The sequence below is a fragment of the Mycobacterium sp. IS-1264 genome, from assembly GCF_001954195.1.
GTDB lineage: Bacteria > Actinomycetota > Actinomycetes > Mycobacteriales > Mycobacteriaceae > Mycobacterium.
Genome location: NZ_MBES01000010.1, coordinates 1 through 55,049, shown reverse-complemented (window position 1 = coordinate 55,049; position 55,049 = coordinate 1). Strand labels below are relative to the sequence as shown.

General features: G+C 67.0%; 61 protein-coding genes (1 of these 61 running past the window's edge). 32 read left to right on the top strand and 29 right to left on the bottom strand.

Translation table 11 applies throughout. The features are described from left to right. Positions 1–226, bottom strand: the 5' end (the start) of a protein-coding gene (locus tag A5744_RS02210) for a class I SAM-dependent methyltransferase (RefSeq protein ID WP_076057970.1). 698 nt of this gene lie to the left of the window's left edge; the window shows 226 of its 924 coding nt (coding positions 1–226); its start codon is at positions 224–226; its stop codon lies beyond the left edge, outside the window. 22 nt (positions 227–248) lie between these two features. After that, positions 249–680 (bottom strand): D-aminoacyl-tRNA deacylase, encoded by a 432-nt coding sequence (dtd, locus tag A5744_RS02205; protein WP_076057969.1) that lies wholly within the window; start codon positions 678–680, stop codon positions 249–251. A gap of 31 nt (positions 681–711) precedes the next feature. Between dtd and A5744_RS02200 the strand changes: the two genes are divergently transcribed. Next, positions 712–1,017: an MTH1187 family thiamine-binding protein gene (locus A5744_RS02200; RefSeq protein ID WP_076057968.1), complete on the top strand. Its 306-nt coding sequence runs from the start codon at positions 712–714 to the stop codon at positions 1,015–1,017. Here the strand turns inward: A5744_RS02200 and A5744_RS02195 are convergent. After that, positions 1,014–1,508 carry a macro domain-containing protein gene (locus A5744_RS02195; RefSeq protein WP_076057967.1) on the bottom strand — a complete coding sequence of 165 codons (495 nt, stop codon included), beginning with the start codon at positions 1,506–1,508 and terminating at the stop codon, positions 1,014–1,016. The two genes, A5744_RS02200 and A5744_RS02195, sit on opposite strands and share 4 nt — an antisense overlap. A gap of 45 nt (positions 1,509–1,553) precedes the next feature. Here A5744_RS02195 and A5744_RS02190 point away from each other — a divergent pair, with 45 nt between their 5' ends. Next, positions 1,554–2,831: a competence/damage-inducible protein A gene (locus A5744_RS02190; protein WP_076057966.1), complete on the top strand. Its 1,278-nt coding sequence runs from the start codon at positions 1,554–1,556 to the stop codon at positions 2,829–2,831. A gap of 1 nt (position 2,832) precedes the next feature. Here A5744_RS02190 and A5744_RS02185 read toward each other — a convergent pair whose 3' ends face one another. Next, complete coding sequence (locus tag A5744_RS02185; RefSeq protein ID WP_076057965.1) at positions 2,833–4,080, bottom strand: MFS transporter; 1,248 nt, start codon at positions 4,078–4,080, stop codon at positions 2,833–2,835. A 91-nt stretch (positions 4,081–4,171) separates the two neighbouring features. On the opposite strand from A5744_RS02185, the gene A5744_RS02180 reads away from it, so the two are divergent. Together A5744_RS02180 and A5744_RS02175 are read left to right on the top strand one after the other, a co-directional pair. Continuing rightward, entirely contained in the window at positions 4,172–5,239 is a 1,068-nt protein-coding gene (locus A5744_RS02180) for an amidohydrolase family protein (RefSeq protein ID WP_076057964.1), read from the top strand. Between the two features lie 5 nt (positions 5,240–5,244). Next, the gene (locus A5744_RS02175) at positions 5,245–5,646 is read left to right on the top strand and encodes a phage holin family protein (protein ID WP_076057963.1); all 402 of its coding nucleotides are present in this window, start codon (positions 5,245–5,247) and stop codon (positions 5,644–5,646) included. A 3-nt stretch (positions 5,647–5,649) separates the two neighbouring features. Here A5744_RS02175 and A5744_RS02170 read toward each other — a convergent pair whose 3' ends face one another. From A5744_RS02170 to A5744_RS02145, 6 genes are all read right to left on the bottom strand, one after another. Next, entirely contained in the window at positions 5,650–6,432 is a 783-nt protein-coding gene (locus A5744_RS02170; RefSeq protein WP_076057962.1) for an enoyl-CoA hydratase-related protein, read from the bottom strand. Next, positions 6,429–7,400, bottom strand: a complete 972-nt coding sequence (locus A5744_RS02165) for an FAD-dependent oxidoreductase (protein WP_076057961.1) — start codon at positions 7,398–7,400, stop codon at positions 6,429–6,431. Before A5744_RS02165 ends, A5744_RS02170 begins: the two co-directional genes overlap by 4 nt. An 11-nt stretch (positions 7,401–7,411) precedes the next feature. Further along, positions 7,412–7,915 carry a hypothetical protein gene (locus A5744_RS02160; protein ID WP_076057960.1) on the bottom strand — a complete coding sequence of 168 codons (504 nt, stop codon included), beginning with the start codon at positions 7,913–7,915 and terminating at the stop codon, positions 7,412–7,414. Between the two features lie 41 nt (positions 7,916–7,956). Beyond that, complete coding sequence (locus tag A5744_RS02155; RefSeq protein WP_076057959.1) at positions 7,957–8,451, bottom strand: SRPBCC family protein; 495 nt, start codon at positions 8,449–8,451, stop codon at positions 7,957–7,959. Then, on the bottom strand, positions 8,451–9,080 hold the full coding sequence (locus A5744_RS02150; RefSeq protein ID WP_076057958.1) for a nitroreductase family protein: 630 nt from the start codon (positions 9,078–9,080) through the stop codon (positions 8,451–8,453). Before A5744_RS02150 ends, A5744_RS02155 begins: the two co-directional genes overlap by 1 nt. Before the next feature lie 75 nt (positions 9,081–9,155). Then, positions 9,156–9,650, bottom strand: coding sequence for a carboxymuconolactone decarboxylase family protein (locus A5744_RS02145; protein ID WP_076057957.1), 495 nt, complete (start codon positions 9,648–9,650; stop codon positions 9,156–9,158). Positions 9,651–9,857: 207 nt separating this feature from the next. Here A5744_RS02145 and A5744_RS02140 point away from each other — a divergent pair, with 207 nt between their 5' ends. Genes A5744_RS02140 through A5744_RS02130 form a run of 3 tightly spaced genes read left to right on the top strand, consistent with a single transcriptional unit; the run spans position 9,858 to position 12,754 of the window. Next, entirely contained in the window at positions 9,858–10,547 is a 690-nt protein-coding gene (locus A5744_RS02140; RefSeq protein ID WP_240562935.1) for a hypothetical protein, read from the top strand. 14 nt (positions 10,548–10,561) lie between these two features. After that, a complete protein-coding gene (locus A5744_RS02135) occupies positions 10,562–12,025 on the top strand; it encodes a class I adenylate-forming enzyme family protein (protein ID WP_076057955.1) in 1,464 nt (487 codons plus the stop codon). A 15-nt stretch (positions 12,026–12,040) separates the two neighbouring features. Beyond that, positions 12,041–12,754 (top strand): hypothetical protein, encoded by a 714-nt coding sequence (locus tag A5744_RS02130; protein ID WP_076057954.1) that lies wholly within the window; start codon positions 12,041–12,043, stop codon positions 12,752–12,754. On the opposite strand, the gene A5744_RS02125 is transcribed toward A5744_RS02130, so the two are convergent. Beyond that, complete coding sequence (locus A5744_RS02125) at positions 12,703–13,548, bottom strand: alpha/beta hydrolase (RefSeq protein WP_076057953.1); 846 nt, start codon at positions 13,546–13,548, stop codon at positions 12,703–12,705. The two genes, A5744_RS02130 and A5744_RS02125, sit on opposite strands and share 52 nt — an antisense overlap. An 87-nt stretch (positions 13,549–13,635) precedes the next feature. Between A5744_RS02125 and A5744_RS02120 the strand changes: the two genes are divergently transcribed. Together A5744_RS02120 and A5744_RS02115 are read left to right on the top strand one after the other, a co-directional pair. Continuing rightward, entirely contained in the window at positions 13,636–13,971 is a 336-nt protein-coding gene (locus A5744_RS02120) for a DUF962 domain-containing protein (protein WP_076057952.1), read from the top strand. Continuing rightward, the gene (locus A5744_RS02115; protein ID WP_076057951.1) at positions 13,968–14,510 is read left to right on the top strand and encodes a TetR/AcrR family transcriptional regulator; all 543 of its coding nucleotides are present in this window, start codon (positions 13,968–13,970) and stop codon (positions 14,508–14,510) included. Before A5744_RS02120 ends, A5744_RS02115 begins: the two co-directional genes overlap by 4 nt. 9 nt (positions 14,511–14,519) lie before the next feature. Here the strand turns inward: A5744_RS02115 and A5744_RS02110 are convergent, their stop codons facing one another. The 6 genes from A5744_RS02110 to A5744_RS02085 form a co-directional block, all read right to left on the bottom strand. Further along, complete coding sequence (locus tag A5744_RS02110; RefSeq protein ID WP_076057950.1) at positions 14,520–15,347, bottom strand: lipase family protein; 828 nt, start codon at positions 15,345–15,347, stop codon at positions 14,520–14,522. Between the two features lie 38 nt (positions 15,348–15,385). Further along, positions 15,386–15,937, bottom strand: coding sequence for a YbhB/YbcL family Raf kinase inhibitor-like protein (locus tag A5744_RS02105; RefSeq protein WP_240562939.1), 552 nt, complete (start codon positions 15,935–15,937; stop codon positions 15,386–15,388). Between the two features lie 155 nt (positions 15,938–16,092). After that, positions 16,093–16,539 (bottom strand): SRPBCC family protein, encoded by a 447-nt coding sequence (locus A5744_RS02100; RefSeq protein ID WP_076057948.1) that lies wholly within the window; start codon positions 16,537–16,539, stop codon positions 16,093–16,095. Between the two features lie 60 nt (positions 16,540–16,599). After that, positions 16,600–17,604, bottom strand: a complete 1,005-nt coding sequence (locus tag A5744_RS02095; RefSeq protein WP_076057947.1) for a medium chain dehydrogenase/reductase family protein — start codon at positions 17,602–17,604, stop codon at positions 16,600–16,602. A gap of 4 nt (positions 17,605–17,608) precedes the next feature. Then, positions 17,609–18,019 carry an SRPBCC domain-containing protein gene (locus A5744_RS02090; RefSeq protein WP_076057946.1) on the bottom strand — a complete coding sequence of 137 codons (411 nt, stop codon included), beginning with the start codon at positions 18,017–18,019 and terminating at the stop codon, positions 17,609–17,611. Then, on the bottom strand, positions 18,016–18,342 hold the full coding sequence (locus tag A5744_RS02085) for a metalloregulator ArsR/SmtB family transcription factor (RefSeq protein WP_076057945.1): 327 nt from the start codon (positions 18,340–18,342) through the stop codon (positions 18,016–18,018). The genes A5744_RS02090 and A5744_RS02085 overlap by 4 nt, the downstream gene beginning before the upstream one ends. 137 nt (positions 18,343–18,479) lie before the next feature. Between A5744_RS02085 and A5744_RS02080 the strand changes: the two genes are divergently transcribed. Both A5744_RS02080 and A5744_RS02075 read left to right on the top strand, forming a co-directional pair. Continuing rightward, positions 18,480–19,718, top strand: coding sequence for a hypothetical protein (locus A5744_RS02080; RefSeq protein WP_083679177.1), 1,239 nt, complete (start codon positions 18,480–18,482; stop codon positions 19,716–19,718). Positions 19,719–19,760: 42 nt separating this feature from the next. Continuing rightward, positions 19,761–20,483, top strand: coding sequence for an MBL fold metallo-hydrolase (locus A5744_RS02075; protein WP_076057944.1), 723 nt, complete (start codon positions 19,761–19,763; stop codon positions 20,481–20,483). Here A5744_RS02075 and A5744_RS02070 read toward each other — a convergent pair. Then, the gene (locus A5744_RS02070) at positions 20,480–20,854 is read right to left on the bottom strand and encodes a hypothetical protein (protein WP_076058150.1); all 375 of its coding nucleotides are present in this window, start codon (positions 20,852–20,854) and stop codon (positions 20,480–20,482) included. The genes A5744_RS02075 and A5744_RS02070 overlap by 4 nt on opposite strands. A 201-nt stretch (positions 20,855–21,055) precedes the next feature. Between A5744_RS02070 and A5744_RS02065 the strand changes: the two genes are divergently transcribed. The 4 genes from A5744_RS02065 to A5744_RS02050 all read left to right on the top strand — a co-directional run bounded on the left by A5744_RS02065 (position 21,056) and on the right by A5744_RS02050 (position 25,939). Then, on the top strand, positions 21,056–21,673 hold the full coding sequence (locus tag A5744_RS02065; protein WP_076057943.1) for a DUF5134 domain-containing protein: 618 nt from the start codon (positions 21,056–21,058) through the stop codon (positions 21,671–21,673). A gap of 136 nt (positions 21,674–21,809) precedes the next feature. Next, positions 21,810–24,098: an isocitrate lyase ICL2 gene (gene aceA, locus A5744_RS02060; RefSeq protein WP_076057942.1), complete on the top strand. Its 2,289-nt coding sequence runs from the start codon at positions 21,810–21,812 to the stop codon at positions 24,096–24,098. Positions 24,099–24,209: 111 nt separating this feature from the next. After that, positions 24,210–24,590 carry a hypothetical protein gene (locus A5744_RS24865; RefSeq protein ID WP_240562934.1) on the top strand — a complete coding sequence of 127 codons (381 nt, stop codon included), beginning with the start codon at positions 24,210–24,212 and terminating at the stop codon, positions 24,588–24,590. A 185-nt stretch (positions 24,591–24,775) separates the two neighbouring features. Next, on the top strand, positions 24,776–25,939 hold the full coding sequence (locus A5744_RS02050) for an LLM class flavin-dependent oxidoreductase (RefSeq protein WP_076057941.1): 1,164 nt from the start codon (positions 24,776–24,778) through the stop codon (positions 25,937–25,939). A gap of 34 nt (positions 25,940–25,973) precedes the next feature. On the opposite strand, the gene A5744_RS02045 is transcribed toward A5744_RS02050, so the two are convergent. Continuing rightward, positions 25,974–26,441 (bottom strand): SRPBCC family protein, encoded by a 468-nt coding sequence (locus A5744_RS02045; protein ID WP_076057940.1) that lies wholly within the window; start codon positions 26,439–26,441, stop codon positions 25,974–25,976. Positions 26,442–26,628: 187 nt separating this feature from the next. Here A5744_RS02045 and A5744_RS02040 point away from each other — a divergent pair, with 187 nt between their 5' ends. Continuing rightward, positions 26,629–27,714, top strand: a complete 1,086-nt coding sequence (locus tag A5744_RS02040; protein WP_076057939.1) for a serine hydrolase domain-containing protein — start codon at positions 26,629–26,631, stop codon at positions 27,712–27,714. A gap of 6 nt (positions 27,715–27,720) precedes the next feature. Here the strand turns inward: A5744_RS02040 and A5744_RS02035 are convergent, their stop codons facing one another. After that, positions 27,721–29,127: a TIGR00366 family protein gene (locus A5744_RS02035; protein WP_076057938.1), complete on the bottom strand. Its 1,407-nt coding sequence runs from the start codon at positions 29,125–29,127 to the stop codon at positions 27,721–27,723. A gap of 100 nt (positions 29,128–29,227) precedes the next feature. On the opposite strand from A5744_RS02035, the gene A5744_RS02030 reads away from it, so the two are divergent. Together A5744_RS02030 and A5744_RS02025 are read left to right on the top strand one after the other, a co-directional pair. Next, positions 29,228–29,884: a hypothetical protein gene (locus tag A5744_RS02030; protein WP_076057937.1), complete on the top strand. Its 657-nt coding sequence runs from the start codon at positions 29,228–29,230 to the stop codon at positions 29,882–29,884. A gap of 40 nt (positions 29,885–29,924) precedes the next feature. Then, the gene (locus A5744_RS02025; protein WP_076057936.1) at positions 29,925–30,698 is read left to right on the top strand and encodes a DUF2071 domain-containing protein; all 774 of its coding nucleotides are present in this window, start codon (positions 29,925–29,927) and stop codon (positions 30,696–30,698) included. An 8-nt stretch (positions 30,699–30,706) separates the two neighbouring features. Here A5744_RS02025 and A5744_RS02020 read toward each other — a convergent pair whose 3' ends face one another. Continuing rightward, positions 30,707–31,474 carry an SDR family oxidoreductase gene (locus A5744_RS02020; RefSeq protein ID WP_076057935.1) on the bottom strand — a complete coding sequence of 256 codons (768 nt, stop codon included), beginning with the start codon at positions 31,472–31,474 and terminating at the stop codon, positions 30,707–30,709. Positions 31,475–31,532: 58 nt separating this feature from the next. Between A5744_RS02020 and A5744_RS02015 the strand changes: the two genes are divergently transcribed. After that, complete coding sequence (locus A5744_RS02015; RefSeq protein ID WP_076057934.1) at positions 31,533–32,009, top strand: nuclear transport factor 2 family protein; 477 nt, start codon at positions 31,533–31,535, stop codon at positions 32,007–32,009. A gap of 6 nt (positions 32,010–32,015) precedes the next feature. Here the strand turns inward: A5744_RS02015 and A5744_RS02010 are convergent, their stop codons facing one another. Beyond that, a complete protein-coding gene (locus tag A5744_RS02010; protein ID WP_076057933.1) occupies positions 32,016–32,747 on the bottom strand; it encodes a DJ-1/PfpI family protein in 732 nt (243 codons plus the stop codon). 11 nt (positions 32,748–32,758) lie between these two features. Then, positions 32,759–33,709: a GlxA family transcriptional regulator gene (locus A5744_RS02005; protein WP_076058148.1), complete on the bottom strand. Its 951-nt coding sequence runs from the start codon at positions 33,707–33,709 to the stop codon at positions 32,759–32,761. Positions 33,710–33,819: 110 nt separating this feature from the next. Here A5744_RS02005 and tpx point away from each other — a divergent pair, with 110 nt between their 5' ends. Then, complete coding sequence (tpx, locus tag A5744_RS02000; protein ID WP_076057932.1) at positions 33,820–34,314, top strand: thiol peroxidase; 495 nt, start codon at positions 33,820–33,822, stop codon at positions 34,312–34,314. Between the two features lie 31 nt (positions 34,315–34,345). On the opposite strand, the gene A5744_RS01995 is transcribed toward tpx, so the two are convergent. Then, positions 34,346–34,843, bottom strand: coding sequence for a hypothetical protein (locus tag A5744_RS01995; RefSeq protein ID WP_076057931.1), 498 nt, complete (start codon positions 34,841–34,843; stop codon positions 34,346–34,348). Positions 34,844–34,967: 124 nt separating this feature from the next. On the opposite strand from A5744_RS01995, the gene A5744_RS01990 reads away from it, so the two are divergent. Further along, positions 34,968–35,291, top strand: a complete 324-nt coding sequence (locus A5744_RS01990; protein ID WP_240562933.1) for a DUF4333 domain-containing protein — start codon at positions 34,968–34,970, stop codon at positions 35,289–35,291. A 3-nt stretch (positions 35,292–35,294) separates the two neighbouring features. Here A5744_RS01990 and A5744_RS01985 read toward each other — a convergent pair whose 3' ends face one another. Beyond that, a complete protein-coding gene (locus A5744_RS01985; RefSeq protein WP_076057929.1) occupies positions 35,295–35,675 on the bottom strand; it encodes an NYN domain-containing protein in 381 nt (126 codons plus the stop codon). 58 nt (positions 35,676–35,733) lie between these two features. On the opposite strand from A5744_RS01985, the gene A5744_RS01980 reads away from it, so the two are divergent. The 8 genes from A5744_RS01980 to A5744_RS01945 all read left to right on the top strand — a co-directional run bounded on the left by A5744_RS01980 (position 35,734) and on the right by A5744_RS01945 (position 49,155). Further along, positions 35,734–36,918 (top strand): acyl-CoA dehydrogenase family protein, encoded by a 1,185-nt coding sequence (locus tag A5744_RS01980; protein ID WP_076057928.1) that lies wholly within the window; start codon positions 35,734–35,736, stop codon positions 36,916–36,918. A gap of 385 nt (positions 36,919–37,303) precedes the next feature. Beyond that, a complete protein-coding gene (locus A5744_RS01975) occupies positions 37,304–38,758 on the top strand; it encodes a condensation domain-containing protein (RefSeq protein ID WP_076057927.1) in 1,455 nt (484 codons plus the stop codon). 32 nt (positions 38,759–38,790) lie between these two features. Next, positions 38,791–40,146 carry a hypothetical protein gene (locus A5744_RS01970; protein ID WP_076057926.1) on the top strand — a complete coding sequence of 452 codons (1,356 nt, stop codon included), beginning with the start codon at positions 38,791–38,793 and terminating at the stop codon, positions 40,144–40,146. A 174-nt stretch (positions 40,147–40,320) separates the two neighbouring features. Further along, positions 40,321–41,682 (top strand): hypothetical protein, encoded by a 1,362-nt coding sequence (locus A5744_RS01965; RefSeq protein WP_076057925.1) that lies wholly within the window; start codon positions 40,321–40,323, stop codon positions 41,680–41,682. Positions 41,683–41,720: 38 nt separating this feature from the next. Then, on the top strand, positions 41,721–43,076 hold the full coding sequence (locus A5744_RS01960) for a hypothetical protein (RefSeq protein ID WP_076058147.1): 1,356 nt from the start codon (positions 41,721–41,723) through the stop codon (positions 43,074–43,076). Positions 43,077–43,096: 20 nt separating this feature from the next. Next, positions 43,097–44,461: a hypothetical protein gene (locus A5744_RS01955; RefSeq protein ID WP_076057924.1), complete on the top strand. Its 1,365-nt coding sequence runs from the start codon at positions 43,097–43,099 to the stop codon at positions 44,459–44,461. Between the two features lie 28 nt (positions 44,462–44,489). Next, positions 44,490–45,854: a hypothetical protein gene (locus tag A5744_RS01950; protein WP_076057923.1), complete on the top strand. Its 1,365-nt coding sequence runs from the start codon at positions 44,490–44,492 to the stop codon at positions 45,852–45,854. A gap of 127 nt (positions 45,855–45,981) precedes the next feature. Continuing rightward, positions 45,982–49,155 carry an RND family transporter gene (locus tag A5744_RS01945; protein ID WP_083679176.1) on the top strand — a complete coding sequence of 1,058 codons (3,174 nt, stop codon included), beginning with the start codon at positions 45,982–45,984 and terminating at the stop codon, positions 49,153–49,155. Here A5744_RS01945 and A5744_RS01940 read toward each other — a convergent pair. From A5744_RS01940 to A5744_RS01925, 4 genes are all read right to left on the bottom strand, one after another. Further along, complete coding sequence (locus A5744_RS01940) at positions 49,070–49,750, bottom strand: response regulator (RefSeq protein WP_076057922.1); 681 nt, start codon at positions 49,748–49,750, stop codon at positions 49,070–49,072. The genes A5744_RS01945 and A5744_RS01940 overlap by 86 nt on opposite strands. Then, positions 49,732–51,417, bottom strand: a complete 1,686-nt coding sequence (locus tag A5744_RS01935; protein ID WP_083679175.1) for an ATP-binding protein — start codon at positions 51,415–51,417, stop codon at positions 49,732–49,734. The genes A5744_RS01940 and A5744_RS01935 overlap by 19 nt, the downstream gene beginning before the upstream one ends. Before the next feature lie 65 nt (positions 51,418–51,482). Continuing rightward, the gene (locus tag A5744_RS01930; protein WP_076057921.1) at positions 51,483–52,304 is read right to left on the bottom strand and encodes an alpha/beta hydrolase; all 822 of its coding nucleotides are present in this window, start codon (positions 52,302–52,304) and stop codon (positions 51,483–51,485) included. A gap of 43 nt (positions 52,305–52,347) precedes the next feature. Further along, a complete protein-coding gene (locus tag A5744_RS01925) occupies positions 52,348–53,352 on the bottom strand; it encodes a cation diffusion facilitator family transporter (protein WP_076057920.1) in 1,005 nt (334 codons plus the stop codon). Between the two features lie 62 nt (positions 53,353–53,414). Between A5744_RS01925 and A5744_RS01920 the strand changes: the two genes are divergently transcribed. The 3 genes from A5744_RS01920 to A5744_RS24860 all read left to right on the top strand — a co-directional run. Then, positions 53,415–54,314 carry an NAD(P)-dependent oxidoreductase gene (locus A5744_RS01920; RefSeq protein WP_076057919.1) on the top strand — a complete coding sequence of 300 codons (900 nt, stop codon included), beginning with the start codon at positions 53,415–53,417 and terminating at the stop codon, positions 54,312–54,314. A 46-nt stretch (positions 54,315–54,360) separates the two neighbouring features. After that, positions 54,361–54,807 carry a helix-turn-helix transcriptional regulator gene (locus A5744_RS01915; protein ID WP_076058143.1) on the top strand — a complete coding sequence of 149 codons (447 nt, stop codon included), beginning with the start codon at positions 54,361–54,363 and terminating at the stop codon, positions 54,805–54,807. A 5-nt stretch (positions 54,808–54,812) separates the two neighbouring features. Further along, positions 54,813–55,049 (top strand): VOC family protein (locus A5744_RS24860; protein ID WP_240562932.1); only part of this gene is annotated, 237 nt, incomplete at its 3' end.

The following is a 55,049-nucleotide window of genomic DNA, read 5'->3' as shown; positions in this document are numbered from 1 at the left end:
TCTCGTCCTCGGTGGCGCCCGGGTTGGCCAGCACACCCGCGAGATAGGGGTCCTGCGCGGCGGCGATGAAGAGCTTCGCGTAGTCGTCGCGGACCAGCGGCTGCGGGCTCGCGGCGTGCACGGCGCGCCAGCCCGCCACCAGCAGCGCGGTATAGCCCACGCCGCTGACGATGTCCCAGTCGTCGTGCTCGGAACGAAGTGACCCGAATTCCGGTGTGCTGCTCACGGTAATCAAACTACCGGCGGCCTCAGAGCTCGAGAAGGACGGTCACGGGGCCCTCGTTCACCAATTCGACCTGCATCGTCGCACCGAACACGCCCGTTTCCACGTGCGCTCCCAGTTCTCGCAGCGCCTCGGCGAACGCCGACACGACCGGTTCGGCGACCGGCCCCGGGGCGGCCGCGTTCCACGACGGCCGGCGTCCCTTTGCGGTGTCGGCGTAGAGGGTGAACTGGCTGACCACCAAGACAGGCGCGTTGACATCGGCGGCCGACCGTTCGTCGGTGAGAATGCGCAGATTCCATAGCTTTTCGGCGAGCCGCCGCGCCTTGTCCGCGTCATCGCTGTGGGTGACGCCGACGAATGCGAGCAGTCCCTGGTTATCCGGCCGTATGGCGCCCACCACACGGCCATCCACCGACACCGCTGCCGTCGAGACCCTTTGTACAAGAACCCGCATGGGCCTCGATGCTGCCAGGTACGCTCGTCGGGTGTCCGTGCTCGTCGCATTTTCGGTCACCCCGCTCGGGGTGGGCGAGGGCGTCGGCGAGATGGTTGCCGAAGCCGTTCGGGTGGTTCGCGAATCCGGCCTGCCCAACAAGACGGACTCGATGTTCACCGTCGTCGAAGGCGAGACCTGGGAAGAAGTGATGCTGGTCGTGCAGCGCGCGGTGGAGGCCGCCGCCGCCCGCGCGCCGCGGGTCAGCACGGTGATCAAGGTGGACTGGCGCAAGGGCGCCACCGACGCGATGACGGAGAAGGTCGCTTCCGTCGAGCGCCATCTCTCCCACGGCTAGCGCTCTACGGCGTCCCGGAACGCTCGCTCCGCCGCGTCACCGTGGACCGCGAACACTATCCGTTCGAGCGAACTCGGCCGGTGCTGCCGCACGGCGTCGACCATCAGGCGTGCGGCCTCGTCGAGCGGAAAGCCACCCACACCCGTGCCGAACGCGACCAGCGCCAGCGAGCGGCAACCCAGCTCGTCGGCCCTTCGCAGCGTCGAACTGGTGGCCCGCGCGATGATCTCGGCCGAGGTCGGGCCGCCCAGCTCCATCGTCGCCGCGTGAATGACGTAGCGAGCCGGCATGTCGCCGGCGGTGGTCTCGACGGCATCCCCGAGGCCGATCGGCGCCTTCTCGGTCGATTCACGTTGCACGTCGGGCCCACCGGCGCGGGCGATCGCCGCGGCCACGCCGCCGCCGTGCCGCAGCTGGGTGTTGGCGGCATTGGTGATCGCGTCGAGTTCGAGCTTGGTGACGTCCGCCTGCACTACCTCTAACTCGATCATCGGTTCATCCTCTCGCAGGCGTCCCGCGGGCGCGCCAGTAGGCTCATGCCGGTGAGCGCACGCGCGGGCATCGTGGTCACCGGGACCGAGGTCCTCACCGGCCGGATCCAGGACCGAAACGGGCCGTGGATCGCCGACCGGCTCCTGGAACTGGGTGTAGAACTGGCACACATCACGATCTGCGGTGACCGTCCCGCCGATATCGAGGCGCAGCTGCGCTTCATGGCGGGCCAAGGCGTGGATCTGATCATTACCAGCGGCGGCCTGGGACCGACCGCCGACGACATGACGGTCGAGGTGGTGGCGCGATTCTGCGAACGGGAGTTGGTGCTCGACGAAGTTGTCGAGGGCAAGATCGCCGACATCCTCAAGCGGCTGATGGAGCGCAACACCGCGTTCGACCCTGGCACCTTCGAGTCCATCAGGGCCGCCAACCGCAAGCAGGCCATGGTTCCCGCGGGTTCGCAGGTGCTCGACCCGGTGGGCACCGCGCCGGGTGTGGTGGTCCCCGGTAAGCCGGCGGTGATCGTGCTGCCGGGACCGCCGCGGGAGCTTCAGCCGATGTGGCGCACGGCCATCGAGACGCCCGCGGCGCAGCAGGCGATCGCGGGCCGAACGATCTACCGGCAGGAGACGATTCGGATGTTCGGTCTGCCCGAGTCCGGGCTGGCCGAAACCCTGCGGGGCGCCGAGGCGTCCATATCCGGTTTTGACGCGCTGGAGATCACCACCTGCCTGCGGCGGGGCGAGATCGAAATGGTCACCCGCTATGAACCCGACGCCGCGGACGCCTACGCGCAGCTGACGAAGCTGCTGCGGGACAGGCACGGGCAGCAGCTCTTTTCCGAGGATGGCGCACAGGTGGACGATCTGGTGGCCCGGTTGCTGACCGGTCGCCGGATCGCGACGGCGGAATCCTGCACCGCGGGGATGGTGGCGGCGCGGCTGACCGACCGGGCCGGGTCGTCCGACTATGTGGCCGGCGGCGTGGTGGCCTACTCCAACGAGGCCAAGGCAGAGCTACTCGGCGTCGACCCGGCGCTGATCCAGGAGCACGGTGCGGTGTCCGAGCCGGTGGCCGAGGCGATGGCGGAGGGCGCGTTGCGGCGCTTCGGCGCCGACACCGCCGTCGCGACGACCGGCATCGCAGGGCCGGGCGGAGGAACGCCGGAAAAGCCCGTCGGCACAGTCTGTTTCACGGTGATGCTGGGGGACGGCCGCACCGATACCCGGACGCTGCGCCTGCCCGGGAACCGCTCCGACATCCGGGAGCGATCGACGACGGTGGCAATGCACCTATTGCGGCGCCTGCTCAGCGGCTAGCTCACTTCACTTCCGTTGGCAGGAAAGCGCTCTCGGCGGTGCCGAAGCGAATCCCGGTGGCGTCCTTGCCGATAAACGTTAGGAAAGCCACGGCGATCAGCACCGGCACGATCGTCGCCGCCAGCGCGAACGGATAGCCGTGCGACTCGGCCAGGCGTTCCTGGATGGGTAAGTTGAACGCCGCCAACAGGTTTCCGAGCTGGTAGGTCACGCCGGGGTACAGGCCGCGGATTGCGTCCGGCGACAACTCAGTCAGGTGGGCGGGGATCACCCCCCACGCCCCCTGTACGAAGAGCTGCATCAGGAACGAGCCGAGGCAAAGCATCGCCGCGGTGCGCGAATAGGCGAACAACGGCACGATCGGCAGGCCCAGCAGCGCGCAGAAGACCACGGTGTAGCGCCGGCTGATCCGTTGTGACAGCGTGCCGAAGAACAGCCCGCCGATGATGGCGCCGATGTTGTAGACCACGGCGATCCACTTGACGGTCACGCTGGACAGACCCGCGCCTTGGTTGGCCATCGCGCCCAGGAAGGTGGGGTAGACGTCCTGGGTTCCGTGGCTCATCCAGTTGAAGGCGGTCATCAGCAGGACCAGGTAGACGAACCGGCGGATGATCGCGCCCTCGCGCAGGACGTCGCGAATCCTGGTGCTGGTGAGCCGCATTCGATCCTGCGCGGCCTCCCAAACCTCGGATTCCTCGACGCGATAGCGGATGATCAGGCTGATCAGAGCCGGGATGATGCTCAGGGCGAACAACCAGCGCCACGACAGCCCAAGCCAATTCATCACCACCAGCGACGCCACGCTGGCCAGCAGGTAGCCGAAGGCGTAGCCCTCCTGTAATAGCCCGGAGAAAAATCCGCGTCGCTCGACGGGCACCTTCTCCATTGCCAGCGCGGCGCCCAGCCCCCATTCGCCGCCCATGCCGATGCCGTAGAGCACGCGCAGGATCACCAGCACGGTGAAGTTGGGTGCGAACGCGCACAGGAAACCCACCACGGAGTAGAACATCACGTCGACCATCAGCGGGAGCCGCCGGCCGACACGGTCGGCCCACAACCCGAACAGCAGCGCGCCGACCGGGCGCATCACCAGTGTCGCCGTGGTGATGAACGCGACCTCGGTCTTGCTCTGGTGGAAAGTCTTTGCGATGTCGGCATAGACGAACACCACGATGAAGTAGTCGAAGGCGTCCATCGTCCAGCCCAACAACGCGGCGACGAATGAATTTCGCTGGTCGGCGGTCATCTTCTGGCGGGGATTATTTTGACGACTCTGTCTGGTCACTTGAGCATCGTGCAGTACCAGGCGGCGCTGCGCGAGAGTAAGTTGACCGAACATGCGAATCATCGACGCCGATGGACACGTTGCCGAGAACCCCTCGCTGGCGATCGAGGCGATCAAACGCTGGCCGGAATACATCAAACCCAGCACCGACGGGCGGCCCAGCCTGACGTTCGAGGGCCGCAACTATCCGGAGGACCGCGGTCCCGGCGCGGGGTGCCCGCCCGAGCACGGGATCAGCAAGGCGGCCGACCTCAATTGCCGCTCACCGGAGGGCGTGCTGGGCGACGCCGACCGCGATCACATCGACACGATGGTGCTCTATCCCAGCCTTGGGCTGTGCGCGCCCAGCCTCGAGGATCCCGAGTTCGCCGCCGGATTCTCACGGCTCTACAACCAGTGGATCGCCGATTTCTGCGCCTCGTCGGGCGGCCGGTTGCGCGGTGTCGCCGTCACCCCGATCGAGCACGGCCAAGCGGCCATCGACGTCATGACCGAGGCCAAGGAGCTCGGACTGGTGGCGACCCTGGTCCCGCCCGCGCTCAAGACCCGCAACCTCGACCATCCGGACCTCGACCCGTTCTACGCGGCCGCCGTGGAGCTCGGAATGCCGCTGGGCATTCACGGCGCCCCCGGCATCCACCTGCCGAAGATCGGCGTTGACCGCTTCACGAATTACATTCAGGTGCACTGCATCAGCTTTCCCTTCGACCAGATGACCGCGATGACGGCGATGGTCTCCGGCGGCGTCTTCGAGCGGCATCCGCAGTTGCGGGTCGCCTTCCTCGAGGCGGGGGCGGGCTGGGTGCCGTTCTTCATGGACCGGCTGCACGAGCATTACGAGAAGCGGGGCGACTGGGTCGAACGCGGCTGGCGCCGCGACCCGCACGAGTATCTACAGGCGGGCAACATCTTCGTGACCTGCGAACCGGAGGAGCCGATCCTGCCCGGCGTGATCGACGTGCTCGGCTCCGACTTCATCATGTTCGCCAGCGATTACCCGCATTGGGACGGCGAATGGCCGGAGAGCACCAAGCATTTGCGGACCCGCCCCGACATCAGCGAGGAGGCCCGCGAAAAGATCGGCGGCCTGAACGCGCAACGCTTCTACGGGCTGAACTGACGGTCATGGGCCCCTTCCTCATTCGCGCCGCGCTGACGGGGTTTGCGTTGTGGGTGGTCACCCAGCTCGTCCACGGGCTGACCTTCGTGGGCGGCCATACGACACTGGAGAAGATCGGCATCATCTTCGTCGTCGCCGTCATCTTCGGTCTGGTCAACGCGATCATCAAGCCGATCGTCCAGATCCTCTCGATCCCGCTCTACATCGTGACGCTTGGCCTTTTCCACATCGTCGTCAATGCGTTGATGCTGTGGATCACCGCCCGGATCACCGAACACACCACCCACTGGGGATTGCAGATCGATCACTTCTGGTGGACCGCGATCTGGGCGGCGATCGCGTTGTCGATTGTGAGCTGGCTGCTGTCGCTGCTGAGCCGCGACGTCCGCCGGGTCACGAACCGGTAATCGTCAGCGGGCCCGCCACCGCGGCGGCCGCTTCTCGGCGAAGGCACGCGGTCCTTCCTTTGCGTCTTCCGTCGCGAAAACGCGGTCGCTGTGCCGGGTCTCGTTCTCGTACGCCGACTCGAGGTCGAGCGCCAGGCCCTCGACCGCCGACTGCTTCGTCGCAAACACCGCCAGCGGCGCGTTGGCCGCGATGCGCTCGGCGTAGTCATACGCCGTCTCCATCAGCTGATCCGCCGGCACCACGCGATTGAGGAGCCCCATGGCCAGGGCTCGCTCCGCGTCGACCATGCCGGCGGTCAGCAGCAGTTCCATCGCCAGCGCGTAGGGCAGCTGGCGCGGCAGGCGCACCGTGCTTCCGCCGCCGGCGAACAGGCCGCGCTTGGGCTCCATCACCGCGAATCGCGCCTCGGGCACGGCCACTCGGATGTCGGTGCAGCCCAACATCTCGAAGCCGCCCGCCACGCAGGTACCGTTCACCGCCGCGATGATCGGCTTGTATACGGGGAAGCGATGCAAGACGGCGTGGATCGCGTCGTCCTTGTTCCAGCCCGCGGGCTGCGGCAGGTCGCCGGTGAGTTCCGGGATGAATTTCTTCAAGTCGGCACCGGTGCAGAAATCCCGCCCGACGCCCGTGACCACGGCGACCCAGGCGCTGGCGTCATCGCGAAAGGCGGCCCAGGCGTGGGCCAAATCGCGGAAATGTTCCATGTCCAGCGAGTTGCGGGTCTCGGGGCGGTTGATCGTGATGGTGGCGATGTGTGCGTGCAGGGCGTAATCGATGCTCACAACGTCTCCCGCTCGGTGACCAGACGCACGACGTCGCGCGCACATCCCCACGACAAGGTCACGCCATTGCCGCCGTGCCCGTAGTTGTGGACGCATTGCGCCGAGCCGAGCGGTTCGGCCTCGACTCGCACCGATGGACGATCGGGACGCAGCCCGGTGATGGTCTCGATCACTTCGGCCTCGCCAAGCCGCGGCTCGATCTTGCGGCAGCGCCGCAAGATTCGTTCGCTCACCTCGGGGTCGGCAGTGGTGTCCCACCGCCCGGGAATGCTGATGCCGCCGCACACCACACGCCGCGGGTGGGGGAAATAGCAGGTCCATTCCGGGCCGGCGTTGATTTCCAGAAACAGTTGCTGCAAACCGGGATTGGTGAGCACGACATGCTGGCCGAACAGCGGGCGCATCGTGTCGTCGCCCGCCAGCGCCCCGGCCCCGAGGCCCGCACAGTTGACCACTATCGGCGCGGCGTCGGCGACCTCGGCCAGTGTTCGCACCGTACGGGTTTCGATTTCACCGCCGGCCGCGGTGAGTCGATCGGTCAGGTAGTCGAGGTACTGCGGCATGTCGATCATCGGCAAGGTGGCGCGAAATCCGGTGCCGAAGCCCTCGGGGAGATCGGCCGCATCGGCCGGACGCAGGTCGGGGATCAGCGCGGCCGCCGACGACATCGCCTCGGCCCCGGTCAATTCGCCGACGGCGATCGCCGGCGCCATGCGCACGCCGGTGCCGGGGGTGGCGGCCAGTTCCCGGAAGACGCTGAGGGAATGCTGGGTCCAGGCCAGCGTTTCGTTGGCCCGTTCGGCCGGTCGCGGCGGCGCCCACACGGCGCCGGCGATGATCGAGGTCGTTTGGTGAGGCATTGCTTGCGTCCACACCCGCACCGGCCAACCGGCTTCGGCGAGACATATCGCCGACGTCAATCCGCTGACGCCGGCACCGATCACGACAATCCGCTGCGCACTGGCCACGGCGTCAGCGATCAGGAATGAGGCGCTTGCTGGCCGTTTGGGAGCATCCCGTTGAGGATGCCGAGAATACCTTGCAGTTGGGCCCCCGCGGCCGGCCCGGACGCGTCGGGAGGCGGCGCACCATCCGTCTGCTGCCAGGGCTGGCAGCCGTCCGTCTTGAACGCCTTGTCGGTCGGCTCGATGCGAACCACCTGCGGCTTCTTGCTCATCGAATTGTCGATGAGGTTGCCGTCGGGATTGCCCATCCGCTTCCAGTAGCACGTGCCGTTGGCGACCGGTCCCGCCGTGCTGTAGGTGCCCGGCGCGATGTCGGTCCCCACCGCGAACGTGCCGTCGTGGTCGATGCTCGTCTTCGGCCCGGACGCGGGTGCCGCTGCCGGCGGCTCCGCCGGTGACGGCTCGGGCGCCGGCTCCGGATCGCCGTAGGCAACGCCCGCGGACACCGCCCAGCCCGCGATGACCAGCGCCGCGGCGCCGAACCGTGCCGCAACAGATGCTGGCGCGTTAAACCACATAGAACAGCAGCGTACCGGGGCCGGCAGCCTATTTCATGTAGCTAGGTCAGCCTGCGGACCTTGCCGGCGTAGCCGAGCGCGTGCTCGTAGGTGTCGAGATTGTCTCGGGAAATCCTTGCGTGCACGGCACGCTCGAGGAAGAAACGCAGCACCGGGTTGTAGGCGTGATAGGTCTCGTGGAAGGTCAGGACCGTGGTGCCGTCGGGCTGTTCCTCGAGTTGGTGATAACCCTCCGCGCGCGACCACAGCGGCGCGCCGACCGCGACGTAGCGCGACAGCTTGTAGATCTCCGCCTCGGTGACGCTTTCCCACGACCGCCCTTTGCCGCCCGACAACAGGTACTTGGGTACCGGGAAGAGGCAGGTGCGAACCAGACCCTCGCCCGCCTCGTTGCCTTCGTTCAGGATCTCCATGCTGCCGGTGGGCCACGTGAGGACCCGCGGACGCGGCGCGTCCGGTGGTACGGGCGGATGCAACACCCGCCAGACCTTCCGCGGCGGCGCATCGACATGGAATCGCACGGTGTAGGACTGCATCAGCCTTCTCCCCAGCTGTCCCAGTAGGTAACCGTTTCCGCGGGCGGTCGCGAGGCCGGGCGGAAGTCGGTGCCGATCGTGTAGGCGACCGGGAACAGCGCCGCCTGCGTCACCGTCGGCGGAATTCCGAGCACCTCGGCCACCTCTTGCTCCTTGGCCAGGTGCATCGTCGTCCACACCGAGCCCAACCCGCGGGACCGCAGCGCGAGCAGGAAGCTCCAGCCCGCTGGGATGATCGATGCCCACGCCGACGCGGCAGTCAGCAGGGTCGAGTTGTCGATGCGGTTGTCCAGGCAGGGGATGACGTGGACGGGCACCCTGGCTAGCGTTTCGGTCAGGGCCAGCGCGCCGGCGTACACGCGCTGGGTCTGCGGATCCGAGGCCTCCTTGGCCGCGTACGCAAGATAATCGGCGCCGACGCTGCGATAGATCTCGCCGATTGCGGCGCGCTTGTCGGGATCGGTGATCACCAGCCATCGCCAGTCCTGCGCGTTACTCGCCGTGGGGGCCTGCATCGCCAGCCGTATGCACTCGAGGATCACTCCGCGACCGACGGGCCGGTTCAGGTCGAGCCGCCTGCGCACCGCGCGCGTGGTACTCAGCAATTCGTCGACCGTGGCGATGTCCATTGGTTCCTTCCCGATGCTGGTCCGATGCTGGTCCGCTGCTGGTCCTATGCTGGTTCGAGCCGGTCCTGTGCTGGTTTAAAGGTCGATTGCGCAGGACTGATCGACACCGAGCACCGTCAAGGAACGTCCCAGTCCGAGAAATACCGCGACGCACAGCGTGAGATCGAGAATCTCCTCGTCGGAGAACAACGCCCGCAGGCGCTCAAAAAAGGCATCGTCTATCGACGCGTGCGCGGTGGCGAAGCGCTCGGCGAATTCGATGGCGAGACGCTGGCGCGCCGTATAGCCCGGATAGCTGGCGTATGCGGCGACATTGTCGTAGAGCTCCGGCGCGACACCGGCGTCCGGGCCGGCATCCAATATGGACTGCGCGCGAAAATCTGAGCACGCCACACAATCGTTGATCTGCGCGATCCGCATCCTGGCCAGCTCGCGCTCGTCGGCCGGCAGGATGCTCTGCTGGTATGCCCCGCGGATCATCCGCTCGACCATGCCGCCGAGCTGCGGTCGCAGCGTCCAGATCATCGCGGCCTCGCCGCCGGGGCCATCCGGCACATTGACTCGGGCCATCCGCGAACTCCTGCCCGGTAAGGACGGTACCGAGTTGAGCAAACCAGATTCTCAACTGAACTGTCCAGGCCACTCGCGTCGTGTACTCCTCGGGTAATTGGGCATATGCCAAACCAACCCTGGACGTGGAAAACGGCCGGGGGCTAACGTCCGTTGAGCGGCGTTGAGCCCACAGCGCCGCGAACGGGAGGTCTCCGCGTGCTTTTCATGCACGAACTACACAAGGTGCGCGGCCGCGCCGAAGACGACTTCGAAGCGGCGTTCCGGGACGGCTGGATGCGGATACTCGCCGCGGGTGACGATGCCCGGTTGCTGTGGTACGCCAACCAGGCACACGGCAGTGGACCCGCCTACACCGTCGTCACGGTGACCGCCGTTCGCGACGGAGCCGCGTGGGAGCGACTGACGCTGCGGGTCCAGAAAGGCGACCTTCAGGAGTGGATGCGCAACCTCGACGAGCTGCGCCACGAGGTCGACGCGAAACTGCTGATGCCGCTGCCATGGTCGCCGCTTCGGGAGGTCGACTTCGACGCGGTCCCCGCCGACGGCCGAGAACACGAGATGACCCTCTACATGGAAGACACCATGTGGCCCTACGAGGACAAGTTCGAGGAATACATCGTCCGCTGCGGCGAGGTGTACGCCAGGAGCCTTGAGCAGCCGTCGTCAATGCTGAAGATGCATGCGGCATTTCAGCCCGCGCTCGGCAGCCACCTGCGCCGCGAGGTGATCCTGATGCAGCGAATCAGTCGGCCCGAGGCGCTGCTCGACCTGCTCCGCAGCCACATCCCCGCCGAGTACCGTGCCCCTGGCACGTGGATGCATGACGCCTTGGATTTGCGCGATCAGTGGACCAGCCGGCTGCTGCGCACGTCCGAGTGGTCGCCGCTCTATTGATTACTGAGCCGCGCATGAACATCGGGACGATCCTCGACGCGGCGGCGAGCGGCGATCCGGGCCGCGCGGCGCTCATCGTCGACGGGCGCGCGATCAGCTACCGCGAGCTGGCGGCGGCCGTGCGGAACTGCGCCGCCGGGCTGGCCGCCCACGGGGTGGGGGCGGGGCAGCGCGTCGCGGTCGTCGACGGCGGAAGCCTGCTGTCCATCGCGACGTTGCTCGCGGCCCCGCGACGTGGCGCCGCGGCTGCGCTGATGAACCCGGCGCTGACTCCGCCCGAGCTGCGGGGCCTGCTGAAGAACGCGGGCTGTGCCGACGTGGCGGTCGCGGGGGAGCAGTACGCCGATCGGCTTCGCGAAGCCGGCGCACCCACGGTGTTGACCGACGCCGACCTGCTCGACGGCGACGGCGTCGAACCTGCCGCCGACCCCGACACCCTCGCCGACACCGACACCCTCGCCGACCGGGATGCCTTGATCCTTTTCACCAGCGGGACAACCGGACTCCCGAAGGCCGTCGCCATCACCGCCCGCCAGCTCACGATGCGAATCCGGGGAATGACGGCGCCATTCCGCGCGGACGTCCCACCATCCGTCGGGATGATGTGCGTCCCCTTCTTTCACGTCGGCGGCGCGCTGGGCACACTCGGTAGCTTGTATTCGGGCAACACGTCGGTGGTGCAAACCCGGTTCGACGCCGGCGAGTGGCTTCGTCTGGTGTCGCAGCATCGGGTCAGCACGACATTCCTGGTGCCGACCATGCTGCAGCGGATCCTCGACCATCCCGACTTCGCGAACACCGATCTGACGTCCCTCGTCGCCATCGCCTACGGGGCCGCCGCCGCACCAATCAGCTTGGTGCGCAGGGCAATGGCCGCGCTGCCGCATGTGGCGTTCGCCAACGTGTTCGGCCAGACCGAGACCCTCGGCGCTTACACGACCCTGATGCCCGACGATCACCGCGACCCCGCCCGTGCCGGATCCGTCGGCCGACCGCTACCCGGAGTCGAGGTGCGCGTGGTGGACCCCGACACGGGCCGCGACGTCGAAGCGGGAGCGGTCGGCGAGCTGTGGGTGAACACCGCCCAGAACGTCACCGATGGCTGGTTGCACACCGGCGACCTCGCACGCCAGGATGCCGACGGTTACATCTTCCCGAGCGGCCGGCTGAGTGACACCATCAACCGCGGGGGTGAGAAATTTGGGCCGATCGAAGTCGAAGAGGCGTTGCGTTCACATCCGGCGATCAGCGATGCCGCGGTCGCCGGAATCGCCGACGACGAGCTCGGCCAGCGGGTGGGTGCCGCGGTAGTGGCTTGTGCCCCAGTCACACTCGAGGAACTTCGATCGCACTGCCGAAAGGTAATCGCATACTTCAAGCTGCCCGAGCGACTCGCGATCGTCGACCACATTCCCTACAACGCGACCGGCAAAATCGACCGCCGCCAGCTCGTCGCGCTCATCGCGGACGACGGTTGAACCCAGGGAGTCCACGTGTTGTTTCTGCATGAGACCCACAAAGTGGTCGGCGCCCGAGAGGAAGAATTCGAGGCCGCCTACCGCGAGGGCTGGATGCCCACACTGGCCAAAGAAGACGACGCCCGGCTGCTTTGGTACACGAACCACGCTCATGGCAGCGGCGTCTCCTACAACGTGGTCACCATCACCGGCATCACCGGCGGCGCCGCTTGGGAGCGTCTGGCACACCGCGCCCAGAGCGGCGACCTCCGGCCATGGATGCGCGAACTGGACAACCTGCGCCACGAGGTGACGGGGAAGCTCATGCTGCCCGTCGCCTGGTCACCGCTTCAGTCGGTGGACCTGACCACCGTGCCCACCGATGGCGCGACCCATCCGCTGAGCCTCTTCATGGAGGACACTGGTTGGCCCGACGCGCCACTGGACGACTACATCCGCTCGTGGGACGAGATCTACTACCGGCTGCTCTCGAAAGCCCCGCCGGGGATGCGGATCCTGGATATCCAAGCGTGCTTCCAGATTGCGCACGGGAGCTATCGGCGACGAGAAGCGATGCTGTGGCAGAAGATTGAGGACGCCAACAACTACGCGGCGCTCGTGCATCTGCTGACCACCGAGACGCCGCCCGAGCACCGCGCGCCCGGCAGCTACATGTATGAGGCCCTGAAGTATCGGGATCAGTGGGAGAGCCGGTTGCTGCGGACGTCGGCCTGGTCACCCCTGTATTGAGCGGTGACGGATTCCAAGAACGGTTCGGCCACGGCGAGAAAACCGTCCGGATCCGACGAGAACACCACGTGCCCGGTGTCGAGGATCTCGAGGCGGGAACCGCCAATGGCGTCATGGGTCGCGCGCCCAGCGCGCAGCGGTATCGCGATGTCCTTCTTACCCCACACGATGAGCGTGGGCGCGGTCAAATCAGCGGCACGACTTCGCAAATCGTGTGCGGGAGCCGGGAAGCTGCGCCAAAGTCCTGTTGCGAGGCGAACGCCCTCGGCCGTTTTCGCCGCGGCGATCGCGCGCTCGACGATCTGCCGGTCGTTGTCGGTCTTGGACTTCATGTAGCCGCGGACAAACGGGGGAGCGGCCCGGCGAAACACGGCCGGCGTGCCGAGCACCCGGCAAAAGGTGCGGGCTGGTGCGTTCAACGGTACGAAGCCGCCGGTGTTGACCAGAACCAGACCGGCGACGCATTCGGGGCGGATGATCGCCAGCCGCGCGGCCGCGAACCCGCCGACCGAATTGCCGACCAACACAACCTTTGTCAGGCGGAGACCGTCGACAAGATCTTCGAGCACGTCGGCGAAGAGCGACGCGCTGGGCTCGATTGCTGGGTCGACGGGATCCGAGTCGCCGTGGCCGGGCCAATCCACTGCGATGGTGCGGTAGCGGCGGGCAAGCGTGTCGACGATCGGGTCGAAGTCATGCCTGTCGTGCAATATCGCGTGTAGGAGCAAAACCGTTGGCCCACTGCCTAATTCGCTGTAGGCAACACGGCCTGCCCGGGTTTGGATAGTCGGCATGGGAGTTCCTCTCGACTCTGTTGACCGACTGGTCGGTCATTCCGTACAGTACAACGGTAGACACGCCCTGACAAGGAGGGAATCGAGATGCGGCAAGCCCCACCTCCCGAAGCGCCGTTCGCGGACAAGATGGCCTACTACCGCACGCAACACACATCGAAGGGGGTCCGGGTTACCCACCTCGTCGGGACGCCGATCATCGCGGCCGGGCTGCCGCTGATGTTCGCCAAGCCGAAGGTCGGTGCCCCGATGTTCATCGGGGGATGGGCCATGCAGATAATCGGCCATCGGCTGTTCGAGAAGAACCTCCCGTCCACGCATAAGGGGTGGATCACGTATCAACTGACCGGCGTCATTCACGTGTGCGAGCAGTACGGCGAAATGCTGGCCCGCCGCAGCCAGCGCAAAGCGGGCTTGCGGTGAGATCGCCCGAGCCGGGCCGTAATGCGCTGCTGGATGCTGGACGCCGGCTGTTGGGGACCGCCGACCTGGCCCGGATCTCCGTCAACTCGATCGTTGCCGAGGCCGGGATGGCAAAAGGCAGCTTCTATCAGCACTGGCCCAGCCGGGCCGAATACGTGCGGGCGCTGCACGCTCGGTTTCACGACCAGTTGGAAGAATCGATCGCCGCGGCCATGGCCGACCTACCGCCCGGCCGCGACCGGCTCGAGGCGGGGATGAACACCTATCTTGACGGCTGCTTGTCCGACCCGGCCACCAAAGCATTGCTCGTACAGTCGCGCACCGAGGCCGGACTGAGCGATTTGGTCGCGACCCGGAATAAGAGCGCGGCCACGCTGATAGCGCCCGACTTGGCGGCGCTTGGATGGACGCCACCCGAACCGATCGCGGTGCTCCTGGTCGCCGCGGTCGCCGAGATCGCCCTTGTCGAGCTCGCCAACGGCAAGCCCGACAAGCAGTTGCGCCGCGCGTTGCTTCGGTTGGCAGCCCGAACGGGTTAGGCGTGTCGTTCAGGGTTTGCAGGCGGGCTCGAGGGAAAGTACCGGACCACCGGATTGCAGCGACAGCAGATACAGGTAGGTCGGGAGCGAATGTTCGCACGCCACAGTGGATTTGACGAGGGTCTTAGGCGGAAGCGGCGTCAGTCGGATCGGGTTCAGCTCATACGGATTGAGCACGTGCTCGTAGTTGAACGGAGGGGGCAATGCCGGGACGATGTCGAGGCGATTGGCAATCCGATACGAGTTGAGCACCACCTGGTCGTAGGTGCTGGCAAACAGAGAATCCCCGGTGCGCGGGCTGCCATAGGTGTAGACGGCCGGAGCCTTGAAAAGCGTATTCGCCGCGACGTCGAGGGCAAGCAGGGTCGCGAGCGCTCCGCCTAAGCTGTGCCCGCAGATCGTCACCGAAGTGACGGGCCGCGGGAACGCAAGCGTCGCAAGCGCATTGACCACGGCCGGCGAACCCGGCGCGGTCCCCGTCGTCAGCGACTCGTACATTTCGGTGAAGCCGTCTTCCGTGTGGCCGGCGCCGGCCAGAAATGGGCACGGCACCAGATCGAACTCGACGTCGTGAATCCACTCCAGGATTCCTTCGGTGCCCCGAATCGCGATGACCACATCGCCGGCTTGATTGACCTGACACATCAGCCCGATGGAAACCTCGTCGGCGGCCCGGATCGGGTTCATGTCGGTCGCCAGATCGTTGGCGTAGATCGTCGTGACGACGGTGTAGTCGACGCCGCCAGCGCTCAACTCCTGGCCGGCCGCGTTCGTCAAATCGCTGGGAGGTGTCGCGTAGGTTGCGTTTACCAGTTGGCCGAATTGTATTGCCTTCATTACATCTAACGCCGGCGGCATCGGCATGGCGCGCCCCGTCAGGCTCCGAATGTGCCGGTGAGGACGGCGTGTGCCGTTGCGGCCTGCGCTATCGCTTGCGCCGCTTGCGGTCCGGTCGCTCCCGCCGGCAGTTGGAACGTGGGCGGCAGCTGGTAGAGAGTGAACCGGTAATGATGTGTCCCCGTGCCCGCTGGCGGACACGGCGCCGCGTAGCCGGACTCGCCGCTCGAATTCGCCAGAGTGGTTGCTCCGGCGGGTGTTTGACCGTCCGCGGTGCTGCCGGACCCGGAGGGGATTCCGGCCACGATCCAGTGCACGTAGGGCCCGCTCGGGGCGTCGGGGTCGTCGACGACGAGCGTGCCCCCCGACGGCGCCGACCAGGCCAACGGCGGCGCCGTTTTGGCGCCCTTGCAGGTGTACTGCACCGGGATCGGCGCGCCGTCGGCGAACGCGGGGCTCGTAATGGTCAGTGGCCCGGTCGACGGCGCTTGGGGCACGGACTGACCGGCCGAACTCGCTTGCGGCGCCGGTGGCGCCGTCGTTCGAGCATTAGTCCGAGCATTATCGTGGCCACCGCAGCCGGCCAGCATCACCAGCGCTGCCAGGCCCAGGCAGGCCGATGCGATTGGGCGAGGTGTGCGACCCGAGGTTTCCATACCACCCAGTGTCGTCAACCGGCTATCCAGAGAACAGGGGTCCCAGAAAACAGGGCCAGGAAATAGGGCCAGAAAGACAGCGGTGGCGGCTACTTGCCGTCTCCCTTGACCTTGAGCACTCGCTTCCGCAGGCCCTCGGTCGCGGTTTCCATCAATCCCTTTGCGCCCTTCTTGACCAGAAACCCGGGGATGGGCACGGTGGGGTCGACCGTGAGCTCGAAGCGGAGCCGGGTGGAATCGCCTTCGGGCGTCAGCGTGTAGCGGCCGTCCTGCGCGCGTTGTTGCTTGGCGCTGACCAGTGACCAGCTCACCCCGTCGTCATGCACGGAGTAGGCCAGTACCTGTTCGTCGCTGACGCCGACGATCTTGACGACCTGCCGCGATTTGCTTGGTCGGCCTTGGTCGTCACGCTCCAGCACTTCGACCTTTTGATGGGCCGAGGACCACTCGGGCAGCGATTCGATGTCGAAAAGGACGTCCAGGATCTCGTCGGGCGTCGCCTCGATGACGACTTCGCGTGAATCGGAGACAGCCATGCTTGGACGCATAACCAATGCGGCGGCGTTGAAACCCGGCCCGCAAAGCTCCAGCGAACGCTAGGGCACCAACACGACCTTGCCGACGTTCTCCCGCGCGGCCAGTATGCGATGCGCCTCGGGCGCTTCGGCGAACGGAACGGCCGCGTGCACGATCGGTGAGATCGTCCCGTCGTGCAGCGCCTGGCTCAGCGGCGTGATCCAGGGCTCCAGGGTGCCGCGGTCGTCCCACAGCCGCAGCATGTTCAGGCCGATCACGGCTTTCGAGTCCTCCAGCTGGCGGAGCAGGTTGAAGCCGCGCAACATCGACAGCGCCTGTGGAGCCGCCCGGCGCAGCGAGCGTTTCTCACCCTGCTGCAGCGCCGAAACGCCGTATCCCACAAGCCTTCCACCGGGGCGCAGCAGGTCGTAAGACCGCCGCAGCGATGTTCCGCCGAGGGCGTCGAGGACAAGATCGTAGGGGCCCAGCCCCTGCCACCAGCCGTCGCGGCGATAATCGATCGCGCGGTCGACGCCCAGCTCGGCGAGCTTCTGGTGTTTGCCGGGCGACGCCGTGCCGTGAACTTCGGCCCCGGCGGTCTTCGCGAATTGGATGGCCGCGATGCCGACCCCGCCCGCCGCGGCGTGGACCAGGACCCGCTCGCCGGCGCGCAGGGACCCGTAACCGTGCAGGGCCGCCCACGCAGTCGCGTAGTTGACGGGCACCGCGGCGCCCTGCTCGAAGGTGAGTGCGTCGGGGATCGCGACGGAGTCGGTGGCCGCGACGTTGACGATCTCGGCGTAGCCGCCGAATCGCGTTCCCGCGAGCACCCGTTCACCGACGCGTCCCGGGTCGACGCCGTCGCCGACGGCCTCGACGGTCCCGGCGACCTCGTAGCCGACGACCGCCGGAAGCTTGGGTGCGTCCGGATAGAGGCCGACGCGGGCCATGTGGTCGGCGAAGTTCACCCCCGCCGCGCGCACCGCGACCCGGAGTTGACCCGGGCCGGGTGGGGCGGGGTCCGGCCGCTGCTCGACCCGCAGCACCGAGGGGTCACCGTGTTTTGTGATGACGACCGCGCGCATCGTGTCAGGCCTCCACGGCAATGTTGGCAAGGCGGGGGAGCACGACGTCACGCCACCCGGATCCCATGCGATTGAAGGCGTCGGCCATACGCTTGTCGTCCAGATCAAAGCCGCTGTGCTCCAAGAACACTCGGGTGCCCGTACCTTCCTCCTCGAGACGCCAGGTCAGCGTCCAGGCCGGCGTGAACGTGTAGACGAAGCGGTGCGGTGGATCGACCTCCAGCACCTTGCAGGGTTGCTTGCCATATCCCGGCATGTCGAGCGTGAATTGGTGGCCGACCACCGCGGCGACCTGGCCCTCAGCCCACCAGAGCCGCATCAGCTCGGGTTCGGTCAGCAACCGCCACACCTTGGCGGGCGGAGCGGCCACGAATTGGTCGACACGGATGGTCGCGGGCGTCGAAGTCTCCGTCATTCCAGCTCCTCTGCTGCCTCGGCGAGCGCGGCCAGCCGTCCGCGCCAGAACTTCTCGAATGGATGCAGCCACTCGCCGAGCTCCGCCAACGGCTCCGCGGTCAGGCGGTAGATGCGATGCCGGCCCCGCGGTTCGTCCGCGACCAGCCCGGCCTCGCGCAACACCCTGAGGTGCTCGGCGACGGCGGGGCGGCTCAGCTCGAACCGGTCGCTTAGTTCCCCCGCCGACAGTTGCTGTCGAGTAAGGATTTCCAGCAGTTCCCGCCGCACCGGGTTGGCCAGAGCGAGAAAGATGCGGTCGGAAGCGGCCATGGACGACACCATATGTCGGAAATTCCCGACATGTCAATCAAGTAAATAAATGGCGCGGCGAGGAAAATGGCGCGGCCGTGTCGCTTCGGATCGGACCATGGGCGATCTACCGTTAGTGAGACTAATCAGACAGCGACGACGAGGTTGATGTGGACAGCGACATGGCGGCAGTCGCCACTCGGCTGAGCGAGCGGGTCACCGAGATCGGCGCAGCCATATCCACCACTGTCGAGGACAACATTGCCGAACTTCCCCGCGACGAGCGAATGACCGAGCTGATGCATCGGGCGATCCGGGATCACCTGCAGACAATCCTGCACGCGCTGCTGCACAGCGTCGGGGTGGAGAAGGTCAAGGCGCCGCCGGCGGCGATCGAGTACGCCACACGCCTTGCCCAGCACGACGTTTCGCCCCATGCCATGATGCGCGCGCACCGACTGGGGCAACGCCGGATGACCGAGCTGGTGTTCGCCGAGCTGCAAGCGTTGGGCCTGGAACCGGCGGCGAGGGTTGCGGTCATCCAGGTGATCACCAAGGCGCTGTTGAAGTACGTCGACGCGGTGGAACTGCAATCCCTCGCGGCCTATCAGGGCGAGCGCCAGTCGCTGCTGGAAAATCGGAGTACCGCCCGCGACATGCGGGTGCGAGACCTCCTCGAGGACGACGCACCGATCGACGTCGACGCCGCGTCCACGGCGATCGGGTATCCGCTGAGCTGCCAGCACCTTGCTGTCATCGTGTGGTATCCCGATGGCGACCCGGCTGGCGAGGAGTTCGCGCGCCTGCAGCGGTTCGTTCGCGACCTGGCGAAGACCGTCGACACCTCGGCAAGCGCACTGTTGGTCACCGATCCGGGCGGCGCGTGGGTCTGGCTGCCGTACCGCTCAGCGCCGGGCGACGTCGTCGCGAAAATCCGCCAGTTCGTGCGCTCGCGGGCAGATGCGCCCAACGTCGCGATCGGAGCGATCGGATCCGGCGTCAAAGGATTCCGGCGATCCCACCGCCAGGCACAACGCGCGCGGACGGCGTCGCGCTCCCGCGGCACGGAGAGGGTACTGGTCGCCGCCACCGACCCCGGCATCATCGCGCCGGCGCTGCTCGGCGCGGGCATCGACGAGGTCCGCCAATGGGTGGCCGACGTGCTTGGTCCGTTGGCGTCCGACACCGACGACGACGCCGGCCTGCGGAACACCCTGCGGGAATTCCTGCGATCCGGCTCGGGCTACGACGCCCAGACAGAAGAACTCAGCGCGGATCCCAGCATCGTGAAGTCGGGCGTCGAGAGAGCGGTGGCCAGGCGTGGACGGCCGATCGACGACCGAGTCGATGTCGGACTCGCGTTGATTGCATGCGAGTGGTACGGCGCGGCCGTGTTGCGGCGGGGCTGAGCGACTTTGTCGGCGCCCTCTCGGCCATTACCGTCCTAGTCTGTGCATTTCCGGTGGGAACGGCTGAGGGTCAATGCGTATCGCTGCCGGCTGAAGTTCTGCGACGTCACGGTCGGGCTGGTGTGTGGCCGTTCGGGAGCACTGCTTGTCGACACCGGCAGCTCGCTCACCGAAGGCGCCGCGATCGACGCCGACATTCGGCAGCTAGCCGGCCGTTCGGTCACACATATCGTGTTGACCCACAAGCACTTCGACCACGTCTTGGGTTCCGCGATGTTTGCCGGAGCCGAGATCTACTGCGCACCAGAGGTTGTCGAGTATCTGTCGTCGTCCACCGACCTGATTCGCGCTGATGCCCTAGACCATGGCGCGGATGCCCGCGAAATCGACCGCGCCATCGCGGCATTGCGGACGCCAGACCATGCGGTCTGCGACGCCGTCATCGACCTAGGCGATCGCACGGTCACGATCGCCTACCTGGGCCGCGGACACACCGCTTCGGACTTGGTCGTGATGGTGCCCAGCGCTGCCGGCGACGACGGCCGGGCCCTCGTGTTCACGGGCGACCTCGTGGAGGAGTCCGCTGAGCCGGCGATCGATGCCGACTCCGATGTGGCGGCCTGGCCGGCAACCCTTGATCGGCTGCTCGCGCTCGGTGGACCCGATGCGATCTACGTCCCCGGGCACGGAAAAATCGTCGACGCGGAATTCATTCGTCGCCAGCGGAATTGGTTGAGAGAACGAGCGAACCTGCAGCGCGGCTAGGCGCGGGCCGCGGTGCACGCGGCGATGAGGGCATCCGGGTCGGTGACGCTCACCCACAGCGAGCGCAGCCGCACCGACCTGAAGACGACCTTCGCGTCCACTGGTGGCTCGATCGTCAACGCCACGAGGCCCTTCCCGGAACCATTGACCAGCCAGCGTCCGCGCGAGTAGTGCACGCCCCAGGCCAACACCCGCTCGTCCTTTGCCTCAGCAGTGGCGATGGACGCCAACGGGATATCGGCCTCAAACGCCCAGCCCATCTTCACGTGCAAGGAACCGCCTGCAACGCGCAGCTCGCTGCGCTCGGGTCCCATGCCCACGGCAACCGCCAAGGGCACATACCAGCGGTCAAAGCGCAATTTCGCCTCCATGGTGGTGACCTTACTCATCGCCGACCGCGTTTGCTGACGATTGCGCGGCCGGGTGGTCCGGGTGCCGGCCCACCCAGCGACGAAGGCCGGGTCGTAGTGTGCACGAGGGCGCGTTCAGCCCGGTGCAGCGCGGCGGTCGCGTCGGGCAACGGATCCGCAACGAACGGAGTGTCACCGAGTTGATTCAGACTGTCACGTCGCATGATCGATGACGTGTTGCTTTCTTGGGTTGTCACGGGCCTGTGCGCGCTGAGCGCCGCCGCGTGGGGGCTCGCGCTCGTCGGTAGGCATCGATCGTGGACCGAGGTCGTCCGATGTGGGTTGCATTTCGCGATGGCAGTGGCGATGGCGGTGATGGTCTGGCCGTGGGGCGCGCAGCTTCCGGCGACGGCGCCCGCGGTGTTCTTCGCGGTGGCGGCCCTATGGTTCGTGACCTTGGCCCTTGTTCCAGCCGAAACGGTCCCGCTACGGACGGTGTACGGATATCACGCCCTGATGATGCTGGCGATGGTCTGGATGTACGCGTTCATCCACGGGCTCGTGTTGCCGCACCACTCGTCGACGCACCTCCACGCCGGCATGGAGATGGCTGACACGACGGCGTCGACCACGGCCGGGTCGCCGGGCTGGATCGCGACAATGAATTGGTTCTGGTTCGTTGGCTTCGTGGCCGCCACCCTATTCTGGGCGTCAGGACTGGGAGTCAAGCGGTCGGACGGCTCGACATACCGTTCGTCGCGTTCGCTCACCACGCCGGCTCATGCGGCGATGGCCGCCGCGATGTCTATCATGTTCGGCGCCACGCTATTTCAGGTCTGAGCCAATTCTCGCGTTGCGGCCGAACACGTGTCCGTCGGCGCTGCCCACGAAGAGCTCCGTCCACCGATGATTGAACCGTGTTACCCGGGGATAGACTCACATTCAGCGGAATCGTGCTGAAGAGGAGCGTAATTTCATGGCCATCATCGACGCGGACACTGAAGTTCCCGCACCGTTCGACCAAGAGGTCGCCGCCACGCAGCGATACTTCGACGACCCGCGGTTCGCCGGAATTATTCGCCTCTACACCGCCCGGCAAGTAGCGGAGCAGCGCGGCACGATCCCCACCGACTACACCGTGGCGCGGGAAGCGGCTGGGGCGTTCTACAAGCGCCTGCGCGAACTCTTCGCCGCCAAGAAGAGCATCACGACGTTCGGGCCCTACTCGCCGGGGCAGGCGGTGAGCATGAAGCGGATGGGCATCGAGGGGATCTACCTCGGCGGCTGGGCGACCTCCGCCAAGGGTTCCACCACCGAAGACCCGGGGCCCGACCTGGCCAGCTACCCGCTGAGCCAGGTTCCCGACGACGCCGCGGTCCTCGTGCGCGCGCTTCTGACCGCCGACCGCAACCAGCAGTATCAACGGCTGCATATGACCGAGCAGCAGCGCGAAGCGGCCAAGGAATACGACTTCCGGCCGTTCATCATCGCCGACGCCGACACCGGACACGGTGGCGATCCGCACGTGCGCAACCTGATCCGCCGGTTCGTCGAGGTCGGTGTCCCGGGCTATCACATCGAAGACCAGCGTCCGGGCACCAAAAAGTGCGGCCACCAGGGCGGGAAGGTGCTGGTCCCGTCGGACGAACAGATCAAGCGCCTCAACGCCGCCCGTTTCCAGCTCGACGTCATGCGGGTGCCCGGCATCATCGTGGCGCGCACCGACGCGGAAGCGGCCAACCTGCTCGACAGCCGCGCCGACGAGCGCGACCAGCCGTTCCTGCTCGGTGCCACCAACCTCAACATCCCGTCCTACAAGGCCTGCTTCCTGGCACTCGTTCGGCGCTTCTACGAGCTGGGAGTCAAGGAACTCAACGGCCACCTGCTCTATGCGATGTCCGACGCCGAGTACGCCAACGCCACCGCGTGGCTCGAGCGCCAAGGCATCCAGGGGCTCGTCTCCGACGCCGTCAACGCGTGGCGCGAGAACGGGCAGCACTCGATCGACGATCTCTTCGATCAGGTCGAGTCGCGGTTCGTGGCCGCCTGGGAGGACGACGCCGGGCTGATGACCTATGGAGAGGCCGTGGCCGAGGTGCTCGAATTCGGCGAGAGCGAGGACGAGCCCGCTGACATGAGCCCCGGGGACTGGCGCCGGTTCGCCGAGCGTGCATCTCTGTTCGCCGCCCGTGAGAAGGCCAAGGAGCTGGGCCTTGATCCGCCGTGGGACTGCGAATTGGCCAAGACGCCGGAGGGCTACTACCAGATCCGCGGCGGTATTCCCTACGCGATCGCCAAGTCGCTGGCAGCGGCGCCGTTCGCCGACATCCTCTGGATGGAGACGAAGACTGCCGATCTGGCCGATGCCCGGCAGTTCGCCGAGGCGATCCATGCCGAATTCCCCGACCAGATGCTGGCCTACAACCTCTCGCCGTCGTTCAACTGGGACACCACGGGCATGACCGATGACGAGATGAAGCGTTTCCCCGAAGAGCTCGGCAAGATGGGCTTCGTCTTCAACTTCATCACCTATGGCGGACACCAGATCGACGGCGTCGCCGCCGAGGAATTCGCCGGTGCGCTGCGGCAGGACGGCATGCTGGCGCTGGCGCGCTTGCAGCGCAAGATGCGCCTCGTCGAATCTCCCTACCGCACGCCGCAAACCCTGGTCGGTGGCCCGCGCAGTGATGCCGCGCTGGCCGCATCCTCGGGCCGCACGGCGACCACCAAGGCAATGGGTAAGGGCTCGACCCAGCACCAGCACCTCGTGCAGACCGAGGTGCCGAAGAAGCTGCTGGAGGAGTGGCTGGCGCTGTGGAGCGAGCACTACCAGCTAGGCGAGAAACTTCGCGTCCAGCTGCGGCCCCGCCGCCCCGGGTCGGATGTGCTCGAACTCGGGATCTATGGCGACGGGGACGAGCAGCTGGCCAATGTCGTCGTCGATCCCATCAAGGATCGCCACGGCCGCAGCATCCTCACGGTGCGCGACCAGAACACCTTCGCCGAAAAGCTGCGCAAGAAGCGGCTGATGACGTTGATCCACCTCTGGCTCGTGCACCGCTTCAAGGCCGACGCGGTGTACTACGTCACGCCCACCGAGGACAACCAGTATCAGACCTCGAAGATGAAGTCGCACGGCATCTTCAGCGAGGTCTACCAGGAGGTCGGCGAGATCATCGTCGCCGAGGTGAACAAGCCGCGCATCGCCGAGTTGCTCACGCCCGACCGCGTGGCGCTGCGCAAGCTGATCACCAAGGAGGGTTAGGGCCCCGCCCGCCCGCGCCAGATTTACCTTCGACCCTGTTTGCACTGCTGCATGCCCGGGTACGACAGGTGAGTTGGATAAGTGTGGCGCGAGTGGAGAGTGGGGAATCTGATGAGATCCGAAGCCAGAACTGCTGTCGCGCTTTTTGGCGGCGCGGCCATGCTCGTCGCAGCGGTCGGATGTGGGGGCGGTGGCAATAAAGGGCCCAGCAGTACCACAACGACGACACCAACCACCACTTCGTCGACCAGCGTCGCGCCAACCACGGCGCCGGGTACCGGCGGTGGCGCTCCGACGGGCGGCGGCACCGTCCCCGGTGGCCCCACTGGCGGTGGCGGCCCCGGCGGCGGCGGTGGCAGCGTCCCGGGTGGCCCCACGGGTGGCGGCGGTCCCGGTGGCGGCGGTGGCACCGTTCCCGGCGTCGGCGGAGGCGGCGGTGGACCGGGCGGTGGCGGCGGTTGCGTCGGCAACGTCTGCGGCGGATATCCGTGATCGCATGCCGTCCCTGAGCATGCCGGTATCGAGCGTGCGCTAAAGCACTTCAGAAACGGAGACTTGCTCCCAAGCCGGTGGGGTCATGCAAAGCTGGCCCCACCGGCTGAGCCATCTCCGGAGGTCTAGGGCGGATCGCGCATTCGGGTTATGGTTTCGGACAACTCGATTGCAAAGGGACCTCAATGGCCAAGCTCAGGTTCGGTTATTTCATCGCCCCATTCCATCGCGCGGGCACCAACCCCACGCTTGCGCTACAACGCGACCTGGAATTCATCGAGCACCTCGACGCCCTCGGCTTCGACGAGGTGTGGTTGGGCGAGCACCATTCGGCCGGCAGCGAGATCATCAGCTCACCGGAGATCTTCATCGCCGCAGCGGCCGAGCGGGCCAAGCGGATTCGGTTCGGGACCGGGGTCATCTCGCTCGCGTATCACAACCCCCTTTGGGTCGCCGACCGCCTGATGCTGCTCGATCACCTCACCCATGGTCGCGTGATCGGCGGGATGGGACCGGGCTCGTTGCCCACCGACTCGGCGATGATCGGACTGAATCCCACCGATACTCGCGAGCTTCTCGAAACCAACCTCGACATCGTCGTCCGGTTGCTGGCGGGAGAAACTGTGAGCGCGAAAACCGCGACACACCAGCTGTTCGACGCCAAGTTGCAGCTCGCCCCATATTCGGACGGCGGGATCCCGCTGGCGGTGGCCGCGGTAGCCTCACCGACCGGCGCGAGGCTGGCCGGCAAGCACGGCATCGGCCTGCTCTCTATCGGGGCGACGCTGACCGTCGAGGGCTTCAACGCGCTGTCGTATCACTGGGGCATCGTCGAGGAGCGCGCGGAAGCCTTCGGCACCAAAGTCGACCGCAAGGACTGGAGCCTGGTCGGGCCGATGCACATCGCCGAGACCGACGAACAAGCGCGCGCCGACGTGAAATTCGGCATCGAGTCGTGGTTCAACTACTTCCAGAAAGTGGCCGCCTTCCCACAGATGACGATGCCGGGAGAGCAGCTCGACGAGATGATCGACGTCATCAACGACAACGGGGCAGGTGTCATCGGGACTCCCGAGCGCGCGCGGGAACAAGTGCAGCGGGTGTGGGATCAGTCCGGCGGCTTCGGCTGCTTCCTGCAGATGGGCCACGAGTGGGCCAACCCGGCCGCCACCAAACGCTCCGCCGAATTGTTCGCCGCCGAAGTCATACCGCACTTTCAGGGTCAGGCGCAGCCGACGCTGGATGCCGCGGCGCGCGCCGGCCAGGTGCGCGACGGGCTCGCGCAGTCGCAGCTGCAGGCCGTCGAGCACATGGCCAAGAAGTACCAGGACGAAGTCAGTTCGAAATAGCGGCTCGAAAAGCTCTGAGCCGCAGGAATAATCGCTACCGTCGGCCGGCCGACTCGCGCTCGGCCGCCTTCACCAGGCGGCCCGCGAAAAACCGCACGGCACCGCCCATCGCGGCCCGCATCAATGGACCAGTCCCGCGAACTCCCTCGGTAAACGAGCCTGTCCAGTGAATGTCGGTGCCGCCGGCCGCATTCGGCGTGAACACGACTTCGCCGAAATAGTCCTTGGCCGGTGAGGGGGGTCCGACCAGTTTGTAGGCGTGCCGGCGATCCTGCTCGTACTCGACGGTCTCCTCCTGCACCAGTACGGGCCACATCCCGACCTTGCGGATAGCCCCGACGCCGCCGGGCGCCGGATCACCTCGCCGCGCCCAGCTCGAGTGCAACACGATCGGCTTGGCCCATTTCGACCAATTGGCACCATCCGCCACGAGCCGGAATAACGTTGCGGCCGGCGCGCTACTGGTCTTGTCGATCTCGAACGAAAACTTCCGACCCGCCATGCCGACTCCCTGATGAGACAACCAAATGACCCCGAATGGGATTGCCGGGTACCTTACCGTCCACGCCAGGTCAGGCGCATACTCACCCTGTGAGTCAAGCCGACGCCGTTTCAGCCTGCCGGCACGCATCGAGGCCGGCCGCTCCGCGTCGCAGCGCCTGCGGACGCGAAAGATGTTGTGAATAAACATGGTAATGCGACTGCCGGTACTAATCCTCGCGGCGATGCTGTCGCTCAGCGGCTGCTCCAATGGTCGAAACGCTGCGCCCGCCAGCACTACAACGAATCACGACGCCGCGACAAACCGTAGCCAGAACATACTCGACGCCGCTATCGAGGCCGGCGGACCCGGATGCTCGGCAGCGGTAGGCATCAAGGGAAAAGTCGTCTGGACGGGAGTTCGCGGCGTCGCCGACGTGTCAAACGGCAATGCGATCACCGCGCAAACCGTGTTCGACATCGCCTCGGTCTCCAAGCAATTCACTGCCACCGCGCTGCTGTTATTGGTTGACTCAGGGAAGGCAACGCTCGACGACCCGTTATCCCGATACCTGCCCGAACTGCCAACGTGGGCCGGCACTATCAGCGTCGGAGAGCTGATGCACCAGACAAGCGGCATCCCCGAGTACGTCGGGCTGCTCGAGGCGCAGGGGTTCGAGCTGAGCGACCATACGACGCAGGATCAAGCCCTGCAGGCGCTGGTCGGCGTGCCGAACGGGGAGTTTCCACCCGGTTCGCGGTTCGAATATTCGAATTCCAACTACTTGCTGTTGGGCGAGATCGTCCGCCGGATCACGCGGAAACCGCTGGCGCAGTTGCTCGCCGAGGAAATCTTCCGCCCGTTGAGTCTGGCAATGGTCTTGGATCCGACCGGAGAGGTTCCCGGCAAAGCCATCGCGTACGAGAAGGGCAGCGAAGGGTACAGGGCGACCCGATCGGGCTGGGAGCAGGTCGGTGACGGCGGCATCCAGACCACGCCAAGCCAACTGGTCTACTGGGCGGACAACTACCGAACCGGCCGCCTGGGCGGACCCAAGCTGCGGGAGGCGCAACTGGCCGGCGCGGTGCCGACCGAGCCGACGGGCGGCGACAAGTATGGCGCCGGGATCTACGTCCTAGCCAACGGCATGCTCGATCACGACGGCGCCTGGGGCGGGTTCGTCACGGCGTTCCGCATCAGCAAGGACCGAGCAACCTCGGTGGCCATCAGTTGCAACACCGATAAGCAAGACCCGGAAGCGCTTGCCGACTCGCTGGCGAAACTCTGGATGTAGCCCGCATCAAAGCACATGGGGCGCAACGAGAACCGCGGCGCCCGCCACCCCGAACCCGATCAGGAACGCGATCACCGTAAAGCCCATTACCTGGCGCACATTGAGCTTCGCGATCGCGATTACCGGCAAGAGCCAGAACGGCTGAATCATGTTCGCGACGCCCTCGCCGACCGCGACCGACATCGACATCAGCCCAAGGTAAGCCGGCGAGTGCTGGCCAACCGCCACGGCCGAACCGACCGCTATTGGCCCCTGCACCGCCCAGTGCCCGCCGCCGGACGGCACGAATAGCGAGATGAGGACCGAACCGACGAACGTCAGAAACGGCAGCGTGTACTGATCTGCGCCCCGCACCAGCGCCTCGGCCAGCACCGTCTGCAGCGCCTTGCTCGACCCCGTCGGCAGGTAACCCAGCAGCCCCACGATTCCGCCGTACAGCGGATACTGCAGCAGTAGCGGGCCGGACACCCTTGCCGCAGCGGAAAATGCGCGGATGAAACGAATCGGCGTGCGATGCAGCAAAGCGCTCGTCACGGTGAACAGCATGATTATCGACGAAATGTTCAGCGCAAAGCCGCTCAGCGCGAAGTACGTTACGCCCGCGGCGAAGACAACGACATTGAGGATCCACAAATTTTCCAGCCACTCGGCAAAGCTCCGCTTGCCCTCGGGCGGGTCCGGTTGGGGCTCCTCCTCGAACACCGCGGGGTCGGGCTCGAGGCTCTGCGTGGGTGCCATGCGCCAGATCGCGGTGCCGAGTAGGGCGAACATGACGAGCACCGCGACCACGTTGTACGGCTGAAAAATCGTCAGCTTTAGCGGCACGATCGTGCCGGTCATCTTGTGAATCACGTTGATTGGGCTGGACGGGTCCGTGTTAGCGAGCGCGATCGACGACGACAGACCCTGCGTCCAGACGATGAAACCCATGAACCCGGCGGCGATCAGGTAGCCGAAATGCGCACCGGTGAGTCGCTTTGCGACCTGGCGCGCGACCAACGCCCCCGCCACCAGGCCGAGTCCCCAGTTCAGTAGGGAGAACACGGTGCTGACGCAGAAGCACAGCAGGGCGCCCTGAACCTGGTTGGTCGGCTTGCTTGCGAGACGGACGATGGCCCGCTTCAGGATCGGAGCCTCGGCCAGCGTGTAACCCGTCACCAGGACGAGCACCATCTGGAACGCGAAGGTGAAGATGTTCTGCGGCCCCCACACGCCGCCGTACCACGCCTTCAGAATGCCGGAGGCCGTGGCGCCCCGGACCAGTAGCGCAACCAACCCGACGACGATCAGGGTCAGGATGACCGCGAACAAATACGGGTCCGGCATCAGCCGTTCGACGTAGCGGACGCACAGCGCGGTGAGGCGCTGAACAAACCCGCCTCGTTCGACGTGTCGATCTTGTTCCGTGGTCATCGGCTTCCTTTACCGTGATCGTTCGCTCGCGTGTGGTTTCGTTCGGTCGTCTAAACCTTGCCTTACGCAACCGCTAGCCGCTCGGTGGCATCCTGGCGGTGTGGGTGTGCTTATCCGGCTGGCGGAGTTCCTGATTTTGCTGCTGCCGCTGGTGGGCCTGGTCATCGGCGCGCTGCGGGCCTTTCGCGGCAACCGACCGCGCGCTGCCGAATCGCCCGAGCCCATGGCCGAGCCGCCCGAACGCAGCGCCAACAATCAGGTGGCTCAATGGCAGTCGCTGAAACGGGTGCTGGAGGAGCACAGCCGCACCGACAAACGCTGGCTCGACTACGAGCTCGACTTCGCCAAGCTGCTCGACTTCCCCCTCATGACCGACATGCGTAACCCGCTCACGATCGGCTTCCACAAAGCAAAGCTCCGAGCGGATTTCCTGCGGCCCGTCAAAGCCGAAGATCTCCTCGATGATCGGGAGACCGCCGCGCAGTACCTGTCCGCAGTCGAGGAATACGTGAGCGCCTTCAACGTCGCGGAGGCAGAGGCGATGCGCCGGCGCCGCAGCGACTTCTCCCAAGAAGGCCAGCAGCGTATCGCGCGGGCCCAAAACCTGTTGCGGGTGGCCGCAGACGCCGCCGCGGCCCCGCAGGAACGCCAGAACGCCTACGACCGGGCCCGCAAGGAACTCGATGGCCTCGTCGTGCTGCCGTCCACCACGCAGGCCAGCATCGAGCGCGGAATCTCCGGTCAGATAGAGCCATAGATCGCGACGGCGACGGCCTCCGCCGTGCCACGATGAGCGAGTGACCACCACGCCCGGGCCGCCGGCCGCTGAGTCGGATGGGAGCCCGGATCTCGCCGGGTACCCGATCGTCGCGCCGCCGCTGCCCGGTCGGGTCACCTTCGAGCAGCGCTGGGACGATCTGACTTTCATCCATTGGCCGGTGCGGCCCGAGACCGTCGCAGGTCTGTGCCCGCCCGGAACCCGCCCCGATGTCTTCGCCGATGGGTTGACGTACGTGGCGCTGGTTCCGTTCATGTTGAGCGGCACCAAGGTCGGCACCACGCTGCCGCTGCCATATTTCGGCAGCTTCGCGGAGACCAACGTCCGGCTCTACACGGTCGATGACGCCGGGCGACACGGCATCGTGTTCCGGTCGGCGGAAACGGCGCGCCTGGCCGCCGTGCCCGCGATCCGGATCGGCCTCGGCGTCCCCTACACCTGGTCGCGGATGCGGGTGGCGCGATACGGCGACCAGGTGACGTACGACAGCGTCCGCCGCTGGCCCCGGCGCGGCCTGCGCAGCCGGGTCACGGTCACCGTTGGCGACCCGATCCAGCCGACACCGCTCGAGGTGTGGCTTACCGCCCGGTGGGGCGCGCACACCCGCAGGAGCGGCCGTACGTGGTGGGTGCCGATCGAGCACGAGCCGTGGCCATTGCGCGCGGCCGAGATCGTCGAGCTGAGCGACGAATTGGTGGGTGCCGGTGCGGTGCGACCCGCCGGAGATCGGTTGCGTGCGCTGTTTTCGCCCGGCTTGCGAACCCGGTTCGGCCGCGCCCGCACCGTCGAATAACCGCGCGGTCAGGGGCAGCAGTAGCCGCCGTCGATCACGACGTCGGAACCGGTCATGTAGCTCGATGCCTCGCTGGCCAGGTACAGGTAGAGGCCGCTGAGCTCGTCCGGCCGGCCCAGGCGGCCCAGCGGTATCTTGGGCTCCCACAGCGCGTGTAGCTCGGCCATGGGCATGACGAGCTCGGTGAGGATATAGCCCGGACTGACGCTATTGACCCGGATCTTGTGCGGCGCGAATTCGACGGCCATGGCCTTGGTCAGGTGGATGACCGCCGCCTTCGAGGCGCAGTAGTGGCCGACCTGCTGCGGGATGTTGATGATGTGTCCGGACATCGAGGCGGTGTTGATGATGACTCCGCCTTGTCCCTGCCGGACCATTGCCCGGGCCGCCGCCTGGGCGGTCAGAAACACGCCCTTCACGTTGGTGTCCTGAATGCGCTGGAATTCCTCCGGGGACATCTCCAGCATCGGAGTGACGGCGACGATCCCGGCGTTGCAGACCGCGATGTCAATGCCGCCCAGCTCGGCGGTCACCCGGTCCAGCATCCCGTCGACCTGGTCCGGCCGGGTCACGTCGCAAGAAACGGGCAGCACCCTGCCGCCCGCGGCGGCGAGCTCATTCGCGACCTCCTCCAAGACCTCGGAATGCCGTGCCGCGATGGCCACTTCCGCGCCCGCTTGCAGGTACGCCCGCGCGACTTCCTTGCCGATGCCGCTGGACGCCCCGGTTACCAGGGCCCGCTTGCCGTTCAGGCTGAACAAGTCCAACACGTTCATCCGATATCCCCATCCATACGAGCCACCCAAAACCGGAACACGTTCTAGTGTGTCCGTCATGGGCAAATTCACCAGGGCCGAAATCGAGCAAGCCTTCGCGAACTACACCACCGTCGTCGAGGGCTGCAGCGCCTCGGGTGACTGGCGACCTTTTGCCGATCTCTTCACCGAAGATGTCGTCTACACCGAACATCACTATGGCGTTTTCCACGGGCGTGAGGCGGTGCGGGACTGGATCGTCGCGGTCATGGCCCCGTTCCCGCACATGCGGTTCCCCAATGGGTGGATCGCCTACGACGACGACAACGACGCGATCGTCATGATGATCAAGAACCTGCTCGACCACCCCACGGACCCCGACGGCGAGCCGTTCTGGTTCCCGAACTGGACTCGGCTGGTCTATGGCGGCAACGGCCTGTTTTCCAGCGAGGAAGACATCTACAACCCCGGCCGCGACGCGCCGGCGGTCGTCGCGGCGTGGATGCAGGCCGGCGGACAGCTCGCGTCGACTGAGATCCTGCAGCCCAACGCCTAGCGCGGGCTAAACCGAGACGCGTTTGCGCCGGCGCGACCGGACCGCCGTCAGCGCCTGCTCCCAGGCCAGCAACGTGGTGGCCTTGAGGTTGGCCGGCTTCATGCTGTCCCGGGACAGCAGCGCGGTCGCGGCGGCTTTGGTGGTCGCCGACGCCTTGGACATGTGCCCGGAGTCGAACGGTGGCTGTGGGTCGTATTCGATCGCCAGCTGGATCGCCTTCGCGCGGCCCTCACCGCCGATCTGCCCGGCCAGCCACAGCGCGAGGTCCAGGCCGGCGGACACGCCCGCGCTCGTTATTACGTTGTCCTGACGCACGATTCGCTCGTCGGACACCGGGATGACGCCGAATGCCTTTAGCGCGGGAAGCGCAATCCAGTGCGAGGTCGCGCGCCGGTCCGTGAGCAAGCCCGCCGCGGCAAGGATCACCGACCCCGAACACACCGACGTCGTCCAGCTGGCGGTCCGGTGGGCCTGACGCAGCCAGTCCAGCAGCCGCTCGTCGCGCGCATGCACCGGCGTCGACGGGCCGCCGGGCACCAGAATCACGTCGGGCGAAGGTGTTTCGGCCAGCGAATGCGTCGCGCCGATGACCAGGACGCCCGAATCGGCGGTGATCGGCCCGGAATCGTGCCAGACGAATCGCACCTCGGCGCCCGGAAGGTTTCGCAGCACCTCGTAGGGTCCAATCATGTCCAGGGCGGTGAATCCGGGGTAGGCCACGAAGGCAATTTGGGTCATGCTGCGTCCTCTCAGGCGAAGGCCTTGCGGTACTGATCCGGCGAGACACCGACGCGGCGAATGAAGTTGCGCCGCATGGTTTCTGCGGTTCCGAAGCCGCATCGCGAAGCGATCGCCACGACGGTGTCATCGGTCTCTTCCAACTGCCGGCGAGCGGCTTCGGTGCGGATGCGTTCGACGTAGTGACCGGGCGGCTCGCCGACCTCGTCGGTGAAGACGCGAGTGAAGTGGCGGGGGCTCATGGTCGCCCGGCGGGCCAGTTCGCCGATGCTGTGCGAGCCGCCCGGTTCGGACTCGATGGCGTCCTGCACCTCGCGGATCGAGGGCCGTTTCGCGCGCGGCATCCATACCGGCGCCGCGAATTGCGTCTGACCGCCCGGGCGCCGCAAGTAAAGGACCAAATAGCGGGCCACCGTCTGCGCTAGCTCGGTGCCGTGGTCGTCCTCGACCAGCGAGAGCGCGAGGTCGATTCCCGCGGTGACGCCCGCGGCCGTCCACACCGTGTCGGAGCTACGGACGAAGATCGGATCGGGGTCGACGTCGACGGCCGGGAATTCGCGCGCCAACCGCCCGGCGAACGCCCAGTGTGTGGTCACGCGGCAGCCGTCCAGTAGCCCTGCCTCGGCGGCAAGGAAGGCGCCGGTGCAGACCGTGACGATGCGGCGGGCGGTGCCGGCGACGGCTTTGATCCAGGTCACCAGCTCACTGTCGGTTCGCGCGTCGTCGATGCCACCGCCTCCGGGGAGCACCACGGTGTCGAGCGGGTCGTCCGGATCCGGTAGCTGCGCCGCCTGGAAGGACAGGCCGGTGGCGGTGCCGACGGATTGGCCGCCGGCGGAGGCCACCACGACGTCGTATCCGCCGTCGGTCAGTAGCGACGCGGTGCTGAAGACGTCATGCGGCCCCACCACATCGAGTGCCTGCACGCCGGGAAAGCCGACGATCACCACTTTGCGAGCCATGGATCCAGTGTTGGCCACGCGGGGGCATGGCGTCTACGCCGTGCAGCCCACGAATTAGGACATGCGGACCTGGCCCCGGGTGGCGGTCCCGGGCTTGGCAGACTGTGGCCATGGCACAGATAACCTTGCGTGGAAACCCGATCAACACTGTCGGCGAGCTACCCGCCGTCGGATCTCAAGCCCCGGCCTTCACCTTGACCGGTACGGATCTGGGCGCGGTCAGCAACGACCAGTTCAGTGGTAAGCCCGTGGTGCTGAACATCTTTCCCTCGATCGACACACCGGTGTGCGCGACCAGCGTGCGGACTTTCAACGAGCGTGCGGCCTCCAGCGGGGCGTCGGTGTTGTGCGTGTCCAAAGATCTGCCGTTTGCGCAGGCGCGGTTCTGCGGGGCGGAGGGCATCGAGAACGTCAAGACGGGGTCGGCGTTCCGCGGCGGCTTCGGCGAGGACTACGGCGTCGGCATCGTCGACGGCCCCATGGCCGGGCTGCTCGCGCGCGCGGTGGTCGTGATCGGCGCCGACGGCAACGTCGCGTACACGGAGTTGGTGCCAGAGATCGCCCAGGAGCCGGACTACGACGCCGCGCTGGCGGCGGTCGGCTAGAACCTTCGTCGGGTCAGCGCGATGGCGGCGCTCAGGTGGGCGTCAGGGTAAACGGCAGCCAATACATCCCGGGACCATCTCCGGGACATCCCGGCGCGCCGACCGCGAAAGTCCGCTCGCCGCGGAAGCTTCCGTCACCGTTGGGCGCCAGGAAGTCGGATCTGGTGGTCGCGACCGTGCCGCCGTCGTCGCAGTGGAACGGGTAGTCCGAGCTCGACACCCACCGGTCGCCCGCCCACTGGTAGTCGAACAACGCTGGGGCATTGGGGTTTTCCCGCAACTGCTCCACCAATAGCCAGTGCGCGACGCAGCCGGAAGCGTCGCAGTTGGTGGTGAAGCTGGCGGCTTGCGTCGACGGTTCCGATGCCCGCGGTTGGCCGTTGAAGGTCTGCTTCGAATGATCGAGGAACGTGTTGTACGAGCCGTAGAGCGGGACGGGCTGGGGCCGGTCTGCGTGCGCTACCGGTGTCCCCGCACCCAGGATGACCACAGCGAAAGTTGCAGCTATCGCGACGTGTCGAAGTGCCATTACCGTTCACCTTTGCAGCCCATGCTCATTTATCTTCGTAACCTGTTGTATCGCAATGAAAGCGTGTTAGCCTGCGATTCCGCGCAGAATTCTTTCAGCGCGAGTGCGGCAAAGGAGCACAGCGATGCGACCGTTCATCCGAAGTGCCTGCGTCCGTGTCCTCGCGGGGATGCTCGTCGGCCTAGTGGCTGTGCAGCTGGCCGGCTGTAGTTCCAAGGCGACCATCAAACCCGACGGCGCGGCCCAGTCGGTCGTCGATGTCGTCTCCAAGCAAACCGGCTTCCATCCGACCGACGTGCATTGCCCGTCGGGGGTGGAAGCCAAAGTCGGTGGACAGTTCGATTGTCACTTCACCGGTCCGGAGGGCATGCCGTACGTCGCGAACATGCGCATCACCAAGGTTGAGGGCGAGCGGGTCGAGTTCGACGTCAAGACCCACCCGAGCTAACTGTCACCGGCCGCGCGGATCGATGAGTTCACGGAATCGCTCCGCCGGGTAAACAGATGCGCCCAACGCGCGGACCCGGTCGTGTAGCGCTCTGTCCGACGTCACCACACGAATGTCGTGCGGGCTTGTGTCGGCCCGAACCAGCCGGACTATCTCGTCGTCGGCGGAATTCGCGGCCGCTCTAGGCGCGTGCGCTATTTCGACGACCGACGACGTGATGGCGGTCGACGGCGGCCGCTCGAACACCACCGTCACCGTCTCGCCTCGATCCGACGCCCATCGGTCCAGCGTCTCCACCAGCGTGGCTATCGCGCGGCCGCGGTCCTTCCACCAGCCGTCGGGGCGACTACCGATCACGTTCATGCCGTCCACGATCCATCGCACAAGGACACGGTAGGACTGTGTTGCCGATGCGGCTGGACGGGCCGGTACGGTCACCCCTATGACGTCGATAGCCGACACCGGTGACCGGGTCGTTTCGCTGGCTCGCGGTATGCGGGACCTGGTGCGGGCCGAAGCCGCCGAATCCGAGCGGATGCGCACGCTGACCCCGGCGATCGTAGACGAAATGTGGGGCAGCGGGCTGATGTCCGCCTTCAATCCCGTTGTGGCCGGCGGTGTCGAGCCGTTTTTCGCCGAGATGATCGAGACGTGGATCGAAATGGCTTGGCAGGACGGTTCATTCGGCTGGATCGGCATCGCGAACCTGCCGTCCTCGTTCGCCGCCGCCGCGTACCTGCCCGACGAGGGCTTCGCCGAGGTTTTTACCGCGCACGACAACCACGTCACCCTGGGCGGCCAGTTCTTTCCCAACGGGCAGGGGACGGTCGCTGACGGCGGTTATCTGTTGAACGGGTCGTGGAACTTCGGCTCGGGCATCGGTCACTCGCAATACATCGCGGCGGGCTTTTTGCCGATGGAGAACGGCGAAATGCGCTGGATCAGTGAAGGTTTCCCCGAAATGCGGGTCGCGGTCGTTCCGCGCGAAGAGATCAGCTTCGACGACGGCTGGTTCGTGCAGGGGCTCAAAGGGACGGGATCCTATGACTACAGCGCCGAGGGCGTGTTCGTGCCCGCGAGCCGCACCTTCGAACTGTTCGTCAGGCAGCCATGTCGCGGCGAGTCACCGGCCACCCGCATGGGGCTGATGCCCGTCACCGCCGCCGGCCACGCATCGTGGGCGCTGGGTGTGGCCAAGAGCATGCTCGACGATGTCCAGGAACTGGCCGCAACGAAGTTCCGGATGAGCGACATGGCATCCCTGGCCAGCCGGCCCACGTTCCAGAAGGGCCTGGCGCACCACCGCGCGGCCTGGCGCGCGGCCCGCCTGCTGGTGCTCGACTCGTTCACCACCGCCGAGGCGGCGGTTGCCGCCGGAGAAGATCTGACCCCTGCCCTGCGCGCGGACATGCGGGTGGCCGCGGTCTATGCCACGGACACGGCCCGAGCCTGCGCCGAATGGGCCCATCTGGTCGCCGGCACCAGCTCGATCCGCGAGGGCAGCCGCCTCGAGCGGGCTTTCCGCGACATGTACACCGGGACGCAACACGCTTTCATCAGCGAGAAGGTGGCCATCGACGTGGCACAGATATGGCTGGGCATCATCGACGATCAGCCTGGGCTATAGCAGGCGCTCGCCCCGTCGCTGCTCACCCGACTTGTCGCCGTCGCAGTTGTCGTGAGACGGATCGACAGACGACGCCAGCCCCGACCCGGCACCGCCGCCGGCGGAGCTGAGGGCGCGGGGTGGCGACTTCCACCGACTACGTCCCGGTTGCGGTCGCTTGATGTGAGCACAATGCGCAAAACCGGGTAATCGTCGCTTATTTCGACTATCGCCCACAAGCGAGACATCCCAGCCGTCGCGCCGTAATTTCGGTTTCAGCAGATAACCGAACGCGCCGCACGATCACCGCGGCGAGCCGAAACACCCTCCGCACGAATGACTTTCGCGATGTGCTTGCGCATCGGGGCACGGCGTTGCGGCATTACACAGAAACGGGGTCGGGAGAATGGTCGCACTGGGAAGCATCAACGCGTGGCAGCCGGGCGAGGGGCCGGTCGTCACGTGGCGGGCCTCAGCCGACGCGCGCGCGGCGGCTCTCGCCGCGCCGCGCAGCGACTTGGCGCCCAGCTACCAAAGGGCTCGGCACCTGCGGTCCGCCTACGACGCGGCGGGACGGGCCGCGCAGCTGCCCAGGCTGATGGTCGTCGCGTGGGACGTTCCGGGCGTTTGTGACATCCCGGTGATGACGGCGACGCTCAACGCGCATGTCCGCCGCCACGACGCCTACCACGACTGGTTCCAGCTCGAGGACGGCGTCATCGTCCGCCGCAGGATCGAGGATCCCATGGACATCGACCTGAGCCCCACCGAGTTCGGCTACATGGACGCCAACCAGGTCCGCACGCACGCCCTGACGACAACGCCGGGGACGCTCGAGTGGGACTGTTTTACGTTCGGCATCGTTCAGCACGCCGACTATTTCACCTTCTACGCCAGCGTCGACCACCTGCACGTCGACGGGATGTCGGCCGGCCTGATCTTCTTCGACGTCCACACGATGTACCAGCACCTGTCGCAGACAGGGGCCGCGGCCGTCGCCCTCCCGCAGGTGGCGAGTTACCGCAGCTACGCCGCGCGCCAGCGTGACGGACTCGCGGAGCTGACACTGTCCTCGCCGGAGGTCAAGGCGTGGGTCGACTTCGCGCGCGACACCGGCGGCCGGTGGCCGACCTTCCCGCTGCCGGTCGGTGACGGCGGGACCGGCACCAACGGCACCTTTGTGACGGTCGACCTGCTCGACACCGCCGACACGGAGTCCTTCGAGATCGCCTGCCACGCCGCCGGCGCCCGCTTCAGCGGGGGAGTGCTGGCTTGCGCGGCGTTTGCCGACCACGAGTTCACCGGCGCCGCAACGTATCACGGCTTCACACCGTTCGACACCCGGACTCCTGGCCTCGACTCGATGACCGTGGGCTGGTTCGCCAACCTGGTCCCGGTCAGTGTGCCGATTTGCACTGCCACCTTCGCCGAGGCGGCTCGGGCGGCTCAGGAGTCGTTCAACGCCGCCAAGGCCCTGGCCGACGTGCCCGTCGAGCGAGCGCTCGAGCTGGCGGCGCCACTTGAGCTGAAGGTCCAGCCGCCCGATTCCCGGGCAATGATGGTGTCGTTCATCGACTTTCGCAAGATCCCCGCCGCCGGCCTCTTCGAGGAGGCCAACTGGGGCACCTACGCCGACAACCTGTCACACGGCGGGATCAACTTGTGGATCAATCGCCAGGCGCACAAGACCAGCGCGACGATCTCCTTCCCGGACAACGCGGAGGCGCGCAAGTCGGTGCACCGCTACCTGGCGGCGCTGACTCAGGCGTTCTCCTACGCCGTCAAGACGAGTCCCGACTGGGTGGATGCCGTTGCGCATCACGCCAACTCGAACCACGGCGTGCCGGTCATCAGCGTGTGACAGCGACGTGCGACAGCGAAAGGACAACGAAAATGAGCAACGCACTCGATCTGGTCGACCAGACCTTTTTCCGCGTCGAGCGGGCGGCAGGCGTCACCAATCTGATCCAGTGTTCGTGGGTGTACGACCGCGGCGCCGACGTCCAGGGGCTGCGTCGATTCCATCGGCACCTTCGGTCGGGACGGCTATCGCGCCGCATCGAGCGCTCACCGCTGCCGTTCGGCCGCCATCGCTGGGTAGCGCCCACCGACAAGCCCGACCTCGAGATCGTCGAATCACCCCGGCCCCGTCAGGAATTCGATGCCTGGCTGGCTGAGCAGGCCGAGACCCGCCTCGACGCCGAGCACGGGCCCGGATGGCACCTGGCGGTGCTGCCGTTCACCGACGGCGGCACCGGGGTCAGCCTGGTGGCATCTCATTGCCTGACCGATGCCGTCGGGTTGTGCGAAGCGCTGGCGGACGCGGCTCGCGGCGACGACGGCGCGATCAACTGGCCGGCGGCCGGCTCGCGCCCGCGGTGGCGGGCCCTACGCGAGGACACGCGGCAAGCCGCGCGCGACATTCCCGGCATCGCCCGCGCCGCGGTCGCCGCCTCACGATTCGTCCGGCGCCACCGCGGCGACGCCGCCCTGGCCGTCGCATCCCCGTCGGAGCCCACGGCGGGCACCGACGAAAAAGCCACGCCGCCCGCGGCCACCATCTTCGTCGACGCCGACGACTGGGACGCCCGCGCGCGGGCGCTCGGAGGGACCAGCAACACACTGTTCCTGGCGTTGGCGGCCCGCCTCGGCCAGCGCGTGGGGCGCGCCGGCGCCGACGGCTCGGTCGCCTTGACGATGGCCGTCAACGAGCGCACCGCCGGCGACACCCGCGCCAACGCGATCACCAACGTCGACTTCACCGTGGACCCCGCGCCGGCCACCAGCGACCTGCGGCCTATCCGGGCCATTACCAAGCAGACGCTGATCCGTTCGCAGACGGAGCCGGACGAGCGCTGGACGCTGCTTCCCCTGGTTCTGCTGGTGCCCGAGCAGCTCGGCAAGCGATGGGTCGGCGCCGCCACCAACAGCGCCGCCAGCGTGGGCTCGTCCAACGTCGGTGTGGTGCATCCGGCCGTCAATCGACCCGACGGCACCAACGCCGACCACTTCGCCATCAGGTCGCTCAGCGTAGGGATGACGACGGGCATGTTGCACCAGCTCGGGGGGCTGCTGTCCCTGCTCTCCGGAAGGGCCAACGGCCGGGTCTTCATCTCCGTCGTGGCGTACCAGCCGGACGGCGTGAACTCGGAAGCCGAACTGCAAAGGCACATCTCGGAGATCCTGGGTGAGTTCTCGCTGAGCTCGACCACAGGCTGGCGATGCGACGAGCTGCTGCCCGCCCGATGAGCACAATGCGCACAATCGCGGAATCGCCGCTATCGGCGACTATCGCTCACAAGCGCGACACGCAAGCACCCGTGGCCGTACGTTCGATCTGAAGCAAGTAACACCGCAATTCTCTCGATCGAAATCTCGTGCACTGCAACGACATTCGTTCGATGCCCGAAAAGGACATGGCACATGGACAACACACTCGACCTAGTCGACCAGACCTTCTTTCGGCTCGATGGGGCCGCCGGCGTGGGGCAGGCCGTCTGGGTGTACGACCGGCCGGTCGACATCGACGGTCTGCGCCAGTTTCATCGGCATCTTGAGCAGGGACGGCTATCGCGTCGCATCGAGCGCTCAGCATTGCCGTTCGGCCGCGACCGGTGGGTCTCGGCCAACGATCGACGCGAGCTCGAGATCGCCGCGCCGCGCCGCCGTGCGGAGTTCGACGCCTGGCTGGGCGAGCAGGTCAACACCCCATTGGACGCCGAGCGCGGACCCGGCTGGCACCTGGCGGTGCTGCCGTTCACCGACGGCGGCGCGGGCGTGAGCCTGGTCCTGTCACATTGTGTGACCGACGGCATCGGGGGGTGCCTGGCGATCGTGGAGGCGGCTTGCGGCTACGACGGTGGGGTCGACTGGCCCGCCGCTGGGTCGCGCAAGAGGTGTCGTGCCCTGCGCGAGGACGCCCGCCAAACGATGCGTGACCTGCCCGCGATCGGCCGCGCCGTCGCCGCGGCGGCACGGCTGGCCCGGCGCGACCGCCGAGGGGCGGAATCCGCGGCCCCGGTACCCCCGCAGGCCGCCGGGTCCGACGAACGCATCACGGTGCCGACCGCGACAATCTTCCTCGACGCCGACGAGTGGGACGCCCGCGCGCAGGCGCTCGGCGGAACCAGCAACACCCTGTTCGCCGCGCTGGCGGCCCGCCTCGCGCAGCGGATCGGGCGAGTCGCCGAGGACGGCTCGGTCACCCTTGCGATACCGGTCAACAAGCGCACCGCCGACGACACCCGCGCCAACGCCGTCGCAATGGTCAACATCACGGTGGACCCGGCACTGGTGACAACCGATCAGCGCGCGATCCGGACCGCGATCAAGCACGCGCTCATCCGCTCGGATCAGGAGGACGACGAGCGCCAGACGCTGCTGCCCCTGGTTCCCCTGCTGCCCAAGCGGCTCATCAAGCGGATGGTCGGCGTGGCCACCGGCGGCGTGAGCAACGTCGTCGTCACCTCCAACCTTGGCGCGGCGCCCTCGGAAGTCAACCGGCCCGACGGCACCGACGCCGACTACGTCGCCGTCCGGTCTCTGTACCCGGGCGTGACCAAGTCACCGATGCACCAGCTCGGCGGGATGCTGTCGTTGCACTCCGGCCGACTGCACCAACAGCTCGTCGTCTCTGTCGCCGCATATCAGCCGGGCGTCGTGGACTCCAATGACGTTCTGAAACAACACGTTACGAGCGTTGTCGACGAATTCGCCCTCGGCGCGACGATCGGCTGGCCACGCAAATACTCCCGCCGCCCAAGCCTTTTCGGCGAAATCGCCTGACCGGACGCCGGATGAAACGACGGAAGGACCGCAGCGAAATGAACAACGTACTCGACCTCTACGACCAGACCGTATTTCTCGGCGAGCGAGCGACCGCGACCACCAACCTGCTGCAGTGCGTGTGGGTGTACAACCGCGCGCCCGACATCGAAGGCCTGCGCCGCTTCCATCGCAACCTGCTGCGCGGGCGGTTGTCCCGCCGCATCGAAACCTCGCCCCTTCCGTTCGGTCGGCACCGCTGGGTGTTGTCGAGCCGGCAGTCCGACCTTGAGATCGTCGAAATGCCGTGGCCGCGCGAGGAATTCGACGCCTGGCTGGCAGAGCAGGCCAACACCCCACTGGACGCCGAGCACGGGCCCGGCTGGCACCTCGCGGTGCTTCCGTTCACCGATGGCGGCGCCGGGGTGAGCTTCGTGATCACCCACTGCCTAACTGACGGTGTCGGACTGTGCGAGGCGTTGTCTGACGCGGCCACCGACCGGCGCGACCCGGTGAGCTGGCCGGCCGCGGGGTCGCGCCGGCGCTGGCAGGCATTGTGGGAGGACGCCCGCCAGACCGCGAGCGACGTCCCCGCGATGGGCCGGGCCGCCGTCGCCGCGGCGCGCTTTGCGCGACGTGACCGCGGTGGCAGCGCCGCATCGCCGGCGACGCCGGCACTGCCCGCGGGGGCGGACGAACCGGCGACGCTACGGTCGCACACCGTGTTCGTCGATGCCGACGAATGGGACGCCCGCGCACATGCCCTCGGCGGGACCAGCAACACCCTGCTCGCCGGGTTGGCGGCCCGGCTTGCCCAGCGGGTGGGACGGCTGGCCGCGGACGGCTCCGTCGCCCTGACGCTGCCGGTCAACGAGCGCACGGAGGGCGACACCCGCGCCAACGCCATCACGAACGTCGACTTCACCGTCGATCCTGCGGCGCCGTCGACGGACCTGCGCGGGATCCGCGCCACGGTCAAGCGCGCGCTGGTCGGCTCTAACTCCGAGCCCAACGAGCGGTTCACCCTGCTGCCCCTGGCGCCGCTGCTGCCGCACTGGCTGGTCCGTCGATTGGTCAGCGTCTCCGCGGGCAGCGCCACGAGCGTCGTTTCGTCCAACCTCGGTGTCGTCAACCCGGACGCCAACCGGCCGGACGGCACGCAGGCCGACCAATTCGTCATGAGGTCCCTCGGCCCGGGTGTGACCAAGGCGGTCATGCACCGGCTGGGCGGACTGCTGGTGTTGCTGTCAGGGCGGACGCAGGGCCGGGTGTTTGTTTCCGTCCTCGCCTATGAGCCCGGCCAGCCGAACGCCGACGACGACCTGCGGCGCAACCTGTCGGGCGCGCTCGGTGACTTCTCACTCACCGCCACCACCGGCTGGTCGGATTCCCCATTTCACAAGCTGACAGTCTGAGCGAAAGGTTCTGCAGGACAATGAGTAACGTATTAGATTTCATCGACCAGACATTCTTTCTCGGTGAGCGGGCGACCGGAGTCACGTCGGTCCTGCAGTGCGTCTGGGTGTACGAAAGCGGGGTCGACACCGACGGCCTGCGCAAGTTCAACCAGTGCCTGCAACGGGGCCGGTTGTCGCGGCGCATCGAACGTTCACCCCTGCCGTTCGGCCGCCATCGCTGGGTTTCCCCCCCGAGTCAGTCCGACGTCGAGGTCGCCGGAACACCGCGGCCGCGTGAGCAATTCGATGCCTGGCTCGTCGAACAAGCCAACTCGCCGATCGACGCCGAGCACGGACCCGGATGGCGCCTGGCGGCTCTGCCGTTCACCGACGGCGGCGCCGGGGTGAGCCTGGTCGTCACCCACTGCCTGACCGACGGCGTCGGGCTCTGCGAGGCGCTAGCGGACGCGGCGGCCGGCCGCGAGAACCCTGTCAGGTGGTCGTCCGCCGGGTCGCGCCGGCGGTGGCGGGCCTGGTGGCAAGACGCCCGGCAAACCGCGCGCGACCTGCCGGCGGTCGGCCGCGCCGCCGTCGCCACCGTCCGATTCGCTCGCCGCAACGGCGGCGGTGCCGCGACTCCCCATGCCGGACAACGCGCTTCGAAGGCTGGAGCCGGTGAGCGCATCGCGCTGCCGATGGCGACCATCTTCGTCGACGCCTGCGAGTGGGACGCGCGTGCGGCCGCCCTCGGCGGAACCAGCAACACGCTGCTCGCCGCGTTCGCGGCGCGGCTCGCCCAGCGGCTGGGCCGCGTCGCGAGCGACGGCTCGGTCACGGTGGGCATGCCGGTCAACGAGCGCGCCGCCTGCGACACCCGCGCCAACGCCGTCACGAGCGCTGAGTTCGCGGTCGACCCCACACCGGCGGCGACCGACCTGCGTGAGATCCGCGCCGCGACAAAGCAAGCGCTGATCCGCCATCGGGAGGTGCCCGACGAGAGGACGGCGCTGCTGCCGCTGACCCCCTTCGTGCCCCGGTGGCTGGTCCGGCAGATGATCGGGATGGCTGCCGCCAGGGGCGCCGGGGTCGTTTCCTCCAACCTCGGCGGGATCGACCCCGCCGCCAACCGCCCGGACGGCAGCGACGCGAACCACTTTGCCATCAAGGGCTACAACGTGGGGGCGACCACGTCGATCATGGACCGCACCGGGGGCATCCTGGCGTTGCTGTCGGGAAGAGCACGGGGACGGGTCTTCGTCTCGGCCCTGGCGTATCAGCCGAATCGCATGAACTCGAACGAGGTGCTGCGGCAGGACATTTCGAGCGTTCTGCGGGACTTTTCGCTCTCTGCGACGTCCGATTGGACAGCCACGTCGCCCGAAATGTACGGCCTGCCCGCGTAGCGACTACACCCAGAGGGGACCCAGGAAGATGAGCAACGTACTGGATTTGATGGACCAGACCGCGTTCGCCGGCGAGCGAGCGACCGGGACCACCAACCTGCTGCAGTGTGTCTGGGTGTACAACCGCGCGCCCGACATCGACGGCTTGCGCAGGTTTCACCGCAATCTGCAGCGGGGACGGTTGTCGCGCCGCATCGAACGCTCCGCCCTGCCGTTCGGCCGGCACCGCTGGGTCTCGCCGCGCGGCCAGTCCCAGCTGGAGATCGTGCCGGCGCCGCGCCCACGGGACGAATTCGATGCCTGGCTGGATGAGCAGGCCGACACGCGTCTCGATGCCGAGCGCGGGCCCGGCTGGCACCTTGCGGTGCTCCCGTTCACCGACGGCGGCGCGGGCGTGAGTTTCGTTATCTCACATACCCTTATCGACGGCATCGGGCTGTGCGAGGCGTTGGCGGACGCGGCCGCCGGTTACCGCGACCCGATCAGCTGGCCCGCCGCCGGGTCGCGGGAGCGCTGGCGGGCGCTGCGGGAAGATGCCCGCCAGACCGCGCGGGACATCCCGGCGATGGCGCGCGCCGTCGTTGCCGCGGCACGGTTCGCACGGGACAACCGCGGCGACGTTTCCGGCGCGGCGGCGCTCAGCCGTCCGCTCGCGCCGTCGGCCGGAGCCGACGAACGCATCACGCCCGCGAAGGCAACGATCTTTGTCGACGCCGCGGAGTGGGACGCCCGCGCCCGCGCTCTCGGCGGAACCAGCAACGCATTGCTAGGGGGACTGGCGGCGCGCCTCGCCCAGCGGGCGGGGCGAGTCGCCCGGAACGGCATGGTCACGTTGGCGATACCCGTCAACGAGCGCGTCGACGGCGACACTCGCGCCAACGCCATCACGAGCGCCGACATCACGGTCGACCCTGCGGCCGCCGCGACGGACCTCACCGAGATCCGTTCCTCGATCAAGCGAGCGCTGATCCGCCACCGGGAGGTGCCCGACGAGCGGCTGGCACTGCTGCCCCTGGCTCCGCTGTTGCCGCGGTGGCTGATTAGGCGAATGGTCAGCGTGGCCCTCGGCGGCGCGACGACCAGCGGATCGTCCAACCTCGGTGGGGTGAACGCCGCCGCCAACCGGCCCGACGGGACGGCCGCGGACCACTTCGCCATGAAGTCGCTGTGCCCGGGCGCCACCAAGGCGACGGTACAGCCAACCGGGGGCCTGCTCGGGTTGCTCTCGGGACGGGTGCAGGGACAGATATTCGTCTCGATCTGTGCGTATCAGGCCGAGCGGCGGAACTCGAATGACCAGTTACGCGAGCAACTTTCGAGCGTCCTGAACGAACTGTCCCTGTCGGCCACCATCGGCTGGCCGTGCCCCGAGCCGGTTGCCGACACCCTCTGAGCACAACGCGCAAAACCGGGGAATCGCGGCTAATGGCGACTATCGCCGACAAGCGAGACCCCGCGCTGAGGCCGCCATAGGTTCGATCTATCGAAGACGGTCCTACACACCATAGAGGGGTCTCACCATGTTCAAGCCTGCCGCCGCAACCAACGCCGCCGGCGCTTCGGCCCCCGCGACGGGTGTGTTCGGGGGACTAGGGCTCCTCGTTGTGCGCGCGCCCTGGCTCATCATCGCCGCCTGGGCCGCGGTGGTTGCCGTGTTGGCGGTGGCGTTCCCTCCCCTGACCAAGGTCGTGGAAAGCAAGCCCCTACAGCCGTTTCCGCCCCAGGCGATGGCGGCTGCCGACCAGATGGCCAAGGATTTCGGTGAGTCCGCACAGAACATCCTGGTCGTGGTGCTGACCGACAACCGGGGTCTGCAGCCCGTCGACGAGCAGACCTACGCCAAGCTGGCGGCCACGTTGCGCGGCGACGCCCGCGACGTGAGCGGCGTACACGACGTCGTGACCACCCCCGCGCTGCGTCCACTGATGGCCAGCGCGGACAACAAGGCGTCCTACATGGCGGTGAGTCTGCGGGCGCCGGCCGGGACTCCGGAGTCCACGCGGGCATACCAGCGGATCATGGAGATCGCCAAGCGTTCCACCGCGGGGTCGACGCTGACCGCGGAGCTGACCGGCCAGGGCGCCATGGCCGGCGACCTGACCATCGTCAGCACCCGCGACATGCACATGATCGAAACGGTCACCGCGTTGCTGGTACTGGCCATCCTGCTGGTGATCTACCGGCGGCCGGTCATGGTGGCGGTGGTGCTGATAGTCCTCGGTATTTCGGTCACGTCGGCGCAGGGAGCGGTGTCGGCGCTAGCGCAGGCCGGGCTTGGGGTGTCCTCGCTGACGATCGCGTTGATGACGGCCATGATCTTCGGCGCTGGCACCGACTATGCGGTGTTCCTGATCAGCCGTTACCACGAGTACATCCGGTCGGGGATGAACTCCGATGTGGCCGTGCAGAAGGCGCTGAGTTCGATCGGTGAGGTCATCGCGGCATCGGCGGCCACCGTCGCCGTCACGTTCCTGGGCATGGTGTTCACCCGACTGCCCGCGTTCACGAGTATTGGTCCGGCGCTTGCCGTTTCGGTCGGGATGGCGTTTGTCGCCGCCGTCACGCTGTTGCCCGCCATGCTCGTGCTCACCGGCCGGCGCGGTTGGGTGAAGCCACGACCGCCGCTCACTGGCCGCATGTGGCAGCGCTCAGCCGTTCAGCTGGTGCGCCGGCCGAAGGCACACCTGCTGGCCAGCGTGTCGGTGCTCATCGTGCTGGCGAGCTGCGCGGCGTTCCTGCGGCCGAGCTTCAACGACCGCCTGCAGTTGCCGCAGTCGTCGCCCAGCAACGTGGGCTACTCGACGATGGCAGCTCACTTTTCGACGAGCACGCTGCTGCCGGAGTACATCTACGTCCGGTCGCCGCACGACCTGCGGACGTCGCGGGCTCTGGCCGACCTGGACCAGATGGCGCAACGCGTTTCGCAGCTGCCCGACATCGCCGCGGTGCGCGGCATCACGCGGCCTACCGGGCAGCCGCTGGATCAGGCCAAGCTCAGCAACGAAGCCGGCACGGTCGGCTCCAAGCTCCAGGACGCGTCGACCCAGATCAGCGACCGGACCAGCGACCTCGACGCGCTCACCAACGGCGCCGACCAACTAGCGGCCAGCCTCGCCGAAGTTCGCGACCATGTCCGCGCCGCCAGCGGGCCGATGACCCGGCTCGCTGCGACGGTGGGCCAGGCGCAGCAGCAGCTCGGCGCGGCGGCCACCGTCCTGGACAACGTCCGTCAGCTGGCGAACGGGTCCATTGCGACGCTCACAAACAGCGTCGCCGCGGCCGCGGCCCCGATGCTCGGTGGTTCGATCCCGCGCCCCTCGGTTGACGCCATCCAGGCGGCGGTGCAGAACCTGACCGGACTCTTGGCCACGACATCGAACAGCCTGCGGGCGGCGGGCGGCAGCACCGCCGGCATGTCGCAGAAGATCGGAGCCATGCAGGCGGCCGCCGACCAACTGGCCGACGGGAGCCGCCGGCTGGCCGTTGGCGTGCGCACTCTCGTCGAGCAGACCAAGAAGATGGGCTTGGGCATGAGCCAGGCGGCCGACTTGCTGCTGTCGATGAAGCGCGACGCCACGACGCCTTCCATGGCCGGCCTGTACATCCCGCCGCAGGTGATCACCTCCGACGACTTCAAAAACGCAGCCAAGATGTTCATCTCACCCGACGGCCACGCGGTGCGCTACATGGTCGAGACGAAGTTCGACCCGTTCAGCACCGCCGCGATGAACCAGGTCGAGTCGGTCCTGGACACCGCGCGCGGGGCGCAACCGAACACCACGCTGTCGGACGCGACAATCTCGATGGTCGGCATGACCCCGATGTACACCACGCTGCGCAGCTACTACAACAATGACTTTCGGTTGATCGTCATTATGACGCTGCTCGTCGTGTTCGTCATCCTGGTGATCTTGCTGCGGGCGCTCGTGGCCCCGCTGTATCTGATTGCCTCCGTGGTGATCTCGTACCTCTCGGCGGTGGGGCTGGGTGTCGTCTTCTTCCAGTTCGTGCTCCACCAGGCGATCAGCTGGAACGTGCAGGCGACCGCGTTCATCGTGCTGGTGGCCGTCGGCGCCGACTACAACCTGTTGTTGATCACGCGCATTCGCGAAGAGTCACGCTTCGGCATCCGATCCGGCATCATCCGCGCCGTGCGTTCGACGGGTGGTGTCATCACGTCTGCCGGCATCATCTTCGCCGCCTCGATGTTCGGCATGCTGACCGGCAGCCTGTCGACCATGGTGCAAACGGGGTTCATCATCGGCATGGGCTTGTTGATCGACACCTTCGTGGTCCGCACGGTCACGGTGCCGGCCCTGGCCGCTCTGGTAGGGAAGGCCAACTGGTGGCCTGCCAGGCCGGCCAAGGTCGCCAAGCCGGCGAAAGCCGTCCCCGCTGCCACCGGGCCCGCCCCCGCGGCGCTCACCTGCATCCACGGCGACATGCCGCATGCCTTGGTGGCCAGCAACATTCGCCGCTCGGCGGCCCGGCGCCGGCGGGCGCTGGCCCAGCAGGACGCACGGGCTCGTCGCGCGTCGATCGCCGGCGCCGGGCCACTCGCCCGGCGAGCCTGCGCCTGGGGCGTCGAGCCTGCGCGCGAATCGCCGCTCAGCGCAGGGGACGCGCCGACTTGGCGTTGGCGGCGAATTCCTGCTCCGGGCGGCCCGTCGTGCCGTAGCGCAACCCGACGGTGACGTCACCGTCACCGGCCAGCGCCGCCAGATACCGCTGGGCTGTTGCCCGCGAGATCCCGATGGCCGCGGAAACCTCCGCCGCCGACTTGGGCTTCTCTGATACGCGCAACGCTTGCAGCACAAGCTGTTTGGTGGATGAAGCCGCGATGGTGGCCTGCGCAGGGGGAGCGATCCTGGGGCGCAGGGCGTCCAGCGCCGCATCCACGTCGCTCGCGGTGAGGTTTTGGCCGGCCAGGATCTTGCGGTAGCGCGCGTAGCCGGCCAGGCGCGCGGCCAGCTCGGTGGTTGCGAACGGTTTGACAAGGTAGTTCACCGCACCCGCCGACATCGCGGCGCGGATCGTGGCCGCCTCGGTTGCCGCCGTCAAAACGATGCTGTCGCAATGCAATTCACGGATGAAGTCGATGCCGGACCCGTCGGGCAGGTAGACGTCGACCAGCGCGAGGTCGACGGCGGGCGCGTTCCGGGCCGCCTCGAGCGTGTTCACGGTGGCCGTCACCGTGAAGCCAGGTAGCGTGTTGACGACCTCGGCGTGCAGGTTGGCGACGCGGAAGTCGTCATCGACCACCAGGACGGTCAGCTCTGCGTCACCCATTGCGCCTCCTCAACCATCACGCCCGGGAGCCGGGCCATGAACTCCGCGCCGCCCAGCGGCGCCTCCGGATTGCCCGCACTGGCCAGCCACAGGTCGCCCCCGAGGGCGCGGCTGATCTGCCGCGACAGCGCAAGGCCGATCCCGCGGCCGCCCGGTATACCGGAGTCCGGCTTCGTGGTCCGGCCCTCGGTGAACAGATCCTCGACGAAGTCTGGCGCCACGCCGTCGCCGCTATCGGCCACCGTGATGTGCAGCGTCGAACCATCTTGCAGCAGTTCGACTTCCACCTCGTTGGTCTCGTTGTCGCTCAACCGAACCGCGTCGATCGCGTTGTCCAGCAGATTGCCCACGACGGTGGTGACGTCGACTGGCAGCACGAGCCGGCCGGGCACCCAGGTGTTCTCGCCGATCGTCAGCGTCACGCCGGCCTCGCGTGCGGCCGCGGCCTTGGCGGCCAAGAATGCCTGCAGGTAGGCATCGCGGATGGAGTCGATACCGGGTAGCGCGGACCCAAGCGGTCCCGATCCGAGCAGTTCTTCCAGGTATTGCAGTCCCTCGTCGACGTGACCGCCATGCAACAGGCCGTTCAGTAAGTGCAGACGGTTGGCGAACTCGTGGCGTTGTGCGCGTAACACCGTGCTCATGACCTGCACGGCGTCGAGCTGCCGGGTCAGCGATTCGACGTCGGTTCGGTCCCGCACCACCAGAACCGTTCCCAGCTCGCGTCCTTCGCGCACCACCGGCCGAGCCGAGACCACGACGATGCGTTCGCCGACGGTGGCCAACGTGGGTGCCGAATCGGCGGAACTCAACACGTCGAGCACTCGCGGGGTCAGGCCGATCTGGTCAATGGGTCGGCCCGTTTCGTTGCCGATCTCGAGCAGCCGGCACGCCTCGTCGTTGATGAACGTGGTTTGTCCGGATGTGTCCACCGCTAGCACACCCTCGCCGATGCCCTGCAGCACCGCCGCCTGACTGCGTACCAGCTCGGTAATCTCGGCCGGCCGCAAACCCAGCGTCAGCCCTCGCCACCGCCGGGCAAGGGCCAACGAAGCGCCCGCGCCGATCAGCAGGAGAACGCCTCCCATCGCGCCCAGCACCTGCAGATTTTTCGAAAATTGATCGTCGAAGGCCTTCGTGGAGATGCCGACGATGACCACACCCAACACCCGATTGGAACCCGGCTCGAACACCGGGACTTTCGCAACGATTGCGCGTCCGAAAACGGTGTCGTCATGCGACGTCATCTCCTGCCCGGCCAACGGAGTCGCGATGTCGGCGAGGACATGATGGGCCAACCTGTCGCGCTGCGGAGACGCGACCCTGATGCCGGCTGCATTGGCCACCACGACGAACAACACGTGGGTGCGCTGTTCAACCCGTGACGCGACGCCTTGGATCGGACCCCCCGCCAGTTCGCCAACCACTTCCGGGCTCGGGGTCAACGGTGCAGCGTCGTAGCGCGCGATGTTCGTGACCACCGTCGGCGATGAGGCGACGACGCGGGCGATATCGGTGGCATGGACGTGGTATTGGCTGTCCAGGCGCTGGCGGTTGAATAGGGCAAAGAGCACGAACGCGATGATCAACGCCAGCGTCACCACGACGAGCTGCAACACCAATACCTGGGTGGCGAGTCGCAAGTCGATGCGACCCTTGGCGGCCATGAGGGGACCGTACCACCGAGCTGAGCAGAATGCGCAAAAGTCGGGCGGGCGGGCGCCGGCTTGATTTACAGATGAGCCAAAAGCCGCGCGGCGAACACCTCGGGATGCTCCCGGTGCATGAAATGCCCGCCCGCGACCTCCTCAACGATGTACTCGTTGTCGAACATCCGGGCGGCGGATCGATAGTCCGAGGGCTCGACGACCGGATCGTCGAGTCCCGCGAAGACGACCGTCGGCACCGTGATCCGCGCCCGCAGCGACGCGCTGGGGATGGGGGAGAGCTTGCGGTAATAGCCGAATGCCGCGTCCAAGCTCGCCCGGTTGGAAAAGCACGCGCGCACGGCGTCGAACTCTTCGGGATCGGGGTTCCATGTTGGCGACCAGCGCCGGTAGATGGCGGGTAGGGCCGCAAAGTCGTTGCGCGCGAAGCGGTTCGACGCTCCCGGCAGCTTGTACGCCACGAAGTGACGAGCGCCCCAAAGCTTCTTCGGTGACGGCTTGAGCGTCGCCGGATGTGGAATGGCCACGACGATTAGCTTCGTCACCCGCTCCGGGCCCAGCGCCGCCGCGCCGTACGCGGCCGAGGCACCCCAGTCGTGCCCGATGACGATCGCGTCGCGTGCGCCTAGCGCGTCGATCAGCGCAAGCGGGTCACGCGCCAGGGTCTCTTGGTCGGTGTCGCGATCCGGGATAGCGCTGGGGTGATAGCCGCGCAGGAACGGGCTGACCGCGCGGTAGCCGCTGGCGGCGATGCGCGGTCGAAGATCGTCCCACGTGTGCGCCGTATCCGGAAACCCGTGCAGCATCAGCACAAGAGGCCCGGAACCCTCCTCGAGATAGCCGAACTTCAGCCCATTCGCCTCGACGAAACGGATCGTTGTGGCCATGGCCTCTGGACACTACGCCGTTTAGTGGCCGTTTACTGGCCGCTTAGTGCTCGGCGGGATAGGCGTGGATCAGCGCGCTGGTGAGTTTCGGGACGGCATGCGTCAGTTCGTGTTCGGCGTCGTGGGCGATGCGATGCGCCTGCGCCAGATCGAGATCGGGATCGACGTCCAGTTCGGCATCGGCGTGCAGGCGGTGGCCGATCCAGCGCATCCGCACACTGCGCACCGCGTGCACCCCGGGGCGGGCCGCCAACGCGTGTTCGGCGGCGTCGACCAGCGCGGGGTCCACGCCGTCGAGTAGACGACGGAACACGTCGCGTGCCGCCGTGCGCAGTACGGCCAGGATCGCCACGGTGATGACCAGGCCGACGATCGGGTCCGCCAGCGGGAACCCAAGCGCGACACCGCCGGCCGAGCACAGCACCGCTAGGGAAGTCAGCCCGTCGGTGCGTGCATGTAAGCCGTCAGCGACCAACGCGGCCGAGCCCAGCCGGCGCCCGACCCTCATCCGATAGAGGGCCACCGATTCGTTTCCGACGAACCCGATCAGCCCCGCCAGCGCCACCCATCCGATGTGCCCGATCGGTTCGGGATGGGTCAGCCGCACGACGGCTTGGTACCCGGCGACGATCGCCGACAGCGTGATCGTCGCGACCACGAACAAACCGGCCAGATCCTCCGCTCGCCCGAACCCGTATGTGTAGCGGCGCGTGGCGGCCTTGGTGCCCAACGCGAACGCCATCCACAACGGCACCGCAGTGAGGGCGTCGGAGAAGTTGTGGACGGTGTCGGCGGCCAGTGCAACGGATCCGGAAACCATGACGATGGCGAGCTGGGCGGTCGCGGTCAGCCCGAGTACCACCAGGCTGATCTTGACCGCCCGGATCCCCGCGACGCTGGATTCCAGGGCATCGTCAATGCTGTCGGCGGCGCCGTGAGAATGCGGGGCGAAGATCTCCCTGATCGCCCCACGCAGACCCCTCGAATGGTCGTGGTCGTGGTCATGGTCATGGGGGTCGACATGGGCAATACAGCTATCTGCATGCATACGCAAATAGTAGGCATTGACTCTGGCGTCCCGCCACCCGACGGTCGCCTACCATTTTGCGCATGCGCGGCGAGAAAATCCTCATCACCGGTCCCACCGGGCAGGTGGCCAGTCCCATTGCCCAGGCCCTGGCGGTCGACAACGAGGTTTGGGGCATCGCGCGGTTCACCAATGCCGCGGCCCGTGAAGCACTCGAGAAATCCGGCGTGCGGTGCGAGACCGTCAACCTGGCGGCTGGAGACTTCGCCGCGATCCCGTCCGACTTCGACTACGTCCTCAATTTGGCCGTCGCCAAGAGCGGCGACTGGGACAAGGATCTGGGAGCCAACGCGGAGTCCGTCGGTCTGCTGATGGCCCACTGCCGCAACGCGAAAGGATTTCTGCACTGCTCGTCGGCGGCCGTCTACGACCCGCCCGACGACGAACCGCGCACCGAGCGCGCCGCCCTGGGCGACAACCACAAACCGTTGTTCCCGACCTATTCAATCTCCAAGATCGCCGGGGAGGTCGTCGCCCGGACGATGGCGCGCGCGCTCGGCATTCCCACCACCATCGCGCGGCTCAACGTCCCATACGGCGACAACGGCGGGTGGCCGTTCTACCACATGGAGATGATCCTGGCCGGTATCCCGATCCCCGTCCCGCCCGGCGGTCCCGCCCGCTACAACCCGATCCACGAGGACGACATCATTGCGACCATTCCGAAGCTGCTCGAAGCGGCGTCGGTTCCGGCGACCACGGTCAACTGGTGTGGCGATCAAGCCGTCAGCCTCCAGGAGTGGTGTGGTTACCTCGGCTCGCTGGTCGGCAAGGAGCCGGTTTTCGACGAGAGCGCCCAGGCGCTGCGCGGCAATCCCACCGACGTGACGCAGATGCACGAATTGATCGGGGGCACGACGGTGGACTGGCGCGACGGGCTTCGCCGGATGGCGACCAAGTTCCATCCGGAGCTGGTGGCGTAGACACTCGCCGAGCACCGACGTGGCCGGACGTGGCACCATCGCCCAGGTGACCGACAGCTCGGCCGAGCAGCGCCTGCGCGACCTCGCTCGGTTGCGTCGCGTCCGCGACCGCATCGACCGTGACTACGCGCAGCCCCTCAACGTCGAGGCGCTCGCAAGAGGGGTACACATGTCCGCCGGGCACCTCAGCCGCGAGTTCCGGCGCGCCTACGGGGAGTCGCCGTACTCGTATCTGATGACGCGGCGCATCGAACGCGCCATGGCGTTGCTGCGCCGCGGCGACCTCAGCGTCACCGAAGTCTGTTACGCGGTCGGCTGCTCCTCGCTCGGGACCTTCAGCACTCGGTTCACCGAGCTTGTCGGCATGCCGCCCAGCGCTTATCGGGAACTCACGACGGGCGGGACGGCCAGCCTGCCGCCATGCGTGGAAAAACAGGTCACCAGACCGATCAGGAATCGAGAAGCGCCCGCCGCAGACGCCCACCTAGCCTGACGGTCATGGACGTCACCATTCATTCGAGCTTCCTTCCGCACGACGACCCCGAAGCATCGCTCGCCTTCTATCGCGACACCCTCGGCTTCGAGGTCCGCCTCGATGTCGGAAAGGGAAAGATGCGCTGGATCACCGTTGGCCCCCCCCCCCCCCCCCGGCCGCAAGAAGTGCGGGACCCGCCCCGCGGCCACCCCCGCCAAAACCGCGCCCCGCGCCGCCCCCCAACCCGAAAAGATGGCGAA

Excerpts from the sequence above, each read along its gene's own strand:
- dtd (WP_076057969.1), bottom strand. The coding sequence starts at position 680 with ATGCGGGTTCTTGTACAAAGGGTCTCGACGGCAGCGGTGTCGGTGGAT.
- A5744_RS02195 (WP_076057967.1), bottom strand. The coding sequence starts at position 1,508 with ATGATCGAGTTAGAGGTAGTGCAGGCGGACGTCACCAAGCTCGAACTC.
- A5744_RS02190 (WP_076057966.1), top strand. The coding sequence starts at position 1,554 with ATGCCGGTGAGCGCACGCGCGGGCATCGTGGTCACCGGGACCGAGGTC.
- A5744_RS02185 (WP_076057965.1), bottom strand. The coding sequence starts at position 4,080 with ATGACCGCCGACCAGCGAAATTCATTCGTCGCCGCGTTGTTGGGCTGG.
- A5744_RS02180 (WP_076057964.1), top strand. The coding sequence starts at position 4,172 with ATGCGAATCATCGACGCCGATGGACACGTTGCCGAGAACCCCTCGCTG.
- A5744_RS02175 (WP_076057963.1), top strand. The coding sequence starts at position 5,245 with ATGGGCCCCTTCCTCATTCGCGCCGCGCTGACGGGGTTTGCGTTGTGG.
- A5744_RS02160 (WP_076057960.1), bottom strand. The coding sequence starts at position 7,915 with ATGTGGTTTAACGCGCCAGCATCTGTTGCGGCACGGTTCGGCGCCGCG.
- A5744_RS02155 (WP_076057959.1), bottom strand. The coding sequence starts at position 8,451 with ATGCAGTCCTACACCGTGCGATTCCATGTCGATGCGCCGCCGCGGAAG.
- A5744_RS02150 (WP_076057958.1), bottom strand. The coding sequence starts at position 9,080 with ATGGACATCGCCACGGTCGACGAATTGCTGAGTACCACGCGCGCGGTG.
- A5744_RS02145 (WP_076057957.1), bottom strand. The coding sequence starts at position 9,650 with ATGGCCCGAGTCAATGTGCCGGATGGCCCCGGCGGCGAGGCCGCGATG.
- A5744_RS02140 (WP_240562935.1), top strand. The coding sequence starts at position 9,858 with ATGCACGAACTACACAAGGTGCGCGGCCGCGCCGAAGACGACTTCGAA.
- A5744_RS02135 (WP_076057955.1), top strand. The coding sequence starts at position 10,562 with ATGAACATCGGGACGATCCTCGACGCGGCGGCGAGCGGCGATCCGGGC.
- A5744_RS02125 (WP_076057953.1), bottom strand. The coding sequence starts at position 13,548 with ATGCCGACTATCCAAACCCGGGCAGGCCGTGTTGCCTACAGCGAATTA.
- A5744_RS02120 (WP_076057952.1), top strand. The coding sequence starts at position 13,636 with ATGCGGCAAGCCCCACCTCCCGAAGCGCCGTTCGCGGACAAGATGGCC.
- A5744_RS02110 (WP_076057950.1), bottom strand. The coding sequence starts at position 15,347 with ATGAAGGCAATACAATTCGGCCAACTGGTAAACGCAACCTACGCGACA.
- A5744_RS02105 (WP_240562939.1), bottom strand. The coding sequence starts at position 15,937 with ATGCTGGCCGGCTGCGGTGGCCACGATAATGCTCGGACTAATGCTCGA.
- A5744_RS02100 (WP_076057948.1), bottom strand. The coding sequence starts at position 16,539 with ATGGCTGTCTCCGATTCACGCGAAGTCGTCATCGAGGCGACGCCCGAC.
- A5744_RS02095 (WP_076057947.1), bottom strand. The coding sequence starts at position 17,604 with ATGCGCGCGGTCGTCATCACAAAACACGGTGACCCCTCGGTGCTGCGG.
- A5744_RS02090 (WP_076057946.1), bottom strand. The coding sequence starts at position 18,019 with ATGACGGAGACTTCGACGCCCGCGACCATCCGTGTCGACCAATTCGTG.
- A5744_RS02085 (WP_076057945.1), bottom strand. The coding sequence starts at position 18,342 with ATGGTGTCGTCCATGGCCGCTTCCGACCGCATCTTTCTCGCTCTGGCC.
- A5744_RS02070 (WP_076058150.1), bottom strand. The coding sequence starts at position 20,854 with ATGGAGGCGAAATTGCGCTTTGACCGCTGGTATGTGCCCTTGGCGGTT.
- A5744_RS02065 (WP_076057943.1), top strand. The coding sequence starts at position 21,056 with ATGATCGATGACGTGTTGCTTTCTTGGGTTGTCACGGGCCTGTGCGCG.
- aceA (WP_076057942.1), top strand. The coding sequence starts at position 21,810 with ATGGCCATCATCGACGCGGACACTGAAGTTCCCGCACCGTTCGACCAA.
- A5744_RS24865 (WP_240562934.1), top strand. The coding sequence starts at position 24,210 with ATGAGATCCGAAGCCAGAACTGCTGTCGCGCTTTTTGGCGGCGCGGCC.
- A5744_RS02050 (WP_076057941.1), top strand. The coding sequence starts at position 24,776 with ATGGCCAAGCTCAGGTTCGGTTATTTCATCGCCCCATTCCATCGCGCG.
- A5744_RS02045 (WP_076057940.1), bottom strand. The coding sequence starts at position 26,441 with ATGGCGGGTCGGAAGTTTTCGTTCGAGATCGACAAGACCAGTAGCGCG.
- A5744_RS02040 (WP_076057939.1), top strand. The coding sequence starts at position 26,629 with ATGGTAATGCGACTGCCGGTACTAATCCTCGCGGCGATGCTGTCGCTC.
- A5744_RS02035 (WP_076057938.1), bottom strand. The coding sequence starts at position 29,127 with ATGACCACGGAACAAGATCGACACGTCGAACGAGGCGGGTTTGTTCAG.
- A5744_RS02020 (WP_076057935.1), bottom strand. The coding sequence starts at position 31,474 with ATGAACGTGTTGGACTTGTTCAGCCTGAACGGCAAGCGGGCCCTGGTA.
- A5744_RS02015 (WP_076057934.1), top strand. The coding sequence starts at position 31,533 with ATGGGCAAATTCACCAGGGCCGAAATCGAGCAAGCCTTCGCGAACTAC.
- A5744_RS02010 (WP_076057933.1), bottom strand. The coding sequence starts at position 32,747 with ATGACCCAAATTGCCTTCGTGGCCTACCCCGGATTCACCGCCCTGGAC.
- A5744_RS02005 (WP_076058148.1), bottom strand. The coding sequence starts at position 33,709 with ATGGCTCGCAAAGTGGTGATCGTCGGCTTTCCCGGCGTGCAGGCACTC.
- tpx (WP_076057932.1), top strand. The coding sequence starts at position 33,820 with ATGGCACAGATAACCTTGCGTGGAAACCCGATCAACACTGTCGGCGAG.
- A5744_RS01995 (WP_076057931.1), bottom strand. The coding sequence starts at position 34,843 with ATGGCACTTCGACACGTCGCGATAGCTGCAACTTTCGCTGTGGTCATC.
- A5744_RS01990 (WP_240562933.1), top strand. The coding sequence starts at position 34,968 with ATGCGACCGTTCATCCGAAGTGCCTGCGTCCGTGTCCTCGCGGGGATG.
- A5744_RS01980 (WP_076057928.1), top strand. The coding sequence starts at position 35,734 with ATGACGTCGATAGCCGACACCGGTGACCGGGTCGTTTCGCTGGCTCGC.
- A5744_RS01975 (WP_076057927.1), top strand. The coding sequence starts at position 37,304 with ATGGTCGCACTGGGAAGCATCAACGCGTGGCAGCCGGGCGAGGGGCCG.
- A5744_RS01970 (WP_076057926.1), top strand. The coding sequence starts at position 38,791 with ATGAGCAACGCACTCGATCTGGTCGACCAGACCTTTTTCCGCGTCGAG.
- A5744_RS01965 (WP_076057925.1), top strand. The coding sequence starts at position 40,321 with ATGGACAACACACTCGACCTAGTCGACCAGACCTTCTTTCGGCTCGAT.
- A5744_RS01960 (WP_076058147.1), top strand. The coding sequence starts at position 41,721 with ATGAACAACGTACTCGACCTCTACGACCAGACCGTATTTCTCGGCGAG.
- A5744_RS01955 (WP_076057924.1), top strand. The coding sequence starts at position 43,097 with ATGAGTAACGTATTAGATTTCATCGACCAGACATTCTTTCTCGGTGAG.
- A5744_RS01950 (WP_076057923.1), top strand. The coding sequence starts at position 44,490 with ATGAGCAACGTACTGGATTTGATGGACCAGACCGCGTTCGCCGGCGAG.
- A5744_RS01945 (WP_083679176.1), top strand. The coding sequence starts at position 45,982 with ATGTTCAAGCCTGCCGCCGCAACCAACGCCGCCGGCGCTTCGGCCCCC.
- A5744_RS01940 (WP_076057922.1), bottom strand. The coding sequence starts at position 49,750 with ATGGGTGACGCAGAGCTGACCGTCCTGGTGGTCGATGACGACTTCCGC.
- A5744_RS01935 (WP_083679175.1), bottom strand. The coding sequence starts at position 51,417 with ATGGCCGCCAAGGGTCGCATCGACTTGCGACTCGCCACCCAGGTATTG.
- A5744_RS01930 (WP_076057921.1), bottom strand. The coding sequence starts at position 52,304 with ATGGCCACAACGATCCGTTTCGTCGAGGCGAATGGGCTGAAGTTCGGC.
- A5744_RS01925 (WP_076057920.1), bottom strand. The coding sequence starts at position 53,352 with ATGCATGCAGATAGCTGTATTGCCCATGTCGACCCCCATGACCATGAC.
- A5744_RS01920 (WP_076057919.1), top strand. The coding sequence starts at position 53,415 with ATGCGCGGCGAGAAAATCCTCATCACCGGTCCCACCGGGCAGGTGGCC.